The sequence below is a fragment of the Massilia varians genome, from assembly GCF_027923905.1.
Lineage (GTDB): Bacteria > Pseudomonadota > Gammaproteobacteria > Burkholderiales > Burkholderiaceae_D > Telluria > Telluria varians_B.
Window position 1 is genome coordinate 4,766,422 of sequence record NZ_AP026966.1, and the last position, 57,671, is coordinate 4,824,092.

The following is a 57,671-nucleotide window of genomic DNA, read 5'->3' on the forward strand; positions in this document are numbered from 1 at the left end:
TCTTGCGTCCGACGACCATGAAGGCAGTCGTCAGCACACCTGCAATCAGGCCGCCTGTCATCGCTGCTGCATATCGTTGCATGGGAATTTCTCCACGTATGAGTTGATCATGCAGGAAGGATGACAGTTCGGCGCGCCGGCTCGGTACGGTACTGCACCGATTGCCTGCGAACGTCGTTGCAAGCGGGTCATCAGCGGAACCGGGGAGCGCACAAACGATGTTAAAAAGCATTGTGCGCTGACGTATTGTCGAGGCCGTGTCCGGATGTCAGACCTGACCCCGGGAAGAATGCGGCCAGCGCGAGCGCGCATTCGACCAGCACGGCGGGCCAGCTCAAGGGCATCGGCATGCCGTGCGCGACGAGATCCGCCGCGAAGGCGGGTACGCCGAGCGCGGCCGCGGTCAGCATGGCGAACGTGAGCGCGAGCGCACCGAACGACAGGCGCAGCAGCAGGACGAGGGAGAGCAGAGCGTGGTGCATGATGGCTTCCTTGCGAAGTGGGTTGAGGAGTTTCCACTGTATTGCTGCAAGAATGCCGATAAAATAGGCACTCATGAAACCATCGTATGCAAAGCTGCAATCGAAGCTCGGCCTCCAGGACCTGGAAACCATCCTGGCCCTGCACCGCGGCCGCACTCTGGCCGGCGCCGCCGAGCGGCTGAAGGTGGACGCGTCCACCGTGTTCCGCGCCATCAAGCGCATCGAGGCGGATGTCGGCGAGCTGCTGTTCGACCGCGGCCGGCAAGGCTATACGGCGACGGAGCTCGGGCGCGTGCTGGCCAGCCATGCGGAACGGATCGAAACCCAGCTCGAGGAGGCGCGCGAAGCGGCCTTCCACCAGGCCACGGCGCCCTCCGGCGTGCTGCGCATCACCCTGACCGACACCCTGCTGCATACCGTGCTGCTGCCGGTGCTGGCGCGTTTTGCCGAGCGCTACCCGGACATCCGGCTCGAACTGGCCAGCACCAACGTGCTCGTCAACCTGAGCCAGCGCGAAGCCGACATCGCGATTCGCGCCACCAACGCACCGCCCGAGCATCTGGTCGGCATCCGCCTGGGCACGCTGCGTTCGGCCGTGTATGGCGGCGCCGGCTACCTGGCGGGGCAGCCGCAAGGCCGGCACTACAGCGAGATGGACTGGATCGCGCTGGACGACAGCCTGCCCGACCACCCGTCCCAGCACTGGCGCCGCGCGCGCCATCCCCGGGCCGTGCCGCGCCACAAGGTCGGCAACCTGCTGGCCGTTGCCGGCGCCGTCGTCAACGGCTTGGGCGTCGGCGTGGTGCCGCTGGCGGTGATGCGCGATCATCCAGAGGTCACTGTGCTGGACGGGCCGCTGCCGGAACTGGATACCGGCCTGTGGCTGCTGGCCCATCCGGACACCCGCTACCTGGGGCGGATGAAGGCCATGTTCGATTTCCTGCGCAGCGCCATCGACCTGCCCGAATAATCGCCGGCAGGGATCCCTCGCAGGCAGTCATACCGATCACGTATCCCTCCTGCCGGCGCCGGCGCCTTGCACCGTTGCCGCTGGAACACACGGGGTGTAGACTTTGCCCTTCACACTACGAGGCACCCCATGTCGATTCGCACTGCATTCCGTCCTTCCCTGCCCCTGCTGGGCGCCGCCCTCGCCATCGCGCTGAGCGCCGCCGGCTGCAAGCGCGCCGAGCGCGAGGAGCCGAAGCCGGCGCCGGCGGCCGTCGTCAAGGAAACGCCGGCGCGCACCCGGGAACAGGCCATGGAAGCCCTGCTCGCGGTGCCGGAACTGAAGGCCTGGTCGGCGCAGATCGAAAAGCGTTCGAAGGGCAAGGCGCATGGCGCGGTGATCGAGGACGACCCGCTCCCGCGCGAGATCAACGGCAAGCAGTATTACCAGCTCAGCTTCGTGGAGAATCGCGCCAACGACGTGCGCCGCCGCGAGAGCTTCCTCGTGTCCCGGCAGGGCGACGAGATCCTGGTGGAGGATGCCGACACCGACACCGTCCTGAGCCTGCAGGAATGGCGCCGCCATATCGAGCGCGTCCAGCTCAAAAGCGCTGATTAGGCCGCGCCGCAGCAACGCCGTCCTGCCCTGGCCACGCGCGGCCGCGCCTTCCCTCCTGCGCATTGCTAAAGCGCAACAACCATTCCCGGATTGTTGACTTTTTATACCAAAGCAATTTCAATGGCTGGTTTCAAATACGCTTACACAACCATGGCAGACTATCGCGGCACCGACGCCAACGACTCCATTGACCAGGACAAGCTCGGGATTCCGGCCGGCTCCAATATTTTCGGCGGCAAGGGCGACGATACCATCGTCCTTTCCAGCGGCACCGCGGTCGGCGAGCAGGGCAACGACACCATCACCGCCCTGCAGCCCTGGGCAGGGGTCGCCTACTGGGGGTCACCGGCCGGCATCAAGGTCAACCTGGCGACCGGCATCGCCCAGGACGGCTACGGCACGGTCGACACCCTGATCAACGTCCGCACGATCCAGGATTCCGGCCACAGCGACGAGATCACCGGCAGCGGCGCCAACGAAGAGTTCTGGCTCAGCGGCGGTTCCGACCGCGTGAGCGGCGGCGGCGGGCAAGACACCGTCAAATACTGGGAAGTCAAGCCGTCCGAGATCAAGATCAGCTACACGCGCGCGACCGATACCTTCACGGTGATCAAGCAAGCGCCCTACAAGACCGGCACCGACACGCTGCAGGGTGTCAACAGCATCCAGCTGCTGGGCCCGGACGGCACCTATGCGCAGTACACACGCGACATGTTCGACGACAGCACCGGCTTCCTGCGCCAGCAGGCCACCGTGGCGTCCTTCGAGATGCAGCACGTGAACCAGCTGCGCACCGGCGACTTCAATGGCGACGGCATCGGCGACCTGCTAGTGACCCGTACCCGGGGCGACATGGGCGAAACCGCCGTTCCGCTGCAAATCCTGGTCGGCGACGGCAAGGGCGGATTCACCGACAAGACCGCCAGCCTGTTCAAGGGTGGCATTCCCAACGTGAACTACGTGCCGCGCATCTTCGCGGGCGACTTCAACAAGGACGGCATCACCGACATCTTCACGCCCGATTTCGGCCTCGACAAGCCGCCCTTCCCGGGTGGACAGAATTCGCTGTTCCTGTCGAACAAGGCGACCGGCCTGCTGGAAAACGCCAGCGCCACCCTGCCGCAGGGACTGAAGCAGAACCATGGCACCGCACTCGGCGACATCAACCGCGACGGCCATCTCGACATCCTGGTCAACGCGCTGCACGACACTACCGGCAACGGGAACCAGATCCTGATCAACGACGGCGCGGGACGCTTTACCCCGACCCAGTCGCTGCTCCCGGCCAGCCTGCGGCCCGCCGGCTATGACCCGGGCAACACCTGGTCCATGCTGCGCGACCTGAACGGCGACGGCTGGGACGACATCGTGCTCGGCACCTGGAAACCCAACCCCAATCCGAGCCTCGTCCTGCTCAACGACGGCAAGGGCAGCTTCGCCAACAGCACGCCGCTGGCCCTGCCGCGGCCGGGCGGCTTCAGCGAAACCGTGATCGGCATCGAAACCATCGACCTGAACGGCGACGCCCTGCCGGACCTGATGCTCAGCCTGACCAACGACGGCAGCCACGACGAGTTCTACAAGCTGCCCTACCTGCAGCTGCTCGTCAACGAAGGCAACGGCCGCTTCCGCGACGAGACCAGCCTGCGCCTGCCGCAGTCGCAGACCCCCGGCAAGGAGACTTCCTGGTACCTGTCCGCCACCGCGATCGACTTCAACGGCGACGGCTTCCAGGACATTCTTGTGGACGGCATGAATGCGTCCTCCTCGCACGTCCTCGTCAATGACGGCACCGGCAAGTTCACGCTCGGCTGGAACGGCACGCCGAACCAGCACGTGGTATCGATGGACATCAATGGGGACGGCAAGCCCGACCTGGTGGAAGCTACCGCCGCCGGCTTCTCGGTGCTCATGAACACCGCGCCGGACCGCATCGGTTCCAGCCACGTCTACCGCTTCGGCGACAACGGCGGCAAGGTGGTGGGCGGCGCCGCCAGCGAAACCATCCACAACGGCCGGGGCGCCGACAGCGCCGACGGCGGCGCCGGACTGGACAAGATGGTGTATGGCGGCAAGCGCGCCGACTACAGCGTCAAGAAAACGGCCGACGGTTTCAGCGTCAGCAGCGGCGGCATCACCGACACGCTCGTCAACATCGAACGCCTGGTGTTCGGCGACGCCGCCGTGGCCCTCGACATCGAAGGCACCGGCGGGCAGGCTTACCGCGTCTACCAGGCGGCGTTCGCACGCACGCCGGACCTGGCCGGCCTGGGCTACTGGATGAACGCGATGGACCTCGGCACTACGCTCAAGAGCGTCGCCGAAGGCTTCGTCGCCTCGAAGGAGTTCAAGGACCTGTACGGCGCCGCGCCGTCCAACCTCGAGATCGTCTCACGCTTTTACCAGAACGTGCTGCAGCGCCCGGGCGAGAAGGCCGGCATCGACTGGTGGACCGGCCTACTGGACTCGAAGACCTTGACGGTGGCCGACGTGCTGGTGGGCTTCAGCGAAAGCGCCGAGAACAAGGCGGCGCTGGTGGGAGTGACCGCGGACGGCTTCGCCTACACACCGTACGGCTGAGCAGCGCGCTCCGGTCGGCCCGGCAGGCGCAGCAGCTCCACCCGCTGCAGCGAGCCGCTCGACATGTACCAGTCGTTGATCACCAGCTCCAGCTGGTCCACGCGCATGCTGCCGAGCGGTGCATGGCGCAGCTCCTCGAGCAGCGCCGCGAAGCGCGCCGGCTGCCGCAAGGGCGCGGCAAAGCGGAACAAGGTCGCATGCGCAGTCACCAGCCGGTAGCGCTGGTCCAGCGAGGCATCCAGGCCGCGCGCCCGCAACTGGATGCGCAGGCGCTCGCGCAGGGTCTCCAGCGCCGGGCCGCGCGGATAGCCGCAGGCCATGACGGCGCCGCGCGACAGCGTGATGCCGGCGAATGCGATCTCGAATGCCTCGATGCCTTTCAGCGCCGCATGCACGGCGGCGCGATAGGCGTCCAGCCGCGCCAGCTGGGCGCCAGGATCCTCGGTAACGGTGAACAGGGACAGGACGGTGAGGTGCAGGTCGGCCGGCGGATGGCGGTACTGCCCCGGCTCGGCCTGCGCCAGGCGCTCGAGCAGCGCGTCGAAGCGCTTGGTGAGCGCCGCCCCGGGACGCGCGACCAGGGTTAGGCCGCGGCGGGGATCGGGCCCGGCCAGCACCCGTTCGTCGCGTTCGATGTCGCCGGCGGCGATCGCGCCATGGGCGCGCGCCCACATGGCGTCGTACCAGGCGTGCAGATCAGGCGAAGGGAAATCGTCTTTCATTCCACTATTCTCGCTCAAACGCGAGAACGTGGCCGGTTCAGCTGTCCAGGTGCGAGATCAGGAGCCTGCGCGGATCGTCGCCCTGCGCTTCGCCGTGCTGGCCGTCCACCGAAATGCCCACCGCGAGGATGTCGATCAGCAGCAGCTGCAGGATGCGCGAAATCATCGACAGGAAGCTGGTGCTGTCCTCGGCATGGTCCACCGCCAGGCATACGGTCGCCTTGCGCGCCAGCGGCGACTGGCTGTTGCTGATGGCGATCACGTCGGCGCCGGCGGCGCGGGCGGTGTCCACCGCGCCCAGGAGCTCGGCGATGCTGCCCGAGTTCGATACCGCGATGACGACGTCGCCCGGCTGCAGCAGCTCGGCGGCGAGCTGGAACAGGTGCGAGTCGCCGTACAGCGAGGTCGGGATGCGAAAGCGGAAGAACTTGTGCTGCCCGTCCAGCGCCACCGCGCGCGAATTGCCCATCGCGAAGAACTCGACGCGGCGCGCCCGGCTCACCAGTTCGATGGCGCGGTCGAGCGCGCGCACGTCCAGCTGGTCGCGGAAGCGCAGGATCGCCGACACCGTGTTGTCGATCACCTTGGCCGACAGGTCGTGGGTGCTGTCGCTGATGCGCACCTGGCTGTGGCGCACCGGGATCGAGCCGGTCAGGCTGCTCGCGAACTTGAGCTTGAAGTCGGCCAGGCCCTGGAAGCCGAGCGAGCGGCAAAAGCGGATCACGGTCGGCTGGCTGACGTCGGCCAGGCGTGCGATCTCGGCGATCGGCTCGTTCAGCACCAGGCGCGGCTGCTCCAGCACCAGGCTGGCGACCCGCTGCTCGGCCGGGCTGAGGCTGTGGCGCAGCTGCTGGACGCGCTCCATCAGGGTATTGGCGCCGCTGCGCCCGCGCAGGTGCTCGGCCAGGATGGTGGCCACGCCGTGCAGGGCCGGATGCGGCGTGGTGATGACGTAGGTCGGGATGTCGGCCAGGTAGCTGGAAAAGCGCCCCTTGGCTTCGAAGCGCGCGCGGAAGGGCGAGCCGGCGAACCATTCGCCCATGCGCGGCACGATGCCGCCGCCGATGAAGATGCCGCCGAAGGCGCCCAGCGTCACCGCCAGGTTGGCGGCGGCCGCGCCCAGCATGCCGCAGAAGCATTCGAGGGTTTCGAGGCACAGCGGCTCGCGTTCGTCCAGCGCGCTGTTGACGATCTCGGCCGCCTTGCGCGGCGGGGCCGCGACGCCGTTGCGCGCGGCCAGCGCGCGGTGGATGATTTCCATGCCCGGCCCCGAGATCAGGCGCTCGTTCGAGACGTGCGGCCACTCCTTCCAGGCGGTCTGCAGGATGGCGAACTCGCGCTCGTCGCCGGGGGCGAAGTTGACGTGGCCGCCCTCGCTGCCGAGAGTGACGAAGCCGTCGGCGGTCGGGATCACGCCCGACACGCCCAGGCCGGTGCCCGGTCCCAGCACGCCGATCACGGCGTTCGGCGCCGGCGCGCCCTGCCCCACCTGCATCAGGTCGGCGCGGGTCAGGCCGGGAATCGCCATCGCCAGCGCAGTGAAGTCGTTGACGATCAGGAGCGTGGTCAAGCCCAGCTCGCGCCGCACCGCGTCGGTCGAGAACTCCCAATCGCGGTTGGTCATGCGGACTGAATCGCCGCTGATCGGGTTGGCCACCGCCAGCGCCGCATGATGCAAACGCAGGTCGGCGTGGTCCTTCAGGTAGTAGCGCAGCAGCGAGACGATGCCGTCGAAGTCCTCGCACAGCAGCACCCGCACGGCGCTGAACACGCCGGGCGCGGTCTGCAGCGCGAAGCGCGCATGCGTCGCGCCGATGTCGGCCAGCAGGCGCGGCCCGTCGGCGAAGGCGGTGCGTGCCGATTTTTCCGCGAACGTTCCAGCCTCCTGCTGGCTGCCCATTATTTGCCCGCGCCCGCTGGGATGCTGCCGAACCAGGCGCCGTAGGGCGGCAGGCTGACTTTCCCGCCGGCCGCCTGGCCCGGCAGGCCGTGCGTGCCGAGCGCCCGGGCTGCGCTGCTCTCCGGCCAGTCGAAGCTCACTTCGCGATCCGACAGGTTGAAGGCGGCCAGCACGCTATCCATGCCGTCCCCATCCTCCACCCAGCGGCGCAGGGCCAGCACCGGCTCCGGCGCGTCGAAGAAGGCGATCTCGCCACGGGTCAGCTGCGGCATCGTCTTGCGCCAGGCGATGAAGCGGCGCTGGAAGTTCAGCATCGAGTCCGGATCCTGGTCCTGCTGCGCGACGCTGGCGGCCAGGTGCGGTTCGGCCACCGGCAGCCAGGGCTTGCCGGTCGTGAAGCCGGCGTTCGGCGCCTCGCTCGTCCAGGGTATCGGGGTGCGGCAACCGTCGCGGCCCTTGAATTCGGGCCAGAAGGTGATGCCGTACGGGTCCTGCAGCAGTTCGAAGGGCACGTCCGCTTCCGGCAGGGCCAGCTCGTCACCCTGGTACAGGCAGGGGGTGCCCTTGAGCGAGAGCTGCATCGCCAGCACCAGCTTGGCCAGCGCCGGGCCCGGGCGCTGGCCCGGCGCGCCGCCCCAGCGGGTGACGACGCGGATGGCGTCGTGGTTGCCGACCGACCAGGAGGCCCAGCCGTCCTTGACGCGCTCCTTGAAGTCCTCGACCTGCTTGCGGATGTGGCTTGCCGTGAATTCCGGGGTGAGCAGGTTGAAGCTGTAGGCCATGTGCAGCTTGTCGCCGCCTTCGGTGTACTCGGCCATCTGGGCCAGCGCGTCGTCCGAGCTGACCTCGCCGATCGAGACCGCGCCGAATTCGTCCAGCTGGGCGCGCACGCGCTGCAGGAAGGCGATGTTCTCCGGCTGGGTCTTGTCGTAAATATGGGCCTGCATGCCGTAGGGGTTCACGTCGGTGACGGTCGAGGTGTCGCGCACCAGGGCCGGCGGGTTGCTGCGCAGCTGGCGGTCGTGGAAGTGGAACACGCAGGCGTCCATGCGCACGCCGTCCACCCCGCGTTCGAGCCAGAAGCGCTGCGCGTCCAGGTGAGCCTGCTGCACGTCCGGGTTGTGGAAGTTCAGCTGCGGCTGGCTGACCAGGAAGTTGTGCATGTAGTACTGCTTGCGGCGGGTATCCCACTGCCAGGCCGAGCCGCCGAACACCGACATCCAGTTGTTGGGCGGGCAGCCGTCCGGCAGCGGATCGGCCCACACGTACCAGTCGGACTTCGGATTGTCGCGGCTCTGGCGGCTCTCGACGAACCAGGGGTGGGTGTCGGCGGTATGCGACATCACCTGGTCGATCATGATCTTCAGGCCCAGGCCGTGCGCCTTGGCGATCAGCTTGTCGAAGTCGGCCAGGGTGCCGAACAGCGGGTCGACGTCGCAGTAGTCGGCGATGTCGTAGCCGAAGTCCTTCATCGGCGAGGTGAAGAAGGGCGACAGCCAGACGATGTCCACGCCCAGGCTCGCGATGTAGTCGAGCTTGTCGGTAATGCCGGCCAGGTCGCCCACGCCATCGCCGTCGGTGTCGAGGTAGCTGCGCGGATAGACCTGGTAGATGATGGCTTCTTTCCACCAGTTCGGGTTGGCGGTCGTCGAGATCTGGGTCATGGCTGGCTCGTCAGGAGTGATCGGAATTCTAGGCAATATACAGGATGAGCTCGAACTTTACAATTGGCCAACCAAGCCGATAAAAACATCATATTCCTTTGAATTCAACTACTTAAACAAAATCCCGGCTCCAATCGGGAGACAATGAAGTAGCTAAACTACGCGTCATTTGTATCAGTTATGTTTCACATTCACATTTTTATTGCAAAGTAACTCAGCCTCGGCATAGGATCGCGTCTGTTTCGATTTTTCGAGGACGCCATGAGCGAAGTAAAGAGCAGCGGACGCATGCCGCGGCAGATCCCCTACATCATCGCCAACGAAGGCTGCGAGCGCTTCAGCTTCTACGGGATGCGCAACATCCTGACGCCCTTCCTGATTTCGACATTGCTGCTGTTCGTCGCCGAGGAACACCGCACCAGCGAAGCCAAGCACGTGTTCCACACCTTCATGATGGGCGTGTACTTCTTCCCGCTGCTGGGCGGCTGGCTGGCCGACCGCTTCTACGGCAAGTACAACACCATCTTCTGGTTCAGCCTGATTTATTGCGCCGGCCACGCCTGCCTGGCCATTTTTGAAAACAGCGTCAACGGCTTCTACTTCGGCCTGTTCCTGATCGCCTTCGGCTCGGGCGGCATCAAGCCGCTGGTGGCCTCGTTCGTGGGCGACCAGTTCGACAAGACCAACAAGGACAAGGCGAAGGTGGTGTTCGACGCCTTCTACTGGATCATCAACTTCGGCTCCTTCTTCGCCTCGCTCCTGATGCCGATCCTGCTGAAGGACTACGGCCCCTCGGTCGCCTTCGGCGTGCCGGGCATCCTGATGTTCATCGCCACCATGGTCCTGTGGAGCGGCAAGAAGAAGTACGTGCACGTGCCGCCGACCCCGAGCGACCCGCACTCCTTCCTGCGCGTGGTGCGCACCGCCATCCTGGCCCGCCAGCCCGGCGCCGGCCGTCCCGGTCTGTTCGTGGCCGCCGCCGGCGCGCTGGGCGCGCTGGCATCGCTGGCGATGATCCCGAGCTTCGGCTTCGTCATCGCGGCCTGCACCGCCCTGGTGCTGCTGCTGGCCAGCGTCGGCATCGGCGCCTCGATGCAGCTGGAGCGCGCGCGCGGCATCCATCCGGACGCCGCCGTGGACGGCGTGCGCGCCGTGCTGCGCATCCTGATCGTGTTCGGCCTGGTGACGCCGTTCTGGTCGCTGTTCGACCAGAAAGCCTCGACCTGGATCGTGCAGGCCAATGCCATGTCCACCGAAGTCGACCTGCTGGGCTGGACCTTCAACGTGATTCCGGCCCAGATGCAGGCGCTCAACCCGCTGCTGGTGATGCTGCTGATCCCCTTCAACAACCTGGTGCTGTTCCCGCTGCTGAGCAAGATGGGCCTGCTGCCGACCGCGCTGCGCCGCATGACCGCCGGCATCGTGTTCTCGGCGCTGGCCTGGATCGTGGTGGGCAACCTGCAGGTGCAGCTCGACGCGGGCGACGCGGTGTCGATCGCATGGCAGATCCTGCCCTACGCGCTGCTGACCCTGGGCGAGGTGCTGGTCTCGGCGACCGGCCTCGAATTCGCCTACAGCCAGGCGCCGGCGTCGATGAAGGGCGTGATCATGGCCCTGTGGTACCTGGCGGTCACCGTCGGCAACCTGTGGGTCCTGATCGTGAACGCAGGCGTGAAGAACGACGCCGTGATCGCGTATATCGAACAATCCGGGGTGGGCGTGATCGCCTTCCAGATGTACTTCTTCGCCGGCTTCGCCATGCTGGCGGCGCTGGCCTTCGGCCTGTACGCCAAGCGCTACAAGATGGTCGACAACTATCGCGCCTGACGCGATGCCCGCCGGCGGGCGCGGTTTCCCCCGCGCCCGCCCTGTTCCACTTTACTTCCCGCCACGATGACCCGACTCCATTACGCCGCGCTCGCCGCGGCAGCCCTCGCCTCGTCCGCCCACGCCGCGGTTCCCCTCGCCACCTGCGACGATCCGTCGTTCCAGCAGGTCCTGCACGCTTCGAGCGCCACGCTCGACGCCCGCGCCGTCTGGCTCGACCGGCGCCTCCTGACTTGGCCCGGCGCCGAAGCCGGATCGACCTTCCGCCTCTACCATTCGGGCACGGCCGCGATCGTCGCCACACCCGGCGCCAAGGTGACAGGCGCAGACGGCGCGCTGGCGCTCGAGGCCTCCACGGCCAGGCTGCCGGTCCGCTTCAAGTGGGTCGGGGCCGGCCCGGTGCTGTCGGTGCGCGCGCAAGACCTGGCGCGCCTGAAGGACCTGCACCGCGGCCAACTGGTGCTGGTGCAGGAAGCCGCGGACGGCACGGTACGCGCGGCCACGCGCATCCAGGCCGCCGGCGCGCTGGATGACCTGTATGCCCCGGCCGGCGAGCTCGCCGACCTGGGCGCCACGCCGAAGAAGGGACGCACGGGATTCCGCCTGTGGGCGCCGACTGCGCAGGGCGTCGCCGTCTGCACCTACGACAGCGCCAGCGGCAAGGCAAGCAGCGTGCACGAAATGGCCTTCGACGCGAAGACCGGCGCCTGGAATGCGCAGGTGGCGCGCGACCTGTCCGGCAGCTATTACCGCTACGCGGTGGACGTGGCGGTGGACGGCATGGGCCTGGTGCGCAACCTGGTCACCGACCCGTATTCCGTCAGCCTCAATACCGACTCGAAGCGCAGCTACGTTGCCGACCTGAACGCGGCCCATCTCAAGCCCAAGGGCTGGGACGCCACCCGCGCGCCGAACACGGTCAAGGCCCAGACCGACATGGTCATCTACGAGCTGCACGTGCGCGACTTCTCGATCAACGACCCGAGCGTGCCGGCGGAAAAACGCGGCAAGTACACCGCCTTCGGCGAAGCGAACTCGAACGGCATGCGCCACCTGAAGGCGCTGGCCAGGGCCGGCCTGACCGACATCCACCTGCTGCCGGTCTACGACCTGGGCACCGTGCCGGAGAAGGACTGCGCCATGCCGCAACCGAGCGGCGCACCGGACGGCGAGAGCCAGCAGGCCCTGATCCGCAAGACCGCCGACACCGACTGCTTCAACTGGGGCTACGACCCGTATCACTACAATGCGCTGGAAGGCAGCTATTCCAGCGACCCGTCGGACGGCGCGCGCCGCATCCTCGAATTCCGCCAGATGGTGATGGACCTGCACCGGGCCGGCCTGCGCGTCGGCACCGACGTCGTGTACAACCACACCTTCATCGCCGGCCAGAACGAGAAATCGGTGCTGGACCGCGTGGTGCCCGGCTACTACCACCGCCTGAACGCCAAGGGAGCCATCGAGCGCTCGACCTGCTGCGACAACACGGCCACCGAAAACATGATGATGGCCAAGCTGATGATCGATTCGGCCGAGCTGTGGACCCGCCACTACAAGATCGATTCCTTCCGCTTCGACCTGATGGGCCACCAGCCGCGCGCGGCGATGGAGCGCCTGCAGCGGCGCGTGAACAAGGCCGCCGGCCGCCACGTCCAGCTGATCGGCGAAGGCTGGAACTTCGGCGAGGTGGCGGACGGCGCCCGCTTCGTGCAGGCCTCGCAGCTGTCGCTCAACGGCTCCGGCATCGGTACCTTCAGCGACCGCGCGCGCGACGCCGTGCGCGGCGGCTCGGCCGGCGACTCGGGCGAGGCGATGATCCGGCGCCAGGGCTATATCAACGGCCTGGTCTACGACGCCAATGCGCTGGGCGGCGAACACAAACAGGTCGACCTGCTGCGCGCTGCCGACACGATCCGGGTCGGCCTGGCCGGCTCGGTGCGCCCGTTCGCCTTCCAGACCTTTGAAGGCAAGCTGCGCAAGCTGGAAGACATCGCCTACGGCAACCAGCCGGCCGGCTACGCGAGCCAGCCGGGCGAAGTGGTGAACTACGTCGAGAACCACGACAACCAGACGCTGTTCGACATCAACGTCCTCAAGCTGCCGATGGACACCCCGGCCGCCGAGCGCGCCCGGGTGCAGGTGCTGGGCATGGCGATCAATGCCTTCAGCCAGGGCGTGGCCTACTACCACGCCGGCATCGACACGCTGCGCTCGAAGTCGCTGGACAAGAACAGCTTCAATTCGGGCGACTGGTTCAACCGCATCGACTGGAGCTACCAGGACAACTACTTCGGCACCGGCCTGCCGCAGCAGGACGACAACGGCAAGGACTGGCCGCTCCTGAAGCCTTTCCTGGCCAAGGCCGCGGCGATCAAGCCGGCTCCGGCCGACATCGCGTTTGCCCGCGACGCCTTCCGCGACCTGCTGGCGATCCGCGCCAGCTCGACCCTGTTCCGGCTGCGCACCACCGCCGACATCGAGCAGCGCCTGCGCTTCTTCAATACGGGGCCCCAACAAGAGGCGACCGTGCTGGCGGCCTGGATCGACGGCAAGGGCTATCCGGGCGCGAAGTTCGCGGGCCTGAGCTACCTGGTGAACGTGGACAAGGTGGCGCACACGGTCAGCGACGGCGCCTTGCGCGGCAAGCGCCTCACGCTGCATCCGGTGCATATGGCGGCCGGCGCCGCCGACAAGCGCGCCGCGCAGGCGAGCTTCGACGGCGCGAGCGGCAGCTTCACGGTGCCGCCGCGCACGGCGGTGGTGTTCGTCGCCGAGTAATCCGGATCGGAATCAGCCCGCCGGTCCCACCAGGCGGGCGATCTCCACCGAACCCTTCTCGTCGAAGATCGGGCATTGCTCGGCCAGCTCGACCGCCGCGTTGAAGTCGGCGGCTTCGATGACGGAATAGCCCGACAGCGAGGCGCTGCTCAGTTTCGGTCCGCGCAGGCGGCTCGGCACCTCGACGCTGCTGTGCGACAGGGCGCCGCGGTCCACCAGCGCGGTGCCGAGCGCGTCGAACCAGCCGGCCCAGCGCTGCGGGTCGTGCTGCGGGCCTTCCGACTCGTCGACGGTCGATCCGCGGTAAACGATCAGGTATCGTTCCATGCCGGCCTCCTCTGCAGTATTGTCCAGTCAAACCTTAGCAGAAGCACTGTGCGGGCGACGCACATCTCGGCGCCAGCGGAAAAAATTGGTGACTTTCCGTCAGGCCGCCTTCGCTATACTGCCCAGCTATGGCCAGCTTCCCGCTTTTCCCTGCACTCCCGCCCGGCATGCCGATGACGAGCGATCGCCGCCTGGCGGGCATCCTGGCCACCGTGCTGGTCCACACGGCCCTGGTCCTGGGCTGGCAGGTGGCGCGCACGCTGCCGCCGCCGGAGACCGAAGCGGAAAGCCCGCTGATGCAGTGGATCGAATTGCCGCCTCTGGCGCCGGAGCCGGCGCCGGCGCCAGCGCGGCCTGACGTGTCGCCCCAGCTGCAGCGCCAGGCGGCCGGTCGCCCTGCCCGTTCCGCGCCCGCCGTGGCCTTGTCGGCACCTTCCGCACCGGCAGAAGCACCCACCGCCATTGTCGAGGATGCGGAAGAAGCGCCCGCCAGGCCGAACGCCGCCAACATCCTGGAAAACGCCCGGCGCAGCGTCGGCAGCATCGACCGCGCTCTGCGCAAGGAAAACAAGCCGCTCATCGTCGCACCGCCCGACAGTCCGGAGTTGCGCATGCGCAGGGGCATGGAACAGGCCCATGCGCTGGCGCCGCCGCGCCTGTGGGAAGCGCCCAAGGTCGAGGAACTCGTGAACAACACCGGCGACGGCGCGCGCCGCACGCGTGTGATCAGCGGCCGCCGCACCTAATGCATCACCGAGCGCTCGCCGGCGACCAACGTCGAGATGATCGAGATGCACGGCAAGATCAGGCTGACCAACTGCCCGGCGCCCGAGGAGCCTGCCAAGCGGCAGGAGTGGCGTACGGCAAGAGACTAAAGAATTATCGCCGGGGTCAGGTCTGACATTAAGACACGGCCTCGACAATAATTGAGCGCTGCAGCGACTTGACCGGACTGATTCAGAAAAGTTAACAGCAGAGTTCGTGTCCGAATGTCAGACCTGACCCCCGTCGCGGCCGGCAGGCTACAGGCCGAGCTGCGCCAGGATCGCATCCTTCAGCGCCTGCAAGGCCGGCTCCGACACTTTGCGCGGATGCGCCTGCGCGATCGGGAATACCGATTGGATCCGGGCCGGGCGCGGCGACAGCACCACCACGCGGTCGGCCAGGTAGATCGCTTCTTCGACGTCGTGCGTGATCAGGATGACGGTATGGTTCTCCTCGCGCAGCACGCGCAGCAGTTCGTTGCGCATCTTCAGGGCGGTGAGCGCGTCGAGCGCCGAGAACGGCTCGTCCATCAGCAGGATGTCGGGTTTCACCGCCAGCGCGCGGGCGATCTCGACGCGCTTGAGCATGCCGCCCGAGAGCTCGTGCGGATAGGCTTTCTCGAAACCCTTCAGGCCGACCATCTCGGCGTAGTGGTCGGCGGTCGCGACCTTGGCGGCATCGTCGCGGCCGGACAGGCCGAACATCAGGTTCTCGCGCACGGTCAGCCAGGGAAACACCGAGCCGTGCTGCGAGATGACGATCGCGTTCGGCGACGGCCTGCTGACCGGCACGCCGTCGATCACCACCGCCCCGCCGTCGGGGCGCTCGAAGCCGGACAGCAGTTTCATGAGGGTCGACTTGCCGCAGCCGGAGGGACCGACGATGGCGATGAACTCGCCCGGTGCGACCTCGAGGTCGATCCCGCCCACCACCTGCAGGGCCTTGAAGTCCTTGCGCAGGGAACGGATCGCGATCTTCGCGTCGGCCCTGCTTGCCACCTTAGCGTGCATAGCGCCACCTTACCTGTTTCAGGCCTTCCAGGCGGCGCATCATGGCGTCCAGGCCCAAGCCGATGAGACCGATGATGATCATGGCGGCCACCACCAGGTCGTAGCGGTTGCCGGCATTGCGCGCGTCCATGATCAGGAAACCCAGGCCCGAGCTGCGCACGATCATCTCGGCGGCCACCACCACCAGCCAGGCCACCCCCAGGGCGATGCGCATGCCGGTCAGGACTTCGGGCAGCACGGCCGGCACGATCACCTGGCGGAACAGCTTGGCGCGCGGGACGCCGAAGTTCTCGGCCGCGCGCAGGTAGCGGGCGTCGATGGCATGCACGCCCGCCGAGGTCTGCACGATCAGCGGGAACACCGCGGCCAGGAAGATCAGGAACACCGGCGCGACGTCGCCCACGCCGAACCACAGGATGGCGATCGGGATCCAGGCGATCGGCGAGATCGGGCGCATGATCTGGAAGATCGGGTTGAGCGTGCGGTAGGCGCCGTCCACGCGTCCCATCCACAGGCCGAGCGGCAGCGCCACCACCAGCGCCAGCAGGAAGCCGGTGGCCACCCGCAGCAGCGAGGCGGCGATGTGCTGCCACAGCGTGCCGTCCCGGGCCAACTCCAGCGCGCCGGCGGCCACCTGCTGCGGCGAGGGGAAGATCAGGCTGCCGCTGTACGCGATCGCCGCCCACCAGAGCAGCACGATGGCGGCGAGCACCAGCAGCGGGGGCCATATCCGGTTCAGTCTCTGCATGTTCATGTCCTGCTGTCGATGAGGGAACGCAGGCGCCACGTCAGGCGCTCGACGCCCGCGGCCGGCATCTCTTCCACCGCCACCGTCATGGTGCCGCTGGCGTGGGCGGTGCAGTCGAACGGATGCTCGCCCGCCTGGCCGAAGGGCAGGCGGAAATCCTGCCCCGGCATGATCAGGACCGGGCCGAAGATCTGCGGCACGGTGTCGCTGTTGCGCAGCAGGAGCACGTCGCGCACGCCCAGGGTCAGGGTGATCCGCTCCGGCAGGATGCTGGTGCGGTCACCCTTCATGCGGCGCTCCCAGGTGCCCTTCGGGATCTCGAACAGCTGCTCGCGCGAGGACGCCTGCAGGGGGGCGAACGCGGCCCAGGCCAGCACGGCCGACACCAGTGCGAGGACGAGGGCGATAGCGCTACGCTGTTTCATCTACTCGGCCGCCAGCACGTTCACGTCGTGCACCATCTCGTCGGCCGGGCGGCCGAAGGGCATCATCGCGCGCAGCATGCCTTTCTTGTCGATGAAGTACAGGTAGGACGAGTGTCCCATCTGGTAGCCGGACTGGCCGGCCGGCGCCGGGAAGCGGGTGGCGCTGATGCCGTAATCCTTGCGGATCGCCGCCATCTGTTCGGGCGTGCCGGTCAGGCCGATGAAATCCTTGTCGAACTGCGCCAGGTAACGTTTGAGGCGCGCCGGCGTGTCGCGTTCCGGGTCGACCGAGATGAATACCACCTGCAGCCGGCCGGCATCGGCGCCGAGCTTCTGGCGCGCCTGCGCCAGCATGGCCAGCGAAGCCGGACACACGGCCGGGCAATGGGTGAAGCCGAACTCCAGCACCACCACCTTGCCGCGCAAGGACGACAGGCGGAAGTCGCGGCCGTCGGCGGCCTGTTGCGCGATCTCGGGCGCCGGGCGCGCCGGCGAGAAGCTGCCGGATTTCAGGGCCGGCGCCGCCTGCGCGGCCGCGCTTGCGAACAGCAGCGCCGCCAGCACGCGGCACATCACAGCCTCACCTCTACCTTCCGGATGTTCTTCACGAAGCTCTCGTCCACATATTGTTCGTAGCGTACCGGACGCTTGAGCGTGCCGGCCTGCACCGACAGGCGCATCAGCTCGTCGAATTCGCCGCGCAGCATGCGCAGGTCGCCGTAGGTCACGCGGTCCGAGGGGTTGTTCATGACGAAGCGGATGATGTTCGGGTCCTGGTTGAAGAACGTGCGGTTGGCCGCGATCACGGCCGCCTTGTCGCGGTTGACGGGCCCGGCGTCGAGCCAGTTGCCGGCCGCCTGCACGTAATTGACCAGGTCCTGCACCAGCGGCCGGTTGCTGTCGATGAGTTCCTGGCGCACGGTCAGCACGCAGCAGATGTAGTTGCGCCACTCGTCGCGCGTCATCGACAGCGGCCGCGCATAGCCGGCACGCTGGGCCGCGGCGCCGAAGGGCTCGCCGGTGCAATAGCCGTCCACGGCCTTCGCGTAGAGCGCGGCCGGCATGTCCGGCGGCGCCATCTCGATGATCTCGATGTCCCTGGGCGACATGCCTTCGCGCGCCAGCATCTTGCGCAGGAACAGGTAGTCCACCGCGAAGCGGCTCGGGATGGCGATGCTCCTGCCGCGCAGGTCGGAGAACTTGCGGAAGGGCGAATCGGTGCGCACCATGATCACCGCGCCGGAGCGGTGCCCGAGCGAGACGATCTTCAGCGGGATGCGCCAGTCGGTCAGGTCCATCACCAGGGGCGCCAGCATGTAGGCGGCCTGGATGCGGCCGGTCATCAGGGATTCCTTGATCTCCGGCCAGCCCGAGAACTTGTTGTACTCGAAGGCGGTGAAAGGCGCATCCGGCTTGCCGTCGTTGACGGCGCGCGCCTTGCAGGCGATCGGCAGCGTCAGGTTGCAGGTGACGGGCAGCCCCCCCACGCGCAACGGCGCCGGCGCCGCGTGCGCGCCCGTGCCCATGCCAACCAGCGGCAGGGCCAGTGCGCCGCCGAGCAGCTGACGCCGGCGCGGGGAATGCTCGTACATGGAAACGCTTCCAAAAACGGAGGATGGGCCAATTCTAGCATTGTATTGACTCCAATCAACCTCTATTCCGCCTTCATTGGCCGCTATCCGGTGCCGGCCGGCTTGCCAGCACGCTGTCCTCGAAGGCCGCGGCGGCGCGGCTGCGATGGCGCGTACGGTGGCGCAGCAGCAGGAAATCGCGCACCGGGAGCGCAAGCCGCGCCCGCTTGAGCAAGCCGGCTTCCAGGTGCGATGCCACCACCATTTCCGACATGGCGGTGGCAAACGGCCCGGCCATCACCGCACTGCGCACCGCCTCGTTCGAGGGCAGGCTGAGGGCGACCCGCAGCGACGCGGCAGGAATGCCCAGCCGGGCCAGCGCGGCTTCGAAGGCCGAGCGCGTGCCCGATCCGGTTTCACGCAGGATCCACTGGGCCTCGCGCAGGTCGGACGGCGCCAGGGCGCGGCCGTCGGCCCAGGGGTGGCCGGGCGCCACCACGACCACCATCCTGTCCTGCCCCACCGCCGCCGCCGACAGCTGCGGGACGTCGATGGCGTCTTCCACGAAGCCCAGGTCGGCCAATCCCTGCAGCACCGCCTGCGCGACGCCCTGGGTATTGCCGACCTCCAGTTCGAGCCCGATGGCCGGATAGCGCTCGCGAAAACGCACCAGGAAGGACGGCAGCCAGTAGCTGGCGATCGTCTGGCTGGCATGGAGCGCCAGCGCGCCGCGCCGCAGTTCGCCCAGCTCGGCCAGGGTGGTTTCGGCGGCGCGCGCGCTGGCCAGGGTGCGGCGCGCTTCCTCCAGGAAAATGCGACCCTCCTCGCTCGTTTCGATACGCCGGCCTACCCGATGGAACAGGGTGGCGCCGTAGCGCTCTTCCAGCGCCTTGATGGACGCGCTGACGGCGGAAGGCGTCAGCGACAGGGCTGCGGCGGCCTGGGTCAGGTGCTGGCGTTCCGCCACGGCGACAAAGATACGCAGTTGTTCCAGGGTCATTATTCGATTTTGTTTGATATTTCGTTCGATATTATCAGATGGACCGAACGAATTTCCTCGAAGATACTTATTCGGTATTCAGATATCGATATGAGAAATTCGAATGAAAGCGTGTTTGCCTGTTGTCGCCTCCACCCTCCCCGGCCTGCTGATGTGCGGCGCCATTACCGCGCTCGCGTATGCGCTGGAACACCTGGAAGCGCATTTCCTCGGCCGCGCGTGGCTGGAAAGCCTGGTGCTGGCGATCCTGTTGGGGACCGGGGTGCGCACCCTGTACCGGCTCGATGCCCGCTTCGAGCCCGGCATCCGGGTCGGCGCCAAACTCCTGCTCGAGATTGCCGTTGTGCTGCTGGGCGCATCGGTCAGCGCGGCGACGCTGCTGGAGCACGGCCTGGGGCTGGTCGCGGGAATCGCGCTGGTGGTCGCCGCCGCCATCGTGCTGAGTGTGGCGATTGGGCGCAGTGTCGGCCTGTCGGACAACATGGCCTTGCTGATCGCCTGCGGCAATGCCATCTGCGGCAACTCGGCCATTGCCGCGGTGGCGCCGGTGATCGACGCCGACGGCAACGACGTCGCCGCCGCGATCGCCTTCACGGCCGTCCTGGGCGTGGCGGTGGTGCTCGGCCTGCCGCTGCTCGTCGACCTGCTCGCCTTCACGCCGGCGCAGTATGGCGTGTTCGCGGGCCTGACCGTGTATGCCGTTCCGCAGGTGCTCGCCGCCACCGCGCCGGTATCGGCCGCGAGCGTGCAGATCGGCACGGTGGTCAAGCTGGTGCGCGTCCTGATGCTGGGCCCGGTGGTACTGCTGCTGTCCCTCGGCAGCCGCGGCAGGCGCATGGCGCGGCCGTCCCTGCCCCACCTGCTGCCCTGGTTCATCGTCGGCTTCCTGCTGATGCTGTGCCTGCGTTCGCTGGGCTGGATTCCGCAGGCGGCGCTGCCGCCGGCGCAGCGGATTGCCGGCTTCCTGACCATCATGTCGATGGCCGCCCTGGGACTCGGCGTGGACGCCCGCGCGGTGGCGGGCGCCGGCGCCAGGGTGGTCTTCGTCGTGCTGGCGTCGCTACTGGGCCTGGGCCTGATCAGCTTCCTGCTCGTCAAGCTGCTGCAGGTATGAAGCTGGCGCTCCCTACATGTCCAGGTGCGAGATCAGCGCCGTACGCTGCGCGTCGCCCTCGCCCGTGTCGCCATGGCCGTTCTGGTTGCCGAGCGAGATCCCGACCGACATGATGTCGATCAGGAGCAGCTGCAGGATGCGCGAAATCATCGACAGGAAGGTCGTGCTGTCCTCGCTGTGGTCCACCGCCAGGCACACGCTCGATTTCTTCGCCAGCAGCGACTTGCTGCTGGTGATGGCGATGACGTCCGCCCCCGCCGCGCGCGCCGTGTCCACCGCCTCGAGCAGCTCGGGCAACTGGCCGCCGGTGGAGATCGCGATCACCACGTCGCCCGGTCCCAGCAGGCCGGCGGCCAGCGTGAACAGGTGCGAGTCGCCGTACAGCGCGGCCGGAATGCGGAAACGGAAGAACTTGTGCTGGCCGTCCAGCGCCACCGCGCGCGCATTGCCCATCGCGTAGAACTCGACGCGGCGCGCGCGCCTCAGGAGCTCGATGGCGCGGTCGATCGCGTGCACGTCGAGCTGGTCGCGGAACTTCAGGATCGCCGACACCGTGTTGTCGATCACCTTGGCCGACAGGTCGTGGGTGCTGTCGCTCATGCGCACCTGGCTGTGGCGCACCGGGATGGTGCCGGTCAGGCTGCCGGCAAACTTGAGCTTGAATTCGGCCAGGCCCTGGAAGCCGAGCGAGCGGCAGAAGCGGATCACGGTCGGCTGGCTCACATCCGCCAGGCGCGCGATCTCGGCGATCGGCTCGGACAGCACCTTGCGCGGATGTTCCAGCACCAGGACGGCGACGCGCTGCTCGGCCGGCGACAGTTCGTGGCGCAGCTGCTGCACCCGGTCCATCAGGGTATTGGCGCCGCTGCGCCCGCGCAGGTGCTCGGACAGGATCGCCGACACCCCGTGCAGGGCCGGGTTGGGCGTCATGATCACATAGGTCGGGATCTGGGCGATGTAGTCGGTGAAGCGGCCCTTGGCCTCGAAGCGGGCGCGGAACGGCGAGGTGGCGAACCACTCGGCGATGCGCGGCACGATGCCGCCGCCGATGAAGATGCCCCCAAAAGCGCCCAGCGTCACCGCCAGGTTGGCGGCCGCGCCGCCCAGCATCCCGGCAAAGGTTTCCAGCACTTCCAGGCACAAGGCGTCCTTGTCCTCGAGCGCGCCGCTGACGATGTCGGCGGTGCTGCGCGCCGGCGCATCGACCCCGTTTCGTTTGGCCAGCGCGCGGTACATCAGTTCGATGCCGGGACCGGAGATCAGGCGCTCGTTCGACACGTGCGGCCATTCCTGCCAGGCGTGCTGCAGGATCGCGAACTCGCGTTCGTCGGCCGGGGCGAAGTTGACGTGGCCGCCCTCGCTGCCCAGGGTGACGAAACCGTCGATGGTCGGGATCACGCCCGACACGCCCAGGCCGGTGCCCGGCCCCAGCACGCCGGCCACCGCGTGGCTTTGCGGGGCGCCGCCGCCGACCTGCAGCAGGTCTTTCGGCTCGAAGCCCGGCAGGGCCATCGCCAGCGCGGTGAAGTCGTTCACGATCAGGAGCGTCGACAGGCCGAGGGTGCGGCGCACCTCGTCGGTCGAGAACTCCCAGTCGCGGTTGGTCATGCGGATGTAGTCGCCGCTGATCGGGTTGGCCAGGGCGAAGGCCGCGTGGTTGATCCGCACCCCGCCGGTCTGGGCCAGGTAGGCGTGCAGCAGCGGCACGATGCCGCTGTAGTCGTCGCAGAGCAGCACCGACACCTGGCGCAGCACGCCGGGCGCGGTTTCGAGCCCGAAGCGCGCATGGGTGGCGCCGATGTCGGCGAGCAGGCGTGGGCCGTCGGCGAAAGCGGCGCGGGAGGGTTTCAGTTCGGTATCGGGTTCGACGGTCATCGCGATTCAGGGCTGGGCGGGACATGGGCCCGGATCGCGTTAGGATACCATTGAACGATTGGCAAGAATACGGCTCGTTGTGCTGCCCCTGTAGCGTAGGGTGGTCGGCTTGTCCGACCACGCGTTCAAACAGTGCATGCGTGATTACAAAGCAGCCGTGAGCTGGACGCGCGGTCGGCGGAGCCGACCACCCTACCTGACCAGGCCTTTCAGCAGCTCACGGTGGAAGCGCGCCGGATCCTGCATCTGCGGCGCATGCCCCATGTCCGGGAAGCTGACCAGGGTCGCCTTCGGGATGCGCTTCGCGGTCTGCTGCGCCAGTTCCGGATAATTGCCGAGCTTCGGACGGATCTCCGCCGGCGCCGCGTCCTTGCCGATCGCGGTCGTGTCCTTCAGGCCGATCAGCAGCAGCACCGGCATGCTCAAGCGCGGGAACTCGTACACCACCGGCTGGGTGTAGATCATGTCGTACAGCAGCGCCGAGTTCCAGGCGACGATCTGCTTGCCCGGTCCGCGGTACATCCCGGCCAGCATCTGCACCCAGGGCTCGTATTCCGGCTTCCAGGTATTCACGTAGTAGGTCGATTTCTCGTAGTTGCGGATGCGCTCGGCCGTGGTCTGCAGCTCGCGCTCGTACCACTTGTCCACGCCCAGCGAGGGCACGCCCACGGCCTTCCAGTCTTCCAGGCCGATCGGGTTGACCAGCACCAGCTGCTCGGCCTGCTCGGGGTACATCAGGCCGTAGCGCACCGCCAGCATGCCGCCGGTGGAGTGGCCCATGACGATGGCGTTCTTCACGCCGATCGACGCGAGCAGCGCATGCGTGTTCTGCGCCAGCTGCTGGAAGCTGTACTGGTAGTGGGCCGGCTTGGTGGACTTGCAGAAGCCCACCTGATCGGGCGCCACCACGCGGTAGCCGGCCCCGCTCAATGCCTTGATGGTGCTTTCCCAGGTGGCGCCGCAGAAGTTCTTGCCGTGCATGAGCACCACCGTGCGGCCGTTCGGCTTGGCCGGCTGGACGTCCATATAGGCCATCTGCAGCTTCACGCCCTGCGAAGTGAAGTGATAACGCTGGACCGGATAGGGATACGCGAAGCCCTCCAGTTCGGGACCATACGCCGGTTCGGCGGCGGGCTGGACGGCAAGGGCGGGAGCGAGGGTGAAGGCGGCGCACAGCAGCGCGCCGGAGAAGCGTGTCAGTACAGGCATGGCGAAAAAAGGCTGGTTGGCGGACCGGCCAGTCTAGCGGAAATGCATGACGCGCGACTGACGCCCTGCAAGCAGACCGCAAGCCGCGCACGGCATGGCCATGGCGGCTTGCGGCGCGGCCGGCTCAGTCCTGGGCGATCAGGGCGACCGGCGCTGCCACCGGGAACTGCACCTTGCCGTCCTTGATGACCGCGGTCGTGCCCGAGTACCAGTCGCGCACCGTCTGGCCGTCGGTGAACACGCCGGCGACCGAAATCGGCAGCGCCTTGTCCTTCGGCAGGTCGAGCGCGACCACCACGCGGTCCGATACGCCGTCTTTCTGCCAGGTGCGCTTGAAGGTATAGGGGCTGGAGGCCAGCATCTGGTGCACGCCGGCGCCGACGGCCGGGTGGGCGGCGCGGAAGCGGCCCAGCCTGGCCCAGTGCTCGCGCACCTCGCCCACGCGGTGCATGCCGCGCTCGGCATTCGATGCCAGCTCGTCCCAGTTCATGAAGGAGCGCAGCTTGGCGTCGCCTTCGGCGCCTTCGATATTGAGCAGGCGCGCCGTTTCGTCGCCGTAGTAGATCTGGGCCGCACCCGGCGCCAGCAGCAGCTTGTTGGCCGACTCGATCGGACGCTGGCGCGCCGGGTCGAAGGGGCTGCCGTCGTCGTGCGAGCTGAGGTAGTTGAGCACGCCATAGCCCTTCATCGGGCCATGCAGCGCCTTCGAGTAATCCGAGAACAGCTGTTCGTAGCCCTTGGCCGCATCGGACTTCATGCTGAAGTTGATCATGTTGTCGAAGCCGTTGGCGAGCCAGTCGACCTTGACGCCGCCGCCCATGTCGAAGCTGCGGCCGTGGTGGATCGAATAATTGTAGACCTCCGAGGTCATGAAGAACGGCAGGTTGCCGAGGCGCTTGGACGGGTTGGCGCGCTTCCATTCTTCATAGGCCAGGCTGGCTTCCTGCTTGAGTTCCTTCCACACGCCGGGCTCGGTGTGCTTGACGGTGTCGGCGCGGAAGCCGTCCACGCCGTACTTGCGCACCCAGTCGGCGTGCCACTTGACGAGGTAGTAGCGCGGCGCGCGCGGGTAGCCGGTGCGCTTGAAGAAGTCGTCCAGCTCCTTCACCTCGCGCTCGTAGCGCCCTTCCTTCTTCCATTTCGCCACCAGGTGCGGCGGCAAGGCCACATTCGCATTGCTGTTGGTGAGGAAGTCCGGCAGGTTCTCCACCAGGGTGCAGTCGACCGTGGTCGGCGCGTCCTTGTAGGTGCACTTCGGTCCGGTGCGCACCCAGTCCTTGGGCCAGACCGGATCCTGCGCGGTGACCGGGCCGGTATGGTTCATCACCACGTCCAGGATCACGCGGATGCCGTTGGCGTGCGCGGTCTCGACAAAAGTGCGGAAATCCTTCTCGGTGCCCAGGTTGGCATCCACGGCCGTGAAGTCCTTGGCCCAGTAGCCGTGGAAGCCGTAGGACTTGCCGGTGCCTTCGTCGGTCGACCCGTGGATCTGCTCGACCGGCGGCGTGAGCCAGATCGCGTTCACGCCCAGTTCCTTGAAGTAGCCGTCCTTGATCTTGGCCGTGATGCCGGCCAGGTCGCCGCCCATGAAACCGCGCAGCTTGGCGGCGTCGGCCTTGCGGCCGTAGGCCAGGTCGTTGGTCTTGTCGCCGTTGTTGAAGCGGTCCGTCAGCAGGAAGTAGACGGTGGCGTTGTCCCAGACGAAAGGCTTGCCGGCCGGCTGGCTGAGGTCGGGCGCATTGCGGGTCTGCGCGGCGGCTTGGGGCACGGCGCCGAAGGCGAGCAGCACGGAGGCGGCAAGGACGGGAAGTTTCATGCGGGTTCCTGTGGTTGGTGGGTGGTCTAGGTAATCACGGTCGGATGCTCCCGGCCGGTGCGCTGGCGCAGCTGCGCCACGCTGTCGGCGATGGCGATCAGCTCAAGCAGCGCCTGCTGGGTGTCGAGCTCGTGGCGTGCGGGATCGGCCTCATAGCGCTCGAGGTAGAGGCGGATGGTCGCGCCTTCGGTGCCGGTCCCGGACAGGCGAAATACGATGCGCGAGCCGTCCGCCATGATGATGCGGATGCCCTGGCGCGTCGCCACCGAGCCGTCGACCGGGTCGTGGTAGGTGAAATCGTCGGCCTCGGCCACCCGAAAAGCTCCCAGCGTCTGGCCGGCCAGCTCGGGCAGTTTCTCGCGCAGCGCCGCCATCAGGGCGTCGGCCGCGGCGGCGTCGACCGCCTCGTAGTCGTGGCGCGAATAGTAGTTGCGGCCGAAGCGCGCCCAGTGTTCGCGCACGATCTCGTTCACGGACTTGCCGCGAACAGCCAGCAGGTTCAGCCAGAACAGCACGGCCCACAGCCCGTCCTTCTCGCGGATGTGCTGCGAACCGGTGCCGTAGCTCTCTTCGCCGCACAGCGTCACCAGGTTGGCGTCCATCAGGTTGCCGAAGTACTTCCAGCCGGTCGGAGTCTCGAAGCAGGAGATGCCCAGGCTTTCCGCCACGCGGTCGGCCGCCTGCGAGGTGGGCATCGAGCGCGCGATGCCGGCGATGCCCTTGGCGTAGCCCGGCGCCACGGTGGCGTTGGCGGCGATGATGGCCAGGCTGTCCGAGGGCGTCACCGCCAGGCCGCGTCCGACGATCATGTTGCGGTCGCCGTCGCCGTCCGAGGCCGCGCCGAAGTCCGGCGCATCGGGGCCGTTCATGTGGGCGATCAGGTCGGCCGCGTTGACCGGGTTCGGGTCGGGATGGCCGCCGCCGAAGTCTTCCAGCGGGTCGCAGTTGACCACGGTGCCCGCGGGCGCGCCCAGCATGCCCTCGATGATGGCTTTCGCATAGGGGCCGGAGACCGCGTGCATGGCGTCGAAACGCATGCGAAAACCCTGGGCGAACAGCGCGCGGATCGCGCCGAAGTCGAACAGGCGCGCCATCAGTTCGCTGTAGTCGGCCACCGGGTCAATGACCTCGACCACCATGTTTTCCAGGCGGGTGCGTCCCGGCTGGTCGAGGTCGACCGCGCTGGCGTCGCTGATGCGGTAGGAGCTCAATGCCTGGGTGTGGGCGAAGATCGCCTCGGTGATCTTCTCGGGCGCCGGGCCGCCGTTCTCGATGTTGTACTTGATACCGAAGTCACCCTCCGGGCCGCCCGGATTGTGGCTGGCCGAGAGCACGATGCCTCCAAAAGCCCCGTGCTTGCGGATCACGCAACTGACCGCCGGCGTGGACAGGATGCCGCCGCGCCCCACCAGGCAACGGGCGATGCCGTGGGCGGCCGCCATGCGCAGGATGGTCTGGATCGCTTCGCGGTTGAAATAGCGGCCGTCGCCGCCGACGACCAGGGTGCGCCCCGGGCCTTCGCCCAGGGTCAGGAAGATCGCTTCGACAAAATTCTCGAGGTAGCCGGCTTGCTGGAATTCAAGCACCTTCTTGCGCAGGCCCGAGGTGCCGGGCCGCTGTCCGGCGAACGGCGTGGTCGGGACGGTCTGGATGGTCATGCTTCGCTCCTGTCGTTATAACGAATTGCAACATCCACGGATGTTGATAAAACGTTACGATACGACAGGCGCGGAATCACTGGCGCAAGCCTCGCGGCGGCTCAGATCGCGGCCTTGACCGGGGCTGCGCGGTCGGTCACGAACAGGGTCAGCAGGGCCGCGAGCAGCATGCTGGCGCCGCCCAGCGCCACCGTCATGACGGTGTGGCCGCCGAAGAAGTGCTTGGTCACGCCGCCCAGCAACAGGCCGCTGACGATCTGCGGGATCACGACGAAGAAGTTGAACAGGCCCATGAAGTAACCCATGCGCTTGGCCGGCAGCGAGCCCGCCAGGATCGCGTAGGGCATGGTCAGGATCGAGGCCCAGGCCAGGCCGACGCCGATCATCGGCAGCATCAGCATATTCTTGTCGGTGATCAGGACGATGCTGGCCAGGCTGATGCCGCCGATCGCCAGGCAGGTCGCGTGCACGGTCTTGCGGCTGGTGGCGCGCGCGAACACCGGCAGCAGGAAGGCGGCCAGCGCCGACACGCCGCTGTAGACCGCGAACATCACGCCGACAAAGCTGCCGGCGGCCTGGAAGCTCGAGGATTGCGCGTCGGTGGTGCCCCAGACGTTGTCGGCGATCGCCGAGCCGGTATAGATCCACATCGCGAACAGTGCGATCCAGGTGAAGAACTGCACGAAGGCCAGCTGCACCATGGTCTTGGGCATCTTGCCGAAGCCGCCGAGGATTTCCTTGATGGCGACGCCGAAGCTGCGCGCATGCTTGCGCTCGGCGTTGAAGGCGTCCATGTCGGGCGGCGGCAGTTCGTCGGCGCTCACCACGGTCCACAGCACGGCCAGGAAGAAGATCGCGCCGCCGGCATAGAAGGAATACCGCACGGTCTCGGGAATGGTGCCGCCCACCGCTTCGTTGGACACGCCCATCGATTCGAAGAACACCGGCAGCAGGGAGGCGATCACCGCGCCGCAGCCGATGAAGAAGGTCTGCATCGCATAGCCCGCGGTCTGCTGCGAGGCGTCCAGCTTGTCGCCAACAAAAGCGCGGAACGGCTCCATCGAGACGTTGATGGCGGCATCCATCATCCACAGCACGGCCACGGCCATCCACAGCGCGGACGAATTCGGCATCAGGAACAGCGCGATCGCGGCCAGCACGGCGCCGATGAAGAAGAACGGGCGGCGTCGTCCCCATGTCGGGTGCCAGGTGTTGTCGCTCAGGTAGCCGATGATCGGCTGCACCAGCAGGCCGGTGACCGGCGCGGCCAGCCAGTACAGGGCCAGGTTGTCGGGGTCGGCGCCCAGCGTCGAAAAGATGCGGCTGGTGTTGGCGTTCTGCAGTGCGAAGCCGAACTGGATGCCGAAGAAGCCGAAGCTCATGTTCCAGAGCTGCCAGAACGACAGGCGCGGCTTGATGGCCGCGGTTTGCATATCCATGTGTGTCCCCAATGACGGCCCGGACCTGAGCGGGCTCTCGTGTGATGCAGGCAGCCCACAATCAGGCCAGCCTACAGGTAGCTGTAGCAAAATAACATGGCGATTTCTGGGTGTCAATCGAAGAGCTGTCATAGTAGAATCGGCACAACAGGGGCCGCCGAGAGTGCGCCTCTGTAGTCAAACAACAGAATAATCGACCAAGGAGACTACGCGATGCCCTCGTTGCGCCCCACCCTTCTTCCCCTCCTGCTGGCCCTTGCGTGCGGCGCTCCCGCCCATGCCGCCGACCAGCCCGCCGATGGCGCCAAAGCCTCGACCGCGTCGTCCGGCGTGCGCCTGCTGGGCGAACCGCTGGCGATGCCGGGGCTGGAGCGCAAGCGCCAGCTGCGCATCTACCTGCCGCCGGGCTATGCCACCTCGAACAAGCGCTATCCGGTGCTGTACATGCACGACGGGCAGAACCTGTTCGACAATGCCACCGCCTACGCCGACGAGTGGAAAGTGGACGAGACCCTGGACGCGCTGGCCCGGGAAGGCAAGCTGGAAATGATCGTGGTCGGCATCGACAACGGCCAGGACAAGCGCATGACGGAGCTGAACGCCTGGGACAACGCGCAGTTCGGCAAGGGCGAAGGCCAGGCCTACACCGACTTCATCGTCAAGACCGTCAAGCCGATGATCGACAGGCAGTACCGCACCCTGGCCGGACGCGCGCATACCGCGATCATGGGCAGCTCGATGGGCGGACTGGCTTCGCACTACGCGCTGGTGCAGTATCCGCAGGTGTTCAGCAAGGCGGGCGTGTTCTCGCCGGCCTACTGGACGGCGCAGCCCTCCTTCGATTTCGTGGCCGCCAAGCCGGTGCCGAAGGATGCGCGCGTGTTCCTGCTGATGGGCGAAAAGGAAGGGCCGCAGATGAATGCGGACGTCAAGCGCATGGCGCAAGTGATGAAGCAGACCGGGCACCCGGCGGCCAACACGGTGCTCAAGCTGGTGCCGGGGGCGGAGCACAACGAGGCGTTCTGGGCGGGGGAGTTGCGCGAGGCGCTGCTGTGGATGTTCAAGTAGGGTGGTCGGCTCTGCCGACCGCGCGTTCAACTACGGGACGAAAAATCGCGTCGTGTCTGCTCATGCCGGGTTTGAACGCGCGGACGGCGAGCCGTCCACCCTACGGTAATCCTCAGCCTTTACGGTGCGGCTTCTTGCCCGCGTCCTTCTTGAAGAACTTCTTCTTCGGCGCCGCGGCGATCGGCTGCTCCAGCCCGTCGCGCGTCATGTTCAGCTGCTGGCCGGCCACCCACACGGTCTTGAGGTGGTCGATCAGTTCCTGCGTCATGTCGTCCGGCAGGTCGATGGTGCTGTAGTCGTCGTAGATCTCGATGCGGCCCATGTACTTGGCCGGCATGTCGGCCTCGTTGGCGATGGCGCCGACGATGTTGCCCGGCTTGACGCCGTGCTGGTGCCCGACCTCGATGCGGAAGGTCGCCATGCCCGGCTCCGCCTCGCGCACCACGCGCTCCTTCTTGAAGGCCGGTTCGCGCGGCGCGCGCACCGGACGGTCTTCCCATGCGCCCTGCTCGCGCGGCACGACATCGGCGCGCTCGGGACGCGCCTCGCGGTCCGGCTTCTCCAGCAGCAGCGGCTGGTCGCCGCGCGCCAGCTTGGCCAGGGCGCTGGCGATGTCCACCGCCGGCACGTTCTGCTCGCGCTCGTATTCCTCGATCAGCGAACGGAACACCTCCAGTCCGCCTTCGGCCAGGGTGGCCGCGATCTGTTCCTTGAACTTGGCGATGCGCACGTCGTTCACCGCCTTCACGGTCGGCAGCTGCAGCGGCGCCACCGGCTGGCGCGTGGCGCGCTCGATCGCCTTGAGCAGCCCGCGCTCGCGCGGCGTGATGAACAGGATCGCTTCGCCGCTGCGGCCGGCGCGGCCGGTGCGGCCGATGCGGTGGGTGTAGCTTTCCGGGTCGGACGGCACGTCGTAGTTGATCACGTGGCTGATGCGCTCGACGTCGAGGCCGCGGGCGGCGACGTCGGTCGCCACCAGGATGTCGATCTTGCCGTTCTTGAGCTGCTCGATGGTGCGTTCGCGCGCCTGCTGGGCCATGTCGCCGTTGATGGCGACGGCTGCGAAGCCGCGCGCCTGCAGCTTGGTCGCCAGCTCTTCGGTGCCGAGCTTGGTGCGCGCGAAGATGATCATGCCGTCGAAAGGCTCGGCTTCCAGGATGCGGGTCAGCGCATCGAGCTTCTGCATGCCGGCCACCAGCCAGTAGCGCTGGGTGATGTTGGCGGCGGTGCCGGTCTTGGCGGCCACCGTGATTTCCTGCGGATCGCGCAGATAGGTCTTGGCGATGCGCTTGATCGCCGGCGGCATGGTGGCCGAGAACAGCGTGGTCTGGCGCTCCGGCGGGGTCTGCTGGAGGATGTGCTCGACGTCGTCGATGAAGCCCATGCGCAGCATCTCGTCGGCCTCGTCCAGCACCAGGGTCTTCAGCTGGGACAGGTCGAGCGAACCCTTTTCGATGTGGTCGATCACGCGGCCCGGGGTGGCGACCACCACGTGCACGCCGCGGCGCAGCGCCGACAGTTGCGGGCCGTAGCTCTGGCCGCCGTAGATCGGCAGCACGTGGAAGCCCTTGATGTGGGCGGCGTAGCTCTGGAAGGCTTCGGCCACCTGGATCGCCAGTTCGCGCGTCGGCGCCAGCACCAGCGCCTGAGGCGCGGCCTGCTTGATGTCGATGCGCGACAGGATCGGCAGCGCGAACGCGGCAGTCTTGCCGGTGCCGGTCTGGGCCTGCCCGAGCACGTCACGGTTGGCCAGCAGCAGCGGAATGGTCGCGGCCTGGATCGGCGAAGGCGTTTCGTAGCCGACGTCCTTCAGCGCCTTGAGTACAGGCGCGGAAAGATCGAGGTCGGCAAAGTTCGGGAGGGGGGTGTCAGACATGGCAAAGCTTTCAAAGTTGATACTAAAGCCGCAGTTTACTCTCTCGCGCAGCGAGGGCGGGCACTATTTGGAACGGGCTGTTTTTTACCAAGTGGTAAAAAAACAGCGGCCCCATGCGCCTTCACGCATGGGGCCGCGAATGATACAGGGTATGCGCTACATTTTCTTGGCGGAACACATCTTGGCGATGTAGTCGTTGTGCGACGGCATCACGTCGACGCACTTGGCGATCACCCCGCGCACGCTCTCGAGGTACTCGGCGATGTCTTCCTCGGACTGCGCGTCGGCCAGCGGGTGGTAGCCGTCGATCGGCATGTTCTGCCCTTCGAAGACCTGGATCCAGCCGACTTCCGAAAACAGTTCGTTGTCGACGCGGACCACGCGGCCGTGCGCGCGGTACATGTCCATCTTGTGGCGCAGCGTGTCGGGAATCGCCATGTTGGCGCACTCTTTCCAGTATTCCGAGTCGGTGCGCTGGTTCAGGTGGTAGTGCAGGATGATGAAGTCGCGGATGCGCTCGTAGTCGAAGCGCGACTGGCGGTTGTACTCGTCGCGGTCGACGGCGCTCCAGCCGCGGTCCGGGAAGAAGTCGAGCAGGCGCTGGATGCCGGACTGGATCAGGTGGATGCTGGTCGACTCGAGCGGCTCCAGGAAGCCGCTGGCCAGGCCCAGCGCCACCACGTTGCGGTTCCAGGCGAGCTTGCGCATGCCGGTCTGGAACCGGATGAGGCGCGGCTCGGCCAGCGCCCGGCCATCCAGGTTGGCCAGCAGGGTAGCGGCGGCTTCGTCGTCGCTGATGAAGCGGCTGCAGTACACGTGGCCATTGCCGGTGCGGTGCTGCAGCGGGATGCGCCACTGCCAGCCCGACTTGTGCGCCGTCGAGCGGGTGTACGGCGTGATGACCGGCGCCGATTCGCAGGGCACGGCCAGCGCGCGGTCGGCCGGCAGCCAGCGCGACCAGTCCTCGTAGCCGGTTTCAAGAAGCTGTTCGATCAAGAGGCCGCGGAAGCCCGAGCAGTCGATGAACAGCTCGCCCTCGACGCGGGTGCCGTTTTCCAGTTCGAGCGCGTCGACGTGGCCGTCCGGCTCGCGCACGGTCGCCCGGGTAATCTTGCCTTCGATGCGCACCACGCCGCGCGCCTCCGACAGCTTGCGCAGGTACTTCGCGTACAGGCTGGCGTCGAAGTGGTAGGCATGGGCGATGTCGCGCAGCGGCGAATTCGGGACGTCGAAGCGCGCCGGCATGAATTTGTTGGCCTTCGAGGCCATGCGCGTGATCGAATATTCCTCGAGCGGCGCGGCCTTGCCCAGGCGGCGCATCTTCTGCCAGTACTGGTCGAAGGGCAGCGTGGCCAGGTCCTGGCCCAGGCGCCCGAAGCCGTGCATGTAGCGTTCGCCCAGCCGGCCCCAGTTGACGAACTCGATCCCCAGCTTGAAGCTGCCCTGGGTCTCGCGCATGAATTCGTTCTCGTCGATGCCGACCACGCGGTTGAAGCGCTGGATCATCGGGATGGTCGCTTCGCCGACGCCGACGATGCCGATCTCGTCCGACTCGACCAGGCGGATGTTGTAGCGGCCGTTGAGGATGGTCGACAGCGCCGCCGCGGTCATCCAGCCGGCGGTGCCGCCGCCGACGATGACGATGTCCTTGATTGGTTCGTTGTGCATGTAGTTACCCACTGGTTTTGTAGGGTGGTCGGCTCTGCCGACCGCGCGTTCAGCTCCGGCTTGCGCAGTAGCGGCGCCGCCACTTGTTGAACGCGCGGACGGCCCAGCCGTCCACCCTACGAAAAACGACCCCTGACAGGCAAGTGCCCGGCAGGGGTCGTTACTTTACCTCAGTTCAGCCCAGCTCAGAACTTGTAGCTGGCGCCGAAGTGGTAGGTACGGCCGTAGGCGCGGCGGTTCGACGGGTTGTTCTCGTCGTCGGTGAACTCGAGGAACGGTGCGTTGTTCCAGTTCTGCGCCTGGGCATACAGGCTCACGCCCTTCAGCCAACCGCGCTGGATCTCGTACGACGCCTGCAGGTCGACGATGGTCTCACCCTTGATAAAGGTGAGCTGCGCGTTGTCCTGGAAGTCCGAGACCTGGCCCAGGAAGCTCGAACGCTTGCGCGCCGCGGCGGCGATCTGGAAGCCGTTCTTCTCGTAGTACAGGCGCAGGTTGGTCACCTTGCGCGACAGGCCCGGCAGCGGGATGCTGGTCATGTCGCCGTTCACGTTGGCAAAGCCCGTTTCCGGCAGGTTCACGCTGCTCTTCGTGTCCGAGTGGTTGACCATCACGCCGAAGCCGTCCAGGTACTGGGTCAGCATCGAGAACGGCACGTTCACGGCCAGCTCGAAGCCCTTCAGGTTGCCACCGTCGCCGTTGACCGGCTGGGTGAACAGGCCCATGGTCGAGCCGGCGTACGGACCGGTCAGCGGCAGCGGGGTGGTCGGCGTGATGTACGGACGATAGTCGTACATGCGCGGCACGCGGATGATGTAGCTGTCGAGCTTCTTGTAGAAGTAGGCGGCGCTGATGTAGCCCTTGTTGCCGAAGTACTTCTCGTACGACAGGTCGAATGCCTTGGCGCGGAACGGCTTCAACTGCGGATTGCCGCCCGAACCGGTCAGGATCGACACGCCCTGCGATGCCAGGCCGAAGTTCTGGCCGGCGCGCAGGTCGTCCAGGTTGGCGCGCGAGACCACCTTGGCCAGGCCGAGGCGGACCATCTGCTCGTTCTGCAGGTCGAAGGACAGGTTGGCGCTCGGCAGGACATCCCAGTAGCTGTCGCTTTCGCTCACGCGCTGCGCCGGGCAGGTCTGCGCGGTGTTGCCGACGCAACGGGCCTTGTCGATGACGTAGCCGCCGCCGGTCTGGTTGGTGTGGATCGCCTGCAGGCCGACGTTGCCGCGGTAGCCCAGGCCGAACATCTCGCCTTCCAGGTCACCCATCACGTAGGCGGTGTTGATGCGCTCGCGCACGTCCCAGTACTTGTTGTAGATGTCGGCGTCGACCTTCTGCGCCAGTTCGTAGACCGAACCGAGCGAGCCGCGCGGATCCCACGACAGCACGTTGAAGCCCGAATTGCCGGCCTGGGCAGCCACGCCGCCCGGCATCGCCACGGCCGCGTACGGGCCGGCGCCACCCTTGATCACCAGGCGACCTTCGTCGCCGGTGCGCGCCTTGTCGCGCGAGGTGTGGTTGAAGCCGAAGCTGGCGCCGGTCAGCGGACCCCATTCGAGGCCGCGCTTGGCGGTCAGGCGCACGGCCTTGACGGTGTCTTCCACGTAAGGCTGGGCCAGGTAGCCTGCCTGCGGCGAGCCTTCGCCGCCCGACCAGCCCATCACGTCGGTCAGGCGCGCGACGCCGGCGTCGGCGTAGTTCGAGCCCGGGGTGTACTTCACTTCGGTGACGTTGCTGCCGTTGAAGTTGGTGTAGCGCAGGGTGTCCTGGGCGCGGCCGGCCAGACCGGCGGTGGTCTCGTAGCGCGAGCCCAGCTTGGTCGCCTTCGACCAGGTCAGGTCGGCGCTGGTGGTCCAGTCGGCGATCTTCAGCTCGCTGTTCCAGCCGATGGTCTTGAGGTCGTCTTCCGCGCCTTCGTAGTGGTTACGCACCACGCCTTTCCAGTTGCTCAGGGTGCCGCTGGTGGCGACGCCGTTCGACACGGTCGCCGCGCTCAGCACGTGCGGCAGCTCGTAGGCGCCGCCGCCGTTGTAGGCGACGCCGCCTTCGAAGCCGGTCTTCTTCTGGCCGGTTTCGCCGGCCGAGTAGAACAGGTCGACGGTCGACTTGAAGTTTTTATTCGGACGGAACTGCAGCGAGGCAAACGCGCCGTCACGCTCGTGCGAATCGGTCACGGTGTCGTAGCCGAAGCCGCCCGGGGTCTTGACCTTGCCACCGTTGAAGTCCATCTCCGCGGTGCCCCAGGAGTTGAAGGTGGTCTGGCCGCCGCCGGTCTCTTCGTAGCGGGTGAAGCCCATGGCCACGCCGATGGTGCGGTTCGCGAACTGGTCGATGTACGACAGGGTGGCGCGCTTGCCGTCGCCTTCCGGCAGTCCGTCCGGGTGCTTCACGCCCAGGCGGGTCTTCTTGTAGCTGACGGCGACGGTGCGCTTGCCGAAGTCCAGCGGCTGCACGGTGCGCAGGTCGATGGTCGAGGCCAGGCCCTGGCCGATGACGCTGGCGTCCGGGGTCTTGTACATGACGATGGAACCCATCAGTTCGGCCGGGAACAGGTCGAACTCAGGCGAGCGGGCGTTGCCGGTCGAGGCCATTTCGCGGCCGTTCAGCAGGGTGCCGTTGAAGCTCGGCGCCAGGCCGCGCACCGAGATGTCCGAGGACTTGCCCGAGCTGCGGCCGCGCTGGGCCGACACGCCCGGCAGGCGCGAGATCGAATCGGCGACGCTCTGGTCCGGCAGCTTGCCGATGTCTTCGGCCGAGATGGCTTCGACGATCGAGCTGGAATTCTTCTTGATCGAGATGGCCGCTTCGATGCCGCGGCGGATACCGGTCACCTGGACGGTGGCGACGCCCGGCTGGACGTTCGCAGTGGCGCCCGCAGGCGTCGGCTCGGCGGCGGCAGCCGCCTGCTCGGCCGAATTCGGCTGGGTGGCGACGCTCGACGTGGCGCTGGTGGTCGTGGTGGTGTTGTCCTGCGCGGTCGCTTGCGCGTAGGCGCTGCCCGCGAACACGGACAGGAAGACTGCGCAGCCGGCGGCAACCGGGCTCAGCTGGAATGCAAGGCGGGCCGGCTCACCAGCGCGCTTGGTTGCGAAGATATTCATTTGTCCCCTCAATAAAGACACAATAATTTTTTCCCGAAACTACAGCGCGACAGGCAGCTGCACGCCAGCCTCAAGCAAACGTCTTTGGACGTTCTGTCAAGGATTCTGTATTAAAACTAGATGCACTGTCAACGGGAGTTGCTTGTTACTACGATAATGGCACGTTTTTCCGAAAATCGGCAGCAGAGCACGGCTTTTCCGTTGTATTTGGGCTACAAGGATGCATATAAACCACTGTAGTCGGACTACAAATGCACTCTTAGGCAGCATCCGGGCGGAAAGATGCACCATGCCGGTGCACGCTTGGGGACCGGAAAGCCGAGAAAAACCAGAAAAATTCCTTACAGAAAAATTATTTGAACTGACGAATCTGTACTTTGACTAGATTCCGAACAGGCAATGTATTTGTACCATGTAGTCGCTTCATAGTATTCTCGCCGCAACACAACCAAGCGCGGCACTACTCTCTCCTCCTGATTCGGCTGCAAACTGTAGTCTGACTACGCAGGCGTATTCAAGCCGCATACAGGTGGCGGAGAGAAGCCCAGATACCCATGAAACTTTTCTTCGCCACCTTGCTGGTCGGCAGTGCCGCCCTGAGCCCCTTTGCCGCCCAGGCCCAGTCTCCCGCGATCGCCCACATGGAGCCGCCCTTCTGGTGGACCGGCATGCAGCACAAGGGCTTGCAGCTGATGGTGCACGGCGAGCGCATCGCGGACCTGGAGCCTGCCCTCGCCTATCCGGGTGTGCGCATCGCCTCGGTGACCCGGGTCCCCAGCAGGAACTTCCTGTTCATCGACCTCGAGATCGGCGAGGAAGCACGGCCGGGCAAGTTCGACATCGTGTTCAAGGGCGCGGGCCGCCAGGCCAGCTACGCCTACCAGCTGCTGGCGCGCGAGCCCGGCTCAGCCCAGCGCCGCGGCTTCGACAGCAGCGACGCGATCTACCAGGTCATGCCGGACCGCTTCGCCAACGGCGACCCCGGCAACGACAGCACCCCGGACACGCTGGAGAAGGCAAACCGTGCGGACGGCTCGGGCCGTCACGGCGGCGACATCCAGGGCATCGTCAAGCGCCTCGACTACATCCAGCGCATGGGCTTTACCCAGCTGTGGCCGACGCCGCTGGTCGAGAACAATATGCCGGCCTACTCCTACCACGGCTACGCCGCCACCGACCATTACCGCATCGATCCGCGCTACGGCAGCAACGAGGACTTCCGCCGCTTGTCGCAGGAGGCGAAGAAGCGCGGCATCGGCCTGATCCAGGACGTGGTGCTGTCGCACATCGGCAGCTCGCACTGGTGGATGAAGGACCTGCCGACCCCGGACTGGGTCAACTACGGCGGCAAGTTCGTGCCCACCCAGCACCACCGCGTCGCCGTGCAGGACCCGTACGCCTCGAAGGAAGACGCCGACAACTTCACGCGCGGCTGGTTCGTCGAGACCATGCCCGACCTGAACCAGTCGAACCCGCTGGTGGCGAACTACCTCATCCAGAACAACATCTGGTGGATCGAGTATGCCGGCCTGTCGGGACTGCGGATCGATACCTTCGGCTATTCGGACGGCGCCTTCCTGAGCGAATACACGCGGCGCCTGATGGCCGAGTACCCGAAGCTGAACATGGTCGGCGAAGAATGGAGCAAGCTGGTGCCAGTGGTGGCGCGCTGGCAGCGCGGCAAGCAGAACTTCGACGGCTATTCGGCCTCCACCCCGAGCCTGATGGACTTCCCGCTGGCCGAAGCCATGCGCACGGCACTCAGCGACAACAAGGGCGGCGACGTCTTCACCGACGTCTACGAGACGCTCTCGCTCGACTACCTGTACCCGGAACCGGGCAACCTGGTGCTGTTCGAGGCCAACCACGACGTCGCGCGCATCTGGAGCGAACTGGGCGAAGACTTCGACCGCTACCGGATGATGATGGTGTTCCTGATGACGATGCCGCGCATCCCGCAGCTGTACACCGGCGACGAGATCCTGATGACCAGCGCCACCGGCGAGCGCGACGACGCCAGCTACCGCCGCGACTTCCCCGGCGGCTGGGCCGGCGACCGGGTCGACGCCTTCACCGGCAAGGGCCTCACGGCGCAGCAGCGCGCGGCCCAGGAGCTGGTGCGCAAGCTGGCCAACTGGCGCAAGGGCCAGCCGGTGATCCACAGCGGCAAGCTGATGCATTACGGCCCGCGCGACAATACCTATGTCTACTTCCGCTACGACGACGACAAGAAGGTGCTGGTCGCCTTCAACAACAACCCGAAGGAGATGGTGCTGGACACCCACCGCTTCCGCGAGATGCTGGCCGGGGTGCCGGGCGGCGTCGATGTCCTGAGCGGCAAGCGTTTCGAGCTGGGCAAGGAGCTGCGCCTGCCGGCAAAGGCAAGCCTGATCCTGGAACTGGAGGCGGCACAATGAAGCGCAGCCTGCTGGCCACCGCCGCCTTCCTGGCCTGCCTGGGCGCGAGCGCACAGGACAAGGAACTGTACATCCGCGGCGCCTTCAACGGCTGGGGTACCGACAACGCGCTCGCCCACAAGGGCCAGGGCGTCTACGAGGCCGACATCCTGGTCAGTCCCGGCAACCATGCATTCAAGGTGGGCAGCCGCGACTGGAGCGACGAGTGGGTGCTTGATGCCAACAAGAGCGTGACGGTGGCGCCGAACACGCCCTACCGGCTCGCGACCCAGGCCGGCCCGGAAGACTACCTGTTCGTGCGCCGCACCGGCACCTACCGCTTCACGGTGGACGCCTCCAACCCGGCCGCGCCGAGCCTGCGCGTGCTGCGCCTGGACACGCCGCAGGCGGCAGGCACCGCCGACCCGCACGCCGGGCACGCCGCCGTCGCGACGCTCCAGTGGCCGACCTGGGACGGCAAACGGGAAACGGCGCGCTTCTCCTCGCCCGACCCCGGTGCGCCGCTGCGCCGCTATGTCCACTCCACCACCCTGAGCCTGCGCGATCCCGGCCCACAGCACAGCGACTACGCCGAGCAGCCCGGCCTGCCGCGCATCCGCACCGGCAACCTGGCCTTCGATGCCCTGTTCGCGCTGGCCGGCGCCGAGATGCGCCAGGACTCGGTCAGCCATATCCGCGACGGCAACTACAACGGCGGCGCCGCCATCGCCTGCGAGTGCTTCGCGACCGGCGAGAAGTGGCACTACGTGTGGACCCGCGACCTGTCGTATGCGGCCGACCTGGGCCTGGCCCTGCTCGACCCGCAGCGGGTGCGCAACTCGCTCGAATTCAAGCTGTCCGGCTGGCGCAAGGGCGTGCCGGTCGCGCCCCAGGTCGCCGGCAAGGGTGACGCAACTGAGGACGGCCTGCAGATCGTGCAGGACACCGGCAGCGGCGGCAGCTGGCCGGTCAGCACCGACCGCGTCACCTGGGCCTTCGCGGCCGAGGAAACCCTGCGCGCCCTGCCCGCCCGGGAACGCGCCGCGTTCGCACGGCGCGCGCTGCCGGCGCTCGTCAACACGATCGAGAACGACCGCATCGCCGCCTTCGATGCGAAGACCGGCCTGTACATGGGCGAGCAGTCCTTCCTCGACTGGCGCGACCAGAGCTACGCGTCGTGGATCCCGGGCGAACTGGCCTTCATGTCGACCTCGAAGTCGCTGTCGACCAACGTCGGCCACGTCCAGGCCCTGAAGCTGGCATCGACCCTGGCGCGCGGGCAAGGCGACCAGGCCCGGGCGGAGCGCTACGCCAAGTGGGCAGACGCGCTGACCCGCGCCATCAATTCCCAGCTCTGGCTGGACGATGCCGGCATGTACAGCAGCCTGACCGCCGGTCACTTCGACGGCGCGCCGATGCACAAGTTCGACTGGCTCGGCCAGTCGCTCGCCATCATCAGCGGCGTCGCCAGCGAGGAACGCGCGCGCTCGATCCTGGCGCGCTACCCGCACGGGCCGATGGGCGCGCCGGTCATTTGGCCGCAGCAGCCGGACATGCCGGTCTACCACAACCGCGCCCTGTGGCCCTTCGTCACGGGCTACGGCCTGCGGGCGGCCACCCACGCGAAGAACGTGGCGGTGGCCGATGCGGCCTACGACTCGCTGATGCGCGGCGCGGCCCTGAACATGTCGAACATGGAGAACCTCGAGTGGCTGTCCGGCCAGCCGCTGCTGCTCGACGAACGCAAGCCGAACCTGATCGGGCCGGTGATCAACTCGCGGCGCCAGCTGTGGTCCGTGGGAGCCTATCTGGGCATGGTGGTGGGCGAGGTGTTCGGGGTATCGCTCCAGGACGATGCGCTGGCCTTGCGCCCCTTCGTCACCGCCAGATTGCGCCGCGAGATGTTCGCGGCATCGAACGAGATCGCCCTGCACGATCTGCGCCTGCACGGCAAGCGCGTCGACGTACGCCTGCGGCTGCCGGCGGCAAGCCGGGCAGACGGCTACTACCTGGTCGACCAGGTCCTGCTGAATGGCCAGGCAAGCGGCGACAGCATTCCCCTTGCGCGGCTCCAGGACCGGAACCAGGTCGAGATCGTGCTCGGCCGGCTGGCGCCCGGGCAGCAGGACATCCGCCGCGTGAAGGACGATCCGTACGCGGACGGCGGCGCCACCTTCGGCCCGCGCGAACCCACGATCGCGGCATTGAAGCGCGACGCCAAGGGCGTGACGCTGCAGATCGCGGGCGCCCCGGAGGAACAAGGCGTGAGCTACAGCGTGTACCGCGACGGCAAGCGCGTGGCCGAGGGCCTGCCTGCGGGCAGCTGGATCGATCGATCCGCGAACGCCTTCGGCTGCTATGCGGTGGAAGCGCAGGCCGCGGCCAGCAACAACCGCAGCCACCACAGCGCCCCGCGCTGCGTCGACGCCGGCATCGAGATCGCCGTCACCGATGCGCGCACCGTCTCCAACCTGAAGCCGGTTGCGCCGACTGCCCGCTTCCCGAGCCCGCGCCTGCAAGCCTGGGGCCGGCCGGGCGACCGCTTCGCCGTCGACCGCATCGCCATCCCCGCGGCCGGCAACTACCAGGTGCAGGTCCGTTACCACAACGCGGCCAACCAGGTGAACCTGGGCATCAGCGGCGGCGTGAAGTGGCTGGCCGTGAAGGACGGGCGCGGCCGGATCGTGGCGCAGGGTGTGGTGCAGTTGCCGCATGCGCCGCTGACGAAGGCGAATACCCCCAGCGTGTATTCGACGCCGCTGGCGGCGCGCCTGGGGCGCGGCAGCTACCGCATCGAGATGAGCGACTTCTACAATATGAGCTATCTCGACAGCAATAGCAGCTTCAGCGCGGCGGGTGGCCTCACGGGACCGTCGAACCGCTTCGACATCTATGGGGTCCGCCTGCTCAGGACGAATTAACGTAGGGTGCACGGCTTTGCCGTGCGCGCGTTCAGCTCCGCTATGCGCTGCGACGAAGCTTCTGGCAGTTGAACGCGCGGTCGGCAGAGCCGACCACCCTACGAAACCCCGAGGTGCATAATCAGGCGGCTTCGGCCGCGCCGGGGACCGGCCGCGCTTCCTTGCGCGACGGTCCCTGCGTCATCAGGAGCAGCCGCCCTTCCAGCACGCGGAACTCGAGCGGCATGGCCATCGTCTCCACCTCGCCGTCGGCCGCGACCTTCATGCGCTTGCGGCCGTAGACCGAGGGCGTGCGCACCAGCAGGCGCTTGAAGGCAAAAGCTTCGACCTCGTCGTCGTCGCCCAGGCGCCCCAGCATGCCGCGCACCAGCAGGCGCAGCAGGCCCAGCTTGCCCATCGGCCGCGGGGCGATGCCGACCAGTTGCCCGTCCTCCACCGCCTCGATCAGGCCGTCGCGCATCCCGACCTGCTCCAGCTGCAGGCGATTATTCCCTACGAACAAGGTTGTAGTCCGCAGGCGGCGCTCCTTGCCGTCGAGTTCGAGCGTGATGCGCAGGTGCCGGTGCGGACGCAGCGCCATCTTGATGGCCGAGAAGAACGCGACGACGCGGCTGCGCCCATAGTGGCGCTTGTCGTGCTCGCGCTCCTCGAGCAGTTTCGGGTACAGGCCGACGCTGGCATTGACGAGGAAAATCTTGTTGTTGAGCAGCCCTACCTGCACCGGCTGCAGCGTCGCCCGCAGCAGCGCGTAGACGGCCTCGGCCAGGTCTTCGGGAATGCCGTGGGTACGGCCAAAATAGTTAAATGTTCCTTGCGGCAAGACGCCGAACGGGCAGCCCGCCAGCACGGCTTCATGCGCCACCGTGTTGATGGTGCCGTCGCCGCCCGCCGCCACCAGGATGCCGCCTTCGGCCGTGGCGCGCGCCGCCATGGCGCGCGCCTTCCCGGCCAGTTCGGACGGATCGTCGACCAATTCCAAGGCGCAACTGCGGCCGGAGGAGGCCAGCACGCTCTCGATGGTCGAGCGCCTCAGTTCGGTCTCGGAATGGCCGGAACCGGCGTTGAGGACGATGAAAAACGGCGCATCGGGGCGTGGCTCGGTGATCGGCATCGACGGTTCGCTTGATCGGTTGGTGGAGGTGCAGGCAATCCTACCACCACCGCCGCGCCGCACAAGGTGCGCTAACGCGCCTCCGGCAAGTCCATCCGGTACAGGTTCAGTGCGGGCTCGCCCGCCACCACGGTTCGCATTCCGACGAAGCGCATCCCCAGCCTGAGCAGCAGCGCGATCGAGGGGGCGTTGCCCGGCGTGGTGATGGCCGCCAGCCGCGCGATGCCGAGCGTGCGCGCATGCGCGACCACGGCCCGGGCGGCTTCGAAGGCATAGCCCCGGCCGCGGTGGCGCGCCAGGAAGGCGTAGCCGAGGTCGACGTCTTCCAGCGCCTCGCGCTTGATCAGGCCGGACAGGCCGACCGGCACCGCCTCGCCGCCCTCCCCGCAGGCTTCGACCAGGTACATGGAATGGCCGCGCGTGCGCTGCATCGCCATCGGCCCGTCCTCGATCGCTTGCACCGCCGCGGCGAGGCTGCGCACGCCGCGGTCGCCGATATGCCTGATGAAGGCGGGATCGTTGAACAGTTCCAGGAACACCGGTGCGTCGCCCGTGTCGGCCAGGCGCAGGCGCAGGCGTTCGGTACGCAGGACTTCGCGCGGGTGCGGCCTCACGCGTCCGCCGTCGGCCAGTGGTCGGGGTCCTGCAGCAGCTGGTACATGACGTAGGCGTCCACGTAGCCGAGGCGCTTGTGGCGGTAGGCCTTGGGCAGGGTGCCGACGATCGAGAAACCGAGCTTCTTCCACAGCCGGATGGCGGCGGTATTGGTGCTCACGACATAGTTGAACTGCATGGCCAGATAGCCCTGGCGGCGCGCCTCGAGCAGGCTGTGCTCGCCGAGCAGGCGCCCGACGCCGGCCCCCTGCGCCGAGGGGCTGACCATGTAGGACGCATTGGCCACGTGGTGGCCGCGCCCGACCTGGTTCTGCACCAGGCGGTACATGCCGAGCACGCGCGTCCCGCTGGCCGCGACGAAGGCGGTCACCTCGGGGCCGAGCCAGTAGGCGTGGCCGGCCTCGCGCGTGGTGGCGGTGGTGAAGGGATAGGTTTCGCCGGCCGCGACGTGGGCGCAGAAGATGTTCCACATCGCATCGAAATCTTGCTCGCCGGCAGGGCGGATCTGGATGTCTTTCACGGCTGTCGGAAGCGTATTGACCGAACTTGAAAGCGTTCTATTCTAGCTCCAAATTGTCAGCACGTTCACGAATCGTGCGCAGGTTTTCGATCATATGCCGCGCCCTGCTGCGGCATCCGGAAGTCGGTGGCGGCGGGCCGTCCGGGCAGGTGCAGGCTCACCCGGGCAGATGGCGCCTCGGCCACCACGGCGCCGCGCCGCACTACCAGCTTGCGCGCCGCGCGCAGGCGGATCGCTTCGATCGTGGAGCCAGCGTCCAGCAGCACCAGGTCGGCCCAGCAGCCCGGCGCCAGTCCATAGCCTTCGAGGCCGAGGATGCGCGCCGGGGTCTCGGTGACCGCCAGGAAGCACTGGTGCATCGCCTCCACCCCGGTCATCTGCGCCACGTGCAGTCCCATGTGCGCCACTTCCAGCATGTCGCCCGAGCCCATGCCGTACCAGGGATCGAGCACGCAATCGTGGCCGAAGGCGACGTCCACGCCGGCCGCCAGCAGTTCCGGCACCCGGGTCATGCCGCGCCGCTTCGGGTAGGTGTCGTGGCGGCCCTGCAGGGTGATGTTGATGAGCGGATTGGCGATCGCCGCGACGCCGCTTTCCGCGATCAGGGGCAGCAGCTTGCTCACATAGTAGTTGTCCATCGAGTGCATCGAGGTCAGGTGCGAGCCGGCCACCAGGCCCTGCATGCCCAGGCGCCGGGTTTCGGACGCCAGGGTCTCGATGTGGCGCGACATCGGGTCGTCGGTCTCGTCGCAGTGCATGTCCACGCGCCGGTCCTGCTGGGCGGCGAACTCGCACAGCAGGCGGATCGATTCGCTTCCTTCGGCCATGGTGCGCTCGAAGTGCGGAATGCCGCCGACCACGTCCACGCCCATTGCGATCGCGCGTTTCAGGTTGTCGAAGGCCCCCGGGCTGCGCAGCAGGCCGTCCTGGGGAAAGGCGACCAGTTGCAGGTCGAGGTAGGGCGCCACCTGGCAGCGCACTTCCAGCAGCGCTTCGACGGCCAGCAGGCGGTCATCGCAGACGTCGACGTGGGTGCGGATCGCCAGCAGGCCGCGCGCCACCGCCCAGTCGCAGTAGCGCAAGGCGCGCTCGACGATGGCATCCTGCGCCAGCTGGGGTTTCAGCTCTCCCCAAAGGCGGATCCCTTCGAGCAGGGTGCCGCTGCGGTTCACCCGCGGCAGCCCGAAGCTGAGGGTGGAATCCATGTGGAAGTGCGCATCCACGAACGGCGGGCTGACCAGGTCGCCGTCGGCGTCGATCTCGCGCGCGCCCTGCGCACCCAGGCGCTTTTCCACGGCCACGATGCGTTCGCCGTTGATGCCGATGTCGATGCCGCGGCTGCCGTCCGGCAGGGTGGCGTTGCGAATCACGAGATCCATGCGCGCTCCTCCTTTTGTCCCTCCGATTGTAACCATTTCCTGGAAGACTGGACGGTCAAGCAAATTCCACATGGGTCAATAATGCTGCAACGCAAGATTTCTATAACTAAAGAACACAATAAGTGGTTTGCAACACCGGCCATTCATGGCTACACTAGTTATATTGCAGTGCGCCATAAAATGACTGACAAGGAAATCTCATGACTTCAATCAGCGACCAGTTTTCCGCAGTACGCAAGGCCCAGTTCGACGCGCAGTTCGATTTCTTCAATGCCATCGCCACCCAGACCCTCGAGAGCGCCAGCCGCGTGGCCGCCCTCAACATGGCGGTCTCGCGCGACGCCGTCCAGCGTTCGCTGGGCGCCTCGTTCGCACTGATGAACTCGCGCGACCCACGCGATGTGCTCAGCCTTGGCGGCCAGGCCGAGGAAGGTTTCCGCAGCCTGTTCGCCTATGGCCGCGAACTGCTCGGCATCGCCGCCGGCGTGCGCCCGCATGCCGTGCGCCCACAGGCGCTGTCGGCGCCGCAGGCCATCGAGACCGTGGAAGTGGTCGAGCGCGGCGTCGCCGAGGTCCAGGCCGCGACAGCGGCGGCCGTCGAATCCATCGCCGAGCCTGCCGTGCCGGCGGCGCACCCGGTGTCCGCGTTCGCTCCCGTGACCGAACCGGTGGTCGTGGCCGACGCTTCGGCCACGTTTGAAGCAGACACGGAAGCGCTGGCCGCCGAGCCGCTTCCGGTGGCCGAACCGAGCGCCATCGCCAAGGCGGCCGGCAAGGGCGCGGCGCGCGCGGCCGCCGTGCCCCATCCTGCCGCGGCACCGGTGGCCGAGCTGGCCAAGGACGCTGGCGCCCAGGCACCGAAGCTGGTCCCCGCCGCGGCCGCGCCCAAGCGCAAGAAATAAACTTGCAGCACGGACGCGGCTGCGTCCGCTTAGCAAAGCGACTACACTAGCGGGCTTCGGCCCGCTAGTGTTTTTGTGCGATTCAATAGTGCGGGCCGCACCAATCTCAAGGAACAACATGAGTCTCGCAAGGCTGATCGGCGGCTTCGTCCGCCGGCATTGGCATGCCTATGTGTCGTCGGCCTTCATGCTGGCCGGCGTCGCCATCTGCACGGTCTTGATTCCGCGCAAGGTCGGCGCCCTGGTCGACGGACTGGCCGCCCAGAACCTCGACCAGGACGCGCTGCTGCTCGGGCTGGCCCAGCTGCTCGGCCTGGGCCTGGCCATCTATGTGCTGCGGGTCGGCTGGCGCATCCGCCTGTATTCGGCCGCCTACAACCTGGGCGTCGAGCTGCGCACGCGCCTGTACGCGCGCCTGGCCGCGCAAGGGCCGGGCTTCTACCAGCGCCAGCGCACCGGCGACCTGATGGCGCTCGCCACCAACGACATCGACGCCATCGAGATGGCGGCCGGCGAAGCGATGCTGGCCGGCTTCGACGGCACCCTGACCCTGGTCATGGTGCTGGGCATCATGACCCTCGGGGTCGATGCGCGCCTGGCCGGCGTCGCCCTGCTGCCCTTCCCGCTGATGGCCTTCGCGTTCTGGCGCATCTCGCGCCAGGTGCACACGGCGGAAGCCGATGCGCTCAAGCGCTTCTCGGCGCTCAACGACCACGTGCAGGAATCGCTGTCGGGCGTGCGCACCCTGCGCGCCCTCGGCCTGGAGGAGCGCAGCGCTTCCCAGTTCAGCGAACTGGCCGGCAAGGCGGCCGACGCCAGCCTCGATGCCCAGCGCTGGGAAGCGGCCTACGAACCGGCGGTCGGCCTGACCCTGACGGCGGCCACCGGCCTGACCCTGGGCCTGGGCGGCTACCTGGTCTGGAACGGCCAGCTGACGGTGGGCGCGCTCACCAGCTTCTCGATGTACCTGGGCCAGCTGATCTGGCCGATGTTCGCGGCCGGCTGGGTGCTGTCGCTGATCGAGCGCGGACGCGCCGGCCTGGCGCGCCTGCAGCCGCTGCTCGACGCGCCGCTCACGGTGGAAGACAGCGGCACGTTCGAGCAGGTGGGCCGCGGCGCGCTGGTGCTCGATGGCGTCAGCTTCGCCTACGGCGAGGCCGGGCACCCTGCCCTCGACGGCGTGTCGGTGCGGGTGGAGCCGGGCCAGACCCTGGGCCTGGTCGGCCCGACCGGCGCCGGCAAGTCGACCCTGCTGCGGGTGCTGCTGCGCCAGGCCACGCCGCAGCGCGGCAGCGTCACCTGGGCCGGCCATCCGTTGGAAAGCTACCGGCTGGACGCCCTGCGCGCGGCGATGAGCTGGGTGCCCCAGGAATCCTTCCTGTTCTCGGCGACGATCGCCGAGAACATCGCCCTGGCCCGCCCGGGCGCCTCGCGCGCCGAGATCGAGGACGCGGCCAGGATGGCCTCGATCCACGACGACATCCTGCGCTTCCCCTACGGCTACGACACGCCGGTGGGCGAAAAAGGCATCACCCTGTCGGGCGGCCAGCGCCAGCGCGTGGCGATCGCGCGCGCCCTGCTGGCCGACAGCGCGCTGCTGCTGCTCGACGATGCCCTGTCGGCGGTGGACACCGGCACCGAAACCCGGATCCTGGAACACCTGGACGAGCTGCGCGCGGCCAGGCCCGAACGCGCCGCCATCATCGCCAGCCACCGGCTGTCGGCGGTGGCCGGGGCCGACCACATCGTGGTGCTGCGCGAAGGCCGGGTCGTCGAATCCGGCACCCACGACGAACTGCTGCTGCTCGACGGCTGGTATGCCAGCCAGTGGCGCTATCAACAACTGGAGGCCAGCATCGATGCAGAGTGATACCACCCCGGTCCCGATGCGCGCGCAGACCGCGCAGGCCGCCGGCCTGCTGCGCCGCGCCGCCCACCCCGACCGCCGCCATCTGTACTGGGCCACCTTCTGGCTGGTGATCGCCGCCGCCCTCGAAGTGCTCGGCCCCCTGCTCGGCAAGGCCCTGATCGACGACCACCTCCTGACCCGCAACCTCGACTGGCCGCGCATGTCGCTGCTGCTCGGCGGCCTGGTGATCACCGGCTGGGCCTCGTCCTGGATCCGCTACCTGCAGCTGATCCGCCTGTCGGGCCTGGCGATGCGCTCGGTGCGGCGCCTGCGCGAATGGGTCTACGGCCACGTGCTGCGCCTGCCGATGGCGTTTTTCGACCGTGCCATCACCGGCCAGCTGGTGAGCCGCGTGACCAACGACACCGAGGCGGTCAAGACCCTCTACATCCAGGTGCTGTTCGTGATGCTCGATTCGAGCATCGTGCTGGTCGGAACATTGACGGCGATGGCCTGGCTCGACTGGCGCCTGATGCTGGTGGTGCTGGCCCTGGTGCCGGCGGTGGTCGGCATCGTCTGGCTCTACCAGCGCCTGTCGGCGCCGGCCGTCACGCGCGCCCGCGCCCTGCGCAGCGACATCAACGGCCAGATGGCGGAATCGATCGGCGGCATGAGCGTCCTGCAGGCCAGCAATGCGCAGGGGCGCTTCGGCGAGCGCTTCCTGCACACCAACCGCTCGCACCGCAAGGCGCGCCTGGCCGAGCTGAAGGCCAACGCCTTCCTGCTGCGTCCGGCCCTCGATCTGCTCAACGTGGTGCTGCTCACCATCGTGATCTACGGCTTCGGCCAGCGCCAGCTGAACGCGGTGGAAGTGGGCGTGCTGTACGCCTTCATCAGCTACATCGCGCGGGTGGTCGAGCCGCTGATCCAGATCACCATGCAGTTCAGCGGCCTGCAGCAGGCGGTGGTCGCCACCGCACGCGTCTCGACCCTGCTCGACGAAGCCGGGGCGGCCGAACACGCGCAGGGGCGCGTCGGCAACGAGGCGGCTTTTGACGCGCGGGCGCCGGCGGTGCGGGTGCGCGACCTGAACTTCGCCTATGTGGAAGGCCAGCGCGTCCTGCACGAGCTCTCGCTCGACATCCCGCAGGGCGCCTTCTTCGGCATCGTCGGCCATACCGGCAGCGGCAAGTCGACCCTGCTCTCGCTGCTGCTGCGCTACTACACGCCGGACCAGGGGAGCATCGAGATCGGCGGCCTGCCGCTGGCCTCGATCGGCAACGAGCGCTTCCGCAGCGAGGTGGGCCTGGTGCCGCAGGATCCCTTCATCCTGGCGGCGACCGCGCGCGAGAACATCGACATGGGGCGCGGCTTGTCGATGGCCCGCATCGAAGCGGCGGCGCGCGCGGCCCATGCGCACGGTTTCATCGCGGCGCTGGAACAGGGTTACGAGACCCAGCTGGGCGAAGGCGGCTCGCGCCTGTCCTCGGGCCAGAAGCAGCTGCTGGCGGTCGCGCGCGCGCTGGCGGGCGAGCCGCGCATCCTGCTGCTGGACGAAGCGACTTCGCGCATCGACAGCGCCACCGAGCAGACCGTGCAGGAAGCGCTGGAGGAACTGCGCGGCAAGGTCACCATCATCGCGATCGCGCACCGGCTGTCGACCATCCGCGCGGCCGACCGCATCATCGTGCTCAACCACGGGCGCATCCTTGAAGCCGGCTCGCACGAGGACCTGATGCGCATCGAAGGCGGGCTGTACCAGCGCCTGTACCTGCTGCAGCAGATCGCAGTGTAGGGTGGCCGGCTTCGCCGACCGCGCGTTCAACCGGCTGCCGCTAAGCCGCGCCTCTGTTCATCAGAGATTTGAACGCGCGTACGGCAAAGCCGTACACCCTACGTTCCAAACAGGCCCTAGCGCGGCCCCGGGATCAGCCGGCGGGCGTCGCGGCGCCGGATCTCGTCCACCACCTGGCTCGCCAGCCGGTCGAGCGCGCCGAAATGCGCGCCCAGCCCTTGCTGCAGGGCGGCCGGGACGCTGTCGGCGCACCAGCCGAGCATCATGCACAGCTCCAGGGTGCGCGGCGCGCCCGGCCCGCAGTCGGCGCCCAGGCGGCAGGCGACCAGCGCACCGCCGAAGGGAACGCCGCGCGCGGTCGAATCCTGTTCGTCGCGCACCGGCACCCGTTCGTGGAAGACCGGGGACACCAGCGAGGCGATCACGTCGGGGTTGCCCTGCTCGAAGGCCGCCAGCAGCATGCGCGCCCGGCCCTCGGGCCCGTCCGCGGCCAGGTAGTCGAACATGCTGCCCAGCAGCGGATCGGTGGCCAGGCCGAGGTTGCGGGCGGCGCCCAGCTCGCGCTCGGCGTCTTCCAAGCCATCTGGGGTGAAGTCGCAGCGCCGCAGCAATTCCTCGGCGGCGGCGCGGCGCGGCGCCGGCAGCACGGGCAGGGTCTGCTCGAGGGCGCGGCGGCAGGTTTCCAGCACGTTCGACGCATAGAAATAGGCGCCGCTGCCGGGTTTGCGCATCGTTTCGTAGAAGAACACGCGCAGGTTGGGCGCCTGCACGAAGCGGGCGTGCAGCGCGCGCCATGACGCAGGCGTTGCCGGCTGCGCCGCCGCAGTCGGCGTAGTCGGCGTAGCAGGCGCGTCCAGTACCGGCGGCGCCGGCCTGGCGGCAGGCGCCGGCAGGGCGTGCGGCCGCGGGACGGCGACGCTGACCGGTTCCGGTGCAGGAAGGGTCAGCATCACCGCGCCGGCCAGCAGGCCAGCCAGGCCGGCGCCGATGGCTAGTTCACGCATTCGCATAGGGCTGGCAAAGTATTCCTCATTGCCGGCATGCTAGCAGCACCGATGGCGGCTAGACGCGGCTCCAGTTGAAGCAAGCACCCGGCACTCCCGCTCCGCTCACCAGCAGCGCGCCGTGCCGGTAGAAGCCCCAGCGCCGCTCCTCGGGCACCGCGACCACCACCACGCCCATCGCCCGGTCGCTCCACACCAGGCGCGCATCGAGCGCGTCGAGCGCCGCGAACACCTCGCGCGGCCCGGCGCCGGGATGGAACACCACGGTGGCGAAGCCGGTCTGCGCAGGCGGCACCAGGGCCCAGGCACCTGCGCCCGACGTGACGGCCACCAGCGCCAGCATCGCCGCCCTGCCCTGCGGGCCGGGACCGCCGCCGCGGCGCTGCAGGCGCAGGCCCAGCGCCAGCGGCAGCAGGCCGAACAGCGCCAGCCACAGCAGGTCCCACAGCAGGGGATCGTCGCTGTCGATGCGGATGCGGTGGATCTGCAGCAGCCAGTGCGACAGCAAGGTGTCGACCACATGCCACAGGCCGAAGCCGACCAGCACCGCGCCGGCCAGCGGCCAGCCCCACCGCCCTTCGCCGCGGCGCTGCAGGCGCCACAGGCCGGCCAGGCCGGCCAGCGCGATCAGGTACATCAATGCGTGAAAATAGCCGTCCCACAGCACCTGCATGCGCAGGTCGTCGATGCCGGGCACCAGGCTGAGCAAATGGTGCCATTGCAGGATCTGGTGCAGCAGGATGCCGTCGAAGAAGCCGCCCAGCGCGAAACCAAGCACGGCGTCCCAGCGGAACCACGGTGTTTTCCACATCGCATCACCTCGCATCGGAACGGGAGGGCCAAGTATAGCCCGCCCATTTCAAGGTGCCTGCACCCCAGGCCAAGCCTAGCCGCGGCGGCTCCAGGCCATGCCCGCCGCCACCGCGGCCAGCCCGACCGCCAGGAACGCGCCGGCCGACTGCAGGCTGGCGTCGCCATGGAAACCGAACGCGTCCAGCATGGCTACGCCCTTGGCCTGGATCATCACGTAGAAGCCGAACAGGAACAGGCCGAGGAACAGGCGCGGCGTACGGCTCAGCTGCCCGAACAGGGCGGCGCAGCCGGACAGCGCCACCAGGCCGGCCAGCAGGGCGAAGGCGCGCACCGGCGCGTCAAGGCTCCAGCGCAGCGCGACCGGTCCCATGAACAGGAGGCCGAGCAGCAGCGCGGCCGCCCACTGGCGCAGGAAGCGGCGGCGCACGCCGCCCGGCACCGCGGCGCTCAGGCCCTCGCAGCCGGCGCTGCCGTCGCGGGTGGTGCTCTCGCTGCACAGGATGCCCCAGAACACCAGGGCGCTGGCCAGCAGGCCGGGCAGGACCGCGCCTGGAAGCGCCAGGCCGCCGACGAAGCAGGCGAGCAGCGCCAGGATCGCGCTGGGCGCCGAGACCAGGACCAGGCTTGTGTCGGCCAGCACCTGCCCGCCCGGGCCCGGCAGGCGCGCGGCCAGCCGCATCAGCGGGGCCGCCAGCCGCGCCAGCGGGCGCAGCCAGCCGTTGAGCAGGGCCAGCGGCGAACGGCGCCGGCGCGCCTTGCCGGCCTTGACGCGGTCCGGCGAGAAGCGGTGGAACAGCCACACGGCCGGCAGCAGCGGCACCAGGGCCAATGCGGCCGACAGCAGGCGCTCACGCACCATGGTCCCGGTCCACATCCATTGCGGCAGGGTGTGCGGCGGCAGGGCCGGGTTGAAGTTCATCATGCCGACCCCGAGGGCGCGCGTCTCGGCCTGGCTGCGCAGGCCGTCGATGGCATGGGCCAGGCCGTTGAAATCGAGCCAGGCCAGCCGGGACGCTCCCGTGCCCTCCTCCACCGCCGCGCCGAGCGACAGCAGGGCCATCCACAGCATGAAATACAGCAGGTCGCCGGCCTTGCCCATCAGCGGCGCCCAGCTGTCGCACAGGACGGCGCAGCTGGCGCAGAAGAAGCTCATCGGCAGCATCAGCAAGGCATAGGTCTGCAGGTAGACCAGGAGCTGCACCGGACCGTCGCCGCGCAGCAGGTGGCAGGCCAGGGTGGTGAGCATGAAGGCGCCGAGCAGCAGCACCAGCGCGCCGACCGCGCCCAGCCAGCGGCTGGCCACCAGCAGCGCGTCGCCCGCCGGGGTCGCGCCGATGACGCCGCCGATGCCGCTGCGCAGGTCTTCGCCGGTGCGTCCGCGCGCCAGGTAGAAGCCGGCAAGGCTGAACAGCAGGGCGCCCATGACGGCGCTGCCCAGCGCCAGCGCCGAGCTGGTGTACAGCACGCGCGCACCGTCCACCACCAGGAGGCTGCTGCCGGTGCGGACATCGCTGATCATGGCCCAGGTGACTGCCACCACCGCCAGCACCGCCGCCAGGGTGGACAGGCGGCGCAGGCGCAGGCGCACCTCGTGGGCCGCCAGCAGGAACAGCGGATGCGCGCTCACGCCGCCTCCGCCTGCAGCGCGTAGCGCTGCGCCATCAGGGCTTCTTCCAGGCTCGGTTCGGCGTCGACCGCGCCTGCGCAGGGCTGCTCGGGGTGGGCGATGCGCAGCAGCATGCGCCCTTCCTGGCGCTGGGCCTGCAGCACGTGCACCCGCTCGCGCAGCGCCGCGTAGTCGGCCTCCGGCACGCTGGCGCTCCAGACCTGGCCGCGGGCGCGCCGCAGCACGCCGTCCGGCGTCTCGTGCGCCACCAGCCGGCCCGCGCGCATGATCGCCAGTTCGGTCGCGATGCTCTCCACGTCCGACACGATGTGGGTCGACAGGATCACCAGCTTGCCGAAACCCAGTTCGGCGAGCAGGTTGCGAAAGCGCAGCCGCTCTTCCGGGTCGAGCCCGGCGGTGGGCTCGTCGACCACCAGGATGTCGGGGTCGTTCAGCAGGGCCTGGGCGATGCCCAGGCGGCGCTTCATGCCGCCCGAGAACGAGGCCGCCGGCCGCTGCGCCTGGTCATGCAGGTTGACCAGCTCGAGCAGGCGGCGGATGCGCGCAGCGTCGCGCACGCCCTTGAGGGCCGCGAAATACTGCATGAATTCGAGCGCGCTCAGGTTCGGGTAGATGCCGAAATCCTGCGGCAGGTAGCCGAGGCGGCGCCGGATCGCGTCCGGTCGTTTCACGATGTCGATGCCGTCGAACAGGATCTGGCCGCTGCTCGGGCGCATCAAGGTGGCGATCATCCCCATCAGGGTCGACTTGCCGGCGCCGTTATGGCCGATCAGGCCGACCACGCCCTGGCCCAGCGACAGCGACACGCCGTCCACCGCCCTGGCGTCCTTGCCGAATTGTTTCGTTACCGCGCGCAGTTCCAGCATGTTGTCCCCTTCGCATTGTCGTTGCGCCGACTATAGGCAGGGCCGGGCGCCGGCTCCAGCCGTTTGCGACAGATGGTCGAAAACGGTGGATGAATGCTGGATGCGCATGCGCTTCGTTCTCTATGCATATGTGTCGTTTTGGTGACATTTGCAGAGATACTGAATTTCTTGTTTGCAACACGCATATAATGATCTCAAACAAAACGGATGTGATTTACCGCTATCCCGAGATTCCCGAGACTCTGCCATGCCCTCTTCCCTCTCCCGATCACTGGCGCGTTCGCGCAGGCTCGTGCTCGCCACGGCGATGTGCATGGTCTCGGGCTTCGCCAGCGGCGCGCAGGCGCAGGCGCAGGCGGCCCCGTCCGAGGGGCTGGCAGGGCAGCTCGCGGAAATCCGTGAACTCAACAAATATGTTCCCCAGCGCGCCTTGCCGCGCCTGCTCGCGATCGAGCAGGAAGGGCGCGCCGCGCCGCTCGAACTGCGCGCCGAGTTCCTCAACCAGCTGGCCAATGGCTACGATGGCGTGGGCAAGCTCGCCGAAGCCGGCGCCGCCGCCGACGAACTGGTGGCGCTCGGCCGCCGGCACGACAACAAGGTGGTGCTGGCCAAGGGCCTGCTGCGCAAGGGCTACATGGCTTACCGCCGTTCGGAACTGACCGAATCGCACCGCCTCATCCGGGAAGCCGAGCAGCTGGCCCAGGCCACCGATGACATCAACCTGAGGGTGCGGGCGAGCATTTCCTCGGGCGACACCTTTGCCGAGGAAGGCAACTTCCCGAAGGCGCTCGAGCGCCTGCAGCTTGCGGCGGCGCTGGCGCGCAAGCACGGCGACCCGACCCAGATCGTCATGTCCCTCAATGCCCTGATCGGACTGTATTCGCAGATGCGCGAGTACGACAAGGGCTTCGAGGCGCTGGACGAAGCCCTGGGCGCCGCGAAAAAAACGAATTCCCCGGGCCGCATGGCGACCCTGAAACATGCCGAATACCTCCTCGCGGCCGGCGCCGGCCAGTACCGGCGCGGCCTGAAGGCGCTGCTCGAGGGCCTGGCCATCGAGCGCAGCATCGGGGCCGATGCGATGGCCGCCTATTCGCTGGTCAACCTGGCCGACTGCTACCTCAAGCTGCACGACTACCGCAACGCGGCGCTGTATGCCGAGCAGACCATCGGCGCGGCGCGCGCACTGAACGACGCCGGACTGGAAGCCACCGCGCGCATGAACCTGGGCCAGGCCTATCTCGCCCTGGGCCGGCTGGAAGAAGGCAAGCGCCATATCGAGGCCGGCATGCGGGCCTACGAGAACCTGGGCGACCAGCCGCAGCTGCAGGCGGTGCTGGTGGAGTACGGCCAGGCGCTCGAGCGCGCCGGCGACCTGGCCGGGGCGCTGCGCGCCTACCACCGCGAACGCAGGATTTCGAACGAATTGTTCGAAAAACGCCGCCAGCGCGCCGTGCTCGACCTGCAGCAGAAATACGAAACCGACAAGAAGCTGCGCGAGATCGAACTGCTGCGCAGCGAGAACCAGGTCAGCCACCTGCAGCAGCGCGTCTGGTGGCTGCTGGCGGCGGTATTCGCCCTGGCCTCGGTCGTGGTCGGCCTGCTGTACCGCAAGGTGCGCCAGGCCAACGCCAAGCTCTACGCAAAGAACAAGGAGCTCAAGCAGCAGAGCGTGCGCGATCCGCTGACCGGGCTGTACAACCGCCGCCACTTCCTCGACTACATGCGCGCGCGGCCGCAGCCGGACCTGCAGGCCGCCGCCGCCGAGCAGTGCGGCGCCCTGTTCCTGCTGGACGTCGACCACTTCAAGCACATCAACGACACCTGGGGCCACGCGGCGGGCGACGCGGTGCTGACGGCGATTTCCGCCAGCCTGCGCGAGATCCTGCGCGAGACCGACATGATCGTGCGCTGGGGCGGCGAGGAATTCCTGGCCTTCCTGCCGGCGATCCCGCGGAGCGGCCTGGACGAGGTGGCGCAGCGCATCCTGGCCGGCGTGTCGGCGGTGAGCATCGCGCACGGCGGCCAGACCCTGGGCGTGAACGTGTCGATCGGCTTCGCACCCTTCCCGCTGAGCTGCGGCGGGGTCCTGCTGCCGTGGGAACGCGCGGTCAATCTGGTGGACATGGCGCTCTACCTGGCCAAGGCGCACGGACGCAACCGGGCCTATGGCGTGCAGGGCTTCGGCGATGCGTCGCAGGTCTGCGTGGAGGAGATCGAGCGCAACCTCGAGCAGGCCTGGCGCAAGGGGCAGGTCAGGATGTCGGTGGTGCCGGGGCTGCAGCAGGATTGTCGCGCCAGCGCGTGATATATGCACCATTGCAATACCCGCATCGGCTGACGGGATTACCTATGCACCGCTGCAATGCCTGCCGGCGCTGAACGCGCGGCCTACGACACCGTGCCGCTCCGCTTAATCGACCGCGTCCTGGATTTTCTCGCCGGCGTCTTCCACCTTCTTGCCGACTTTCTCGGTAGCCCGCTTCAGGCCGCCCTTGGCGTCACGGGTCGCATCCACGACCTTCTCGCGCGCCTCTTCGGTCGCACGGTCGACCTTGGCCAGTTCCTGGTCCACCTGGCGCGAGACCTTCGCGCCGGCCTCGTCCAGCGCCTTGCCGGCGCGCTGGGCCGGCCCCATCGCGTCTTCGTCACGGCTGCAGCCTGCCAGCGCGGCAAGCAGCAGCAGCGTGCCCAACATGCTCGTCTTCATGCCTGACTCCCCCTGTCTGCTTGCCGTCCAGCATACACCGGCGCCGAAAAACGTGGCTGACGCTTGGCGCGGATAGCCGCTCACTCGTTGCGGGTGGGATCGGCCAGCGGGTGTTCGCGTTCGTCGACGATCTCCAGCCGCAGGGCGCGGGTCTGCTCGTCCTCGCCCCAGCGCCTGGTGAACACGGCCAGCCGGGCCAGTGCCTTGTCATAGGCGCGCGCACGCCGCAGTTTCTTGATGGCGCCGCTGGCATCGGCCCAGGCGCTGGCGCGCTGCTCGGCGCGGGTGCAGTCCGCGGACGCCTTGTTGAGCGACTGCTGCACCTGGCGCAGCTGTTCGGGCGTGGCGCGGGTGTTGCGCAGGGCGATCAGTTCGTCCTGGGCGTCGCGCGCCTTGCAATCGACCGCCAGCGCCACCGCCCGCTCCATGCGCCGCTCGATACGGCTGCCCTCGGGACGTACCGCCATCCAGATCAGCCACAAGGCCAGCAGCGCGGCGATCCACCAGCGCAGCCGGATCGGGGCGCGCCGCGGCGGCGCCGCTCCCGCCGCCGCTCCCGCCGCGGCACGGCCGACGCTGGGCGGCGGCGGGATGCCGCGTCCGGCCTGCGGCTGCGCTGGCGGCTGCGCCGGCCGCTGGGCTTGCGGCTGCGCTGGCGTCCCTGCCCCCATCGCCGCAGCGGCCGCCGGGTTCGGGAGCGGCGGCGCGGTCGGCGCCGGCGTCGGGGCGGCCGTCGGGGCCGGCGGCGGTGCGGCCGTCGGCGCCGCCGCCGGCGGTTTGGCCAGCACCGGCGCCATGGGCTGGGCGGCCTGCTGCGCCGTGCCGCACCATGGACAGAAATTCACCCGCCTCGGCATCAGGCGCCCGCAGTGCGGGCCGATGCAGCGGTAGACCGCGTCGTCTTGCACCATGCCGTCCTTCATTCGGGGTCCGGAATGCCGTCGCTCCTGCCCGGAACGTCGTCCGGGTCGGG

The 57,671-nt window shown here is 67.7% G+C and carries 45 protein-coding genes (2 of these 45 only partly in view); 14 read left to right on the top strand and 31 right to left on the bottom strand.

The window, feature by feature from the left end:
• Together MasN3_RS21585 and MasN3_RS21590 are read right to left on the bottom strand one after the other, a co-directional pair.
• Window positions 1–82: the beginning of a hypothetical protein gene (locus tag MasN3_RS21585; protein ID WP_281910128.1), read on the bottom strand. It extends 383 nt beyond the left edge of the window; only the first 82 of its 465 coding nucleotides appear in the window; the start codon lies at window positions 80–82; its stop codon lies off the left edge, out of view.
• A 139-nt stretch (window positions 83–221) separates the two neighbouring features.
• On the bottom strand, window positions 222–557 hold the full coding sequence (locus tag MasN3_RS21590; protein WP_281910130.1) for a hypothetical protein: 336 nt from the start codon (window positions 555–557) through the stop codon (window positions 222–224).
• Between MasN3_RS21590 and MasN3_RS21595 the strand changes: the two genes are divergently transcribed.
• The 3 genes from MasN3_RS21595 (at window position 556) to MasN3_RS21605 (ending at window position 4,629) form a co-directional block, all read left to right on the top strand.
• A complete protein-coding gene (locus MasN3_RS21595) occupies window positions 556–1,452 on the top strand; it encodes a LysR family transcriptional regulator (protein ID WP_281910132.1) in 897 nt (298 codons plus the stop codon). The genes MasN3_RS21590 and MasN3_RS21595 overlap by 2 nt on opposite strands.
• A 129-nt stretch (window positions 1,453–1,581) precedes the next feature.
• Entirely contained in the window at window positions 1,582–2,049 is a 468-nt protein-coding gene (locus MasN3_RS21600; protein ID WP_281910133.1) for a hypothetical protein, read from the top strand.
• Window positions 2,050–2,199: 150 nt separating this feature from the next.
• Window positions 2,200–4,629 (top strand): FG-GAP-like repeat-containing protein, encoded by a 2,430-nt coding sequence (locus MasN3_RS21605; RefSeq protein ID WP_281910135.1) that lies wholly within the window; start codon window positions 2,200–2,202, stop codon window positions 4,627–4,629.
• Here MasN3_RS21605 and MasN3_RS21610 read toward each other — a convergent pair.
• Genes MasN3_RS21610 through MasN3_RS21620 form a run of 3 tightly spaced genes read right to left on the bottom strand, consistent with a single transcriptional unit; the run spans window position 4,611 to window position 8,915 of the window.
• The gene (locus MasN3_RS21610) at window positions 4,611–5,351 is read right to left on the bottom strand and encodes a 2'-5' RNA ligase family protein (RefSeq protein ID WP_281910136.1); all 741 of its coding nucleotides are present in this window, start codon (window positions 5,349–5,351) and stop codon (window positions 4,611–4,613) included. The genes MasN3_RS21605 and MasN3_RS21610 overlap by 19 nt on opposite strands.
• Before the next feature lie 37 nt (window positions 5,352–5,388).
• Window positions 5,389–7,251 carry a glucokinase gene (locus MasN3_RS21615; protein ID WP_281910138.1) on the bottom strand — a complete coding sequence of 621 codons (1,863 nt, stop codon included), beginning with the start codon at window positions 7,249–7,251 and terminating at the stop codon, window positions 5,389–5,391.
• The gene (locus tag MasN3_RS21620) at window positions 7,251–8,915 is read right to left on the bottom strand and encodes an alpha-amylase family glycosyl hydrolase (protein ID WP_281910140.1); all 1,665 of its coding nucleotides are present in this window, start codon (window positions 8,913–8,915) and stop codon (window positions 7,251–7,253) included. The genes MasN3_RS21615 and MasN3_RS21620 overlap by 1 nt, the downstream gene beginning before the upstream one ends.
• A gap of 261 nt (window positions 8,916–9,176) precedes the next feature.
• Between MasN3_RS21620 and MasN3_RS21625 the strand changes: the two genes are divergently transcribed.
• Both MasN3_RS21625 and MasN3_RS21630 read left to right on the top strand, forming a co-directional pair.
• Window positions 9,177–10,742, top strand: a complete 1,566-nt coding sequence (locus MasN3_RS21625; protein ID WP_281910142.1) for a POT-type proton-dependent oligopeptide transporter — start codon at window positions 9,177–9,179, stop codon at window positions 10,740–10,742.
• 66 nt (window positions 10,743–10,808) lie between these two features.
• Window positions 10,809–13,520 (top strand): alpha-1,6-glucosidase domain-containing protein, encoded by a 2,712-nt coding sequence (locus tag MasN3_RS21630; RefSeq protein WP_281910143.1) that lies wholly within the window; start codon window positions 10,809–10,811, stop codon window positions 13,518–13,520.
• 12 nt (window positions 13,521–13,532) lie between these two features.
• Here MasN3_RS21630 and MasN3_RS21635 read toward each other — a convergent pair whose 3' ends face one another.
• Entirely contained in the window at window positions 13,533–13,847 is a 315-nt protein-coding gene (locus MasN3_RS21635) for a hypothetical protein (RefSeq protein WP_281910145.1), read from the bottom strand.
• A gap of 173 nt (window positions 13,848–14,020) precedes the next feature.
• On the opposite strand from MasN3_RS21635, the gene MasN3_RS21640 reads away from it, so the two are divergent.
• On the top strand, window positions 14,021–14,593 hold the full coding sequence (locus tag MasN3_RS21640) for a hypothetical protein (protein ID WP_281910146.1): 573 nt from the start codon (window positions 14,021–14,023) through the stop codon (window positions 14,591–14,593).
• A gap of 276 nt (window positions 14,594–14,869) precedes the next feature.
• Here MasN3_RS21640 and MasN3_RS21645 read toward each other — a convergent pair whose 3' ends face one another.
• The 6 genes from MasN3_RS21645 to MasN3_RS21670 form a co-directional block, all read right to left on the bottom strand.
• Entirely contained in the window at window positions 14,870–15,622 is a 753-nt protein-coding gene (locus MasN3_RS21645; protein ID WP_281910147.1) for an ABC transporter ATP-binding protein, read from the bottom strand.
• Window positions 15,612–16,370: an ABC transporter permease gene (locus MasN3_RS21650; RefSeq protein ID WP_281910148.1), complete on the bottom strand. Its 759-nt coding sequence runs from the start codon at window positions 16,368–16,370 to the stop codon at window positions 15,612–15,614. Before MasN3_RS21650 ends, MasN3_RS21645 begins: the two co-directional genes overlap by 11 nt.
• Before the next feature lie 2 nt (window positions 16,371–16,372).
• Window positions 16,373–16,795, bottom strand: coding sequence for a hypothetical protein (locus MasN3_RS21655; RefSeq protein WP_281910149.1), 423 nt, complete (start codon window positions 16,793–16,795; stop codon window positions 16,373–16,375).
• Window positions 16,796–17,368 (bottom strand): SCO family protein, encoded by a 573-nt coding sequence (locus MasN3_RS21660; RefSeq protein ID WP_281910151.1) that lies wholly within the window; start codon window positions 17,366–17,368, stop codon window positions 16,796–16,798. It abuts the gene before it with no gap.
• A complete protein-coding gene (locus tag MasN3_RS21665; RefSeq protein ID WP_281910152.1) occupies window positions 17,368–18,387 on the bottom strand; it encodes an ABC transporter substrate-binding protein in 1,020 nt (339 codons plus the stop codon). Before MasN3_RS21665 ends, MasN3_RS21660 begins: the two co-directional genes overlap by 1 nt.
• A gap of 73 nt (window positions 18,388–18,460) precedes the next feature.
• On the bottom strand, window positions 18,461–19,366 hold the full coding sequence (locus tag MasN3_RS21670; RefSeq protein WP_281910154.1) for a LysR substrate-binding domain-containing protein: 906 nt from the start codon (window positions 19,364–19,366) through the stop codon (window positions 18,461–18,463).
• 115 nt (window positions 19,367–19,481) lie between these two features.
• Between MasN3_RS21670 and MasN3_RS21675 the strand changes: the two genes are divergently transcribed.
• Entirely contained in the window at window positions 19,482–20,480 is a 999-nt protein-coding gene (locus MasN3_RS21675; protein ID WP_281910156.1) for a YeiH family protein, read from the top strand.
• A 12-nt stretch (window positions 20,481–20,492) separates the two neighbouring features.
• Here the strand turns inward: MasN3_RS21675 and glk are convergent, their stop codons facing one another.
• From glk to MasN3_RS21700, 5 genes are all read right to left on the bottom strand, one after another.
• Window positions 20,493–22,355, bottom strand: coding sequence for a glucokinase (gene glk, locus MasN3_RS21680; protein ID WP_281910157.1), 1,863 nt, complete (start codon window positions 22,353–22,355; stop codon window positions 20,493–20,495).
• Window positions 22,356–22,547: 192 nt separating this feature from the next.
• Entirely contained in the window at window positions 22,548–23,564 is a 1,017-nt protein-coding gene (locus MasN3_RS21685; protein WP_281910158.1) for an alpha/beta fold hydrolase, read from the bottom strand.
• Between the two features lie 124 nt (window positions 23,565–23,688).
• Window positions 23,689–25,380 (bottom strand): alpha-amylase family glycosyl hydrolase, encoded by a 1,692-nt coding sequence (locus MasN3_RS21690; protein ID WP_281910159.1) that lies wholly within the window; start codon window positions 25,378–25,380, stop codon window positions 23,689–23,691.
• A 26-nt stretch (window positions 25,381–25,406) separates the two neighbouring features.
• Complete coding sequence (locus tag MasN3_RS21695; protein ID WP_281910160.1) at window positions 25,407–27,038, bottom strand: alpha-D-glucose phosphate-specific phosphoglucomutase; 1,632 nt, start codon at window positions 27,036–27,038, stop codon at window positions 25,407–25,409.
• Window positions 27,039–27,139: 101 nt separating this feature from the next.
• Window positions 27,140–28,477, bottom strand: coding sequence for an MFS transporter (locus MasN3_RS21700; RefSeq protein WP_281910162.1), 1,338 nt, complete (start codon window positions 28,475–28,477; stop codon window positions 27,140–27,142).
• Window positions 28,478–28,690: 213 nt separating this feature from the next.
• On the opposite strand from MasN3_RS21700, the gene MasN3_RS21705 reads away from it, so the two are divergent.
• Window positions 28,691–29,545: an alpha/beta hydrolase gene (locus MasN3_RS21705; protein ID WP_281910163.1), complete on the top strand. Its 855-nt coding sequence runs from the start codon at window positions 28,691–28,693 to the stop codon at window positions 29,543–29,545.
• A 112-nt stretch (window positions 29,546–29,657) separates the two neighbouring features.
• Here MasN3_RS21705 and MasN3_RS21710 read toward each other — a convergent pair whose 3' ends face one another.
• From MasN3_RS21710 to MasN3_RS21720, 3 genes are all read right to left on the bottom strand, one after another.
• Window positions 29,658–31,421: a DEAD/DEAH box helicase gene (locus tag MasN3_RS21710; protein WP_281910166.1), complete on the bottom strand. Its 1,764-nt coding sequence runs from the start codon at window positions 31,419–31,421 to the stop codon at window positions 29,658–29,660.
• Window positions 31,422–31,577: 156 nt separating this feature from the next.
• Window positions 31,578–33,089 (bottom strand): tryptophan halogenase family protein, encoded by a 1,512-nt coding sequence (locus tag MasN3_RS21715; protein ID WP_281910167.1) that lies wholly within the window; start codon window positions 33,087–33,089, stop codon window positions 31,578–31,580.
• Between the two features lie 185 nt (window positions 33,090–33,274).
• Entirely contained in the window at window positions 33,275–36,190 is a 2,916-nt protein-coding gene (locus MasN3_RS21720) for a TonB-dependent receptor (protein WP_281910168.1), read from the bottom strand.
• A 554-nt stretch (window positions 36,191–36,744) separates the two neighbouring features.
• Between MasN3_RS21720 and MasN3_RS21725 the strand changes: the two genes are divergently transcribed.
• Window positions 36,745–38,607 (top strand): glycoside hydrolase family 13 protein, encoded by a 1,863-nt coding sequence (locus MasN3_RS21725; protein WP_281910170.1) that lies wholly within the window; start codon window positions 36,745–36,747, stop codon window positions 38,605–38,607.
• Window positions 38,604–41,507, top strand: coding sequence for an MGH1-like glycoside hydrolase domain-containing protein (locus tag MasN3_RS21730; protein ID WP_281910172.1), 2,904 nt, complete (start codon window positions 38,604–38,606; stop codon window positions 41,505–41,507). Before MasN3_RS21725 ends, MasN3_RS21730 begins: the two co-directional genes overlap by 4 nt.
• 121 nt (window positions 41,508–41,628) lie before the next feature.
• Here the strand turns inward: MasN3_RS21730 and MasN3_RS21735 are convergent, their stop codons facing one another.
• The 4 genes from MasN3_RS21735 to MasN3_RS21750 form a co-directional block, all read right to left on the bottom strand.
• Window positions 41,629–42,618: a diacylglycerol/lipid kinase family protein gene (locus tag MasN3_RS21735; protein ID WP_281910173.1), complete on the bottom strand. Its 990-nt coding sequence runs from the start codon at window positions 42,616–42,618 to the stop codon at window positions 41,629–41,631.
• Window positions 42,619–42,689: 71 nt separating this feature from the next.
• Entirely contained in the window at window positions 42,690–43,232 is a 543-nt protein-coding gene (locus MasN3_RS21740) for a GNAT family N-acetyltransferase (protein WP_281910174.1), read from the bottom strand.
• Window positions 43,229–43,753: a GNAT family N-acetyltransferase gene (locus MasN3_RS21745; protein ID WP_281910175.1), complete on the bottom strand. Its 525-nt coding sequence runs from the start codon at window positions 43,751–43,753 to the stop codon at window positions 43,229–43,231. Before MasN3_RS21745 ends, MasN3_RS21740 begins: the two co-directional genes overlap by 4 nt.
• A 65-nt stretch (window positions 43,754–43,818) precedes the next feature.
• Window positions 43,819–45,132, bottom strand: a complete 1,314-nt coding sequence (locus MasN3_RS21750; protein ID WP_281910177.1) for an amidohydrolase family protein — start codon at window positions 45,130–45,132, stop codon at window positions 43,819–43,821.
• A gap of 200 nt (window positions 45,133–45,332) precedes the next feature.
• On the opposite strand from MasN3_RS21750, the gene MasN3_RS21755 reads away from it, so the two are divergent.
• The 3 genes from MasN3_RS21755 (at window position 45,333) to MasN3_RS21765 (ending at window position 49,678) form a co-directional block, all read left to right on the top strand.
• Complete coding sequence (locus MasN3_RS21755; protein ID WP_281910178.1) at window positions 45,333–46,034, top strand: phasin family protein; 702 nt, start codon at window positions 45,333–45,335, stop codon at window positions 46,032–46,034.
• Window positions 46,035–46,152: 118 nt separating this feature from the next.
• Window positions 46,153–47,904 (top strand): ABC transporter ATP-binding protein, encoded by a 1,752-nt coding sequence (locus MasN3_RS21760; protein WP_281910179.1) that lies wholly within the window; start codon window positions 46,153–46,155, stop codon window positions 47,902–47,904.
• A complete protein-coding gene (locus tag MasN3_RS21765) occupies window positions 47,894–49,678 on the top strand; it encodes an ABC transporter ATP-binding protein (RefSeq protein WP_281910180.1) in 1,785 nt (594 codons plus the stop codon). Before MasN3_RS21760 ends, MasN3_RS21765 begins: the two co-directional genes overlap by 11 nt.
• A 116-nt stretch (window positions 49,679–49,794) precedes the next feature.
• Here MasN3_RS21765 and MasN3_RS21770 read toward each other — a convergent pair whose 3' ends face one another.
• The 4 genes from MasN3_RS21770 to MasN3_RS21785 form a co-directional block, all read right to left on the bottom strand.
• A complete protein-coding gene (locus MasN3_RS21770; protein WP_281910181.1) occupies window positions 49,795–50,682 on the bottom strand; it encodes a hypothetical protein in 888 nt (295 codons plus the stop codon).
• Between the two features lie 58 nt (window positions 50,683–50,740).
• A complete protein-coding gene (locus tag MasN3_RS21775) occupies window positions 50,741–51,493 on the bottom strand; it encodes a DUF2243 domain-containing protein (RefSeq protein ID WP_281910182.1) in 753 nt (250 codons plus the stop codon).
• Window positions 51,494–51,568: 75 nt separating this feature from the next.
• Window positions 51,569–53,122, bottom strand: coding sequence for a hypothetical protein (locus MasN3_RS21780; RefSeq protein ID WP_281910183.1), 1,554 nt, complete (start codon window positions 53,120–53,122; stop codon window positions 51,569–51,571).
• A complete protein-coding gene (locus MasN3_RS21785) occupies window positions 53,119–53,988 on the bottom strand; it encodes an ABC transporter ATP-binding protein (protein ID WP_281910184.1) in 870 nt (289 codons plus the stop codon). The genes MasN3_RS21780 and MasN3_RS21785 overlap by 4 nt, the downstream gene beginning before the upstream one ends.
• Window positions 53,989–54,235: 247 nt before the next feature.
• Here MasN3_RS21785 and MasN3_RS21790 point away from each other — a divergent pair, with 247 nt between their 5' ends.
• On the top strand, window positions 54,236–56,296 hold the full coding sequence (locus MasN3_RS21790; protein ID WP_281910185.1) for a tetratricopeptide repeat-containing diguanylate cyclase: 2,061 nt from the start codon (window positions 54,236–54,238) through the stop codon (window positions 56,294–56,296).
• 105 nt (window positions 56,297–56,401) lie between these two features.
• On the opposite strand, the gene MasN3_RS21795 is transcribed toward MasN3_RS21790, so the two are convergent.
• From MasN3_RS21795 to MasN3_RS21805, 3 genes are all read right to left on the bottom strand, one after another.
• Window positions 56,402–56,698: a hypothetical protein gene (locus tag MasN3_RS21795; protein WP_281910186.1), complete on the bottom strand. Its 297-nt coding sequence runs from the start codon at window positions 56,696–56,698 to the stop codon at window positions 56,402–56,404.
• A gap of 80 nt (window positions 56,699–56,778) precedes the next feature.
• Window positions 56,779–57,609: a zinc ribbon domain-containing protein gene (locus MasN3_RS21800; RefSeq protein WP_281910187.1), complete on the bottom strand. Its 831-nt coding sequence runs from the start codon at window positions 57,607–57,609 to the stop codon at window positions 56,779–56,781.
• Window positions 57,610–57,617: 8 nt separating this feature from the next.
• Window positions 57,618–57,671: the 3' portion of a tubulin-like doman-containing protein gene (locus MasN3_RS21805; RefSeq protein WP_281910188.1), read on the bottom strand. Its footprint extends 3,612 nt past the window's final position; 54 of the gene's 3,666 nt are visible here — the last part of the coding sequence; the start codon falls outside the window, past its right edge; it ends in the stop codon at window positions 57,618–57,620.

Coding starts and splice junctions, on each gene's coding strand:
- MasN3_RS21595 (WP_281910132.1), top strand. CDS start 556: ATGAAACCATCGTATGCAAAGCTGCAATCGAAGCTCGGCCTCCAGGAC.
- MasN3_RS21590 (WP_281910130.1), bottom strand. CDS start 557: ATGAGTGCCTATTTTATCGGCATTCTTGCAGCAATACAGTGGAAACTC.
- MasN3_RS21600 (WP_281910133.1), top strand. CDS start 1,582: ATGTCGATTCGCACTGCATTCCGTCCTTCCCTGCCCCTGCTGGGCGCC.
- MasN3_RS21605 (WP_281910135.1), top strand. CDS start 2,200: ATGGCAGACTATCGCGGCACCGACGCCAACGACTCCATTGACCAGGAC.
- MasN3_RS21610 (WP_281910136.1), bottom strand. CDS start 5,351: ATGAAAGACGATTTCCCTTCGCCTGATCTGCACGCCTGGTACGACGCC.
- MasN3_RS21615 (WP_281910138.1), bottom strand. CDS start 7,251: ATGGGCAGCCAGCAGGAGGCTGGAACGTTCGCGGAAAAATCGGCACGC.
- MasN3_RS21620 (WP_281910140.1), bottom strand. CDS start 8,915: ATGACCCAGATCTCGACGACCGCCAACCCGAACTGGTGGAAAGAAGCC.
- MasN3_RS21625 (WP_281910142.1), top strand. CDS start 9,177: ATGAGCGAAGTAAAGAGCAGCGGACGCATGCCGCGGCAGATCCCCTAC.
- MasN3_RS21630 (WP_281910143.1), top strand. CDS start 10,809: ATGACCCGACTCCATTACGCCGCGCTCGCCGCGGCAGCCCTCGCCTCG.
- MasN3_RS21635 (WP_281910145.1), bottom strand. CDS start 13,847: ATGGAACGATACCTGATCGTTTACCGCGGATCGACCGTCGACGAGTCG.
- MasN3_RS21640 (WP_281910146.1), top strand. CDS start 14,021: ATGACGAGCGATCGCCGCCTGGCGGGCATCCTGGCCACCGTGCTGGTC.
- MasN3_RS21645 (WP_281910147.1), bottom strand. CDS start 15,622: ATGCACGCTAAGGTGGCAAGCAGGGCCGACGCGAAGATCGCGATCCGT.
- MasN3_RS21650 (WP_281910148.1), bottom strand. CDS start 16,370: ATGCAGAGACTGAACCGGATATGGCCCCCGCTGCTGGTGCTCGCCGCC.
- MasN3_RS21655 (WP_281910149.1), bottom strand. CDS start 16,795: ATGAAACAGCGTAGCGCTATCGCCCTCGTCCTCGCACTGGTGTCGGCC.
- MasN3_RS21660 (WP_281910151.1), bottom strand. CDS start 17,368: ATGTGCCGCGTGCTGGCGGCGCTGCTGTTCGCAAGCGCGGCCGCGCAG.
- MasN3_RS21665 (WP_281910152.1), bottom strand. CDS start 18,387: ATGTACGAGCATTCCCCGCGCCGGCGTCAGCTGCTCGGCGGCGCACTG.
- MasN3_RS21670 (WP_281910154.1), bottom strand. CDS start 19,366: ATGACCCTGGAACAACTGCGTATCTTTGTCGCCGTGGCGGAACGCCAG.
- glk (WP_281910157.1), bottom strand. CDS start 22,355: ATGACCGTCGAACCCGATACCGAACTGAAACCCTCCCGCGCCGCTTTC.
- MasN3_RS21685 (WP_281910158.1), bottom strand. CDS start 23,564: ATGCCTGTACTGACACGCTTCTCCGGCGCGCTGCTGTGCGCCGCCTTC.
- MasN3_RS21690 (WP_281910159.1), bottom strand. CDS start 25,380: ATGAAACTTCCCGTCCTTGCCGCCTCCGTGCTGCTCGCCTTCGGCGCC.
- MasN3_RS21695 (WP_281910160.1), bottom strand. CDS start 27,038: ATGACCATCCAGACCGTCCCGACCACGCCGTTCGCCGGACAGCGGCCC.
- MasN3_RS21700 (WP_281910162.1), bottom strand. CDS start 28,477: ATGGATATGCAAACCGCGGCCATCAAGCCGCGCCTGTCGTTCTGGCAG.
- MasN3_RS21705 (WP_281910163.1), top strand. CDS start 28,691: ATGCCCTCGTTGCGCCCCACCCTTCTTCCCCTCCTGCTGGCCCTTGCG.
- MasN3_RS21710 (WP_281910166.1), bottom strand. CDS start 31,421: ATGTCTGACACCCCCCTCCCGAACTTTGCCGACCTCGATCTTTCCGCG.
- MasN3_RS21715 (WP_281910167.1), bottom strand. CDS start 33,089: ATGCACAACGAACCAATCAAGGACATCGTCATCGTCGGCGGCGGCACC.
- MasN3_RS21720 (WP_281910168.1), bottom strand. CDS start 36,190: ATGAATATCTTCGCAACCAAGCGCGCTGGTGAGCCGGCCCGCCTTGCA.
- MasN3_RS21725 (WP_281910170.1), top strand. CDS start 36,745: ATGAAACTTTTCTTCGCCACCTTGCTGGTCGGCAGTGCCGCCCTGAGC.
- MasN3_RS21730 (WP_281910172.1), top strand. CDS start 38,604: ATGAAGCGCAGCCTGCTGGCCACCGCCGCCTTCCTGGCCTGCCTGGGC.
- MasN3_RS21735 (WP_281910173.1), bottom strand. CDS start 42,618: ATGCCGATCACCGAGCCACGCCCCGATGCGCCGTTTTTCATCGTCCTC.
- MasN3_RS21750 (WP_281910177.1), bottom strand. CDS start 45,132: ATGGATCTCGTGATTCGCAACGCCACCCTGCCGGACGGCAGCCGCGGC.
- MasN3_RS21755 (WP_281910178.1), top strand. CDS start 45,333: ATGACTTCAATCAGCGACCAGTTTTCCGCAGTACGCAAGGCCCAGTTC.
- MasN3_RS21760 (WP_281910179.1), top strand. CDS start 46,153: ATGAGTCTCGCAAGGCTGATCGGCGGCTTCGTCCGCCGGCATTGGCAT.
- MasN3_RS21765 (WP_281910180.1), top strand. CDS start 47,894: ATGCAGAGTGATACCACCCCGGTCCCGATGCGCGCGCAGACCGCGCAG.
- MasN3_RS21770 (WP_281910181.1), bottom strand. CDS start 50,682: ATGCGTGAACTAGCCATCGGCGCCGGCCTGGCTGGCCTGCTGGCCGGC.
- MasN3_RS21775 (WP_281910182.1), bottom strand. CDS start 51,493: ATGTGGAAAACACCGTGGTTCCGCTGGGACGCCGTGCTTGGTTTCGCG.
- MasN3_RS21785 (WP_281910184.1), bottom strand. CDS start 53,988: ATGCTGGAACTGCGCGCGGTAACGAAACAATTCGGCAAGGACGCCAGG.
- MasN3_RS21790 (WP_281910185.1), top strand. CDS start 54,236: ATGCCCTCTTCCCTCTCCCGATCACTGGCGCGTTCGCGCAGGCTCGTG.
- MasN3_RS21795 (WP_281910186.1), bottom strand. CDS start 56,698: ATGAAGACGAGCATGTTGGGCACGCTGCTGCTGCTTGCCGCGCTGGCA.
- MasN3_RS21800 (WP_281910187.1), bottom strand. CDS start 57,609: ATGGTGCAAGACGACGCGGTCTACCGCTGCATCGGCCCGCACTGCGGG.